This window comes from Deltaproteobacteria bacterium, from assembly GCA_035063765.1.
Classification (GTDB): Bacteria; Myxococcota_A; UBA9160; order UBA9160; family PR03; genus CAADGG01.
Genome location: JAPSFT010000001.1, coordinates 110,256 through 167,926, shown reverse-complemented (window position 1 = coordinate 167,926; position 57,671 = coordinate 110,256). Strand labels below are relative to the sequence as shown.

At 73.2% G+C, this 57,671-nt stretch carries 44 protein-coding genes and 1 tRNA gene (2 of these 45 cut by a window edge); 43 read left to right on the top strand and 2 right to left on the bottom strand.

What is annotated here, in order from left to right; translation table 11 throughout:
- From OZ948_00820 to OZ948_00800, 5 genes are all read left to right on the top strand, one after another.
- Window positions 1-1,324, top strand: the 3' portion of a protein-coding gene (locus OZ948_00820) for a methyltransferase domain-containing protein (GenBank protein MEB2343265.1). The gene continues 1,097 nt to the left of window position 1, outside the view; the window shows 1,324 of its 2,421 coding nt (coding positions 1,098-2,421); its start codon lies off the left edge, out of view; the stop codon is at window positions 1,322-1,324.
- A 162-nt stretch (window positions 1,325-1,486) separates the two neighbouring features.
- Window positions 1,487-4,339: an ATP-binding protein gene (locus OZ948_00815; GenBank protein MEB2343264.1), complete on the top strand. Its 2,853-nt coding sequence runs from the start codon at window positions 1,487-1,489 to the stop codon at window positions 4,337-4,339.
- Window positions 4,317-6,050 carry an ATP-binding protein gene (locus tag OZ948_00810; GenBank protein ID MEB2343263.1) on the top strand — a complete coding sequence of 578 codons (1,734 nt, stop codon included), beginning with the start codon at window positions 4,317-4,319 and terminating at the stop codon, window positions 6,048-6,050. Before OZ948_00815 ends, OZ948_00810 begins: the two co-directional genes overlap by 23 nt.
- Before the next feature lie 41 nt (window positions 6,051-6,091).
- Window positions 6,092-6,766 carry a hypothetical protein gene (locus OZ948_00805; GenBank protein ID MEB2343262.1) on the top strand — a complete coding sequence of 225 codons (675 nt, stop codon included), beginning with the start codon at window positions 6,092-6,094 and terminating at the stop codon, window positions 6,764-6,766.
- A gap of 49 nt (window positions 6,767-6,815) precedes the next feature.
- Window positions 6,816-6,892 (top strand) — tRNA-Met (locus OZ948_00800).
- A 53-nt stretch (window positions 6,893-6,945) separates the two neighbouring features.
- Here the strand turns inward: OZ948_00800 and OZ948_00795 are convergent.
- The gene (locus OZ948_00795; GenBank protein ID MEB2343261.1) at window positions 6,946-7,317 is read right to left on the bottom strand and encodes a hypothetical protein; all 372 of its coding nucleotides are present in this window, start codon (window positions 7,315-7,317) and stop codon (window positions 6,946-6,948) included.
- Window positions 7,318-7,456: 139 nt separating this feature from the next.
- Between OZ948_00795 and OZ948_00790 the strand changes: the two genes are divergently transcribed.
- Entirely contained in the window at window positions 7,457-8,527 is a 1,071-nt protein-coding gene (locus OZ948_00790; protein MEB2343260.1) for a hypothetical protein, read from the top strand.
- Here the strand turns inward: OZ948_00790 and OZ948_00785 are convergent.
- A complete protein-coding gene (locus OZ948_00785; GenBank protein MEB2343259.1) occupies window positions 8,487-10,025 on the bottom strand; it encodes an AMP-binding protein in 1,539 nt (512 codons plus the stop codon). The two genes, OZ948_00790 and OZ948_00785, sit on opposite strands and share 41 nt — an antisense overlap.
- Window positions 10,026-10,095: 70 nt before the next feature.
- Here OZ948_00785 and OZ948_00780 point away from each other — a divergent pair, with 70 nt between their 5' ends.
- From OZ948_00780 to OZ948_00600, 37 genes are all read left to right on the top strand, one after another.
- Window positions 10,096-10,956: a MaoC/PaaZ C-terminal domain-containing protein gene (locus OZ948_00780; protein MEB2343258.1), complete on the top strand. Its 861-nt coding sequence runs from the start codon at window positions 10,096-10,098 to the stop codon at window positions 10,954-10,956.
- Window positions 10,957-11,023: 67 nt separating this feature from the next.
- Entirely contained in the window at window positions 11,024-12,121 is a 1,098-nt protein-coding gene (gene tilS, locus OZ948_00775; protein ID MEB2343257.1) for a tRNA lysidine(34) synthetase TilS, read from the top strand.
- A 169-nt stretch (window positions 12,122-12,290) separates the two neighbouring features.
- Window positions 12,291-14,168: an ATP-dependent zinc metalloprotease FtsH gene (gene ftsH, locus OZ948_00770; protein ID MEB2343256.1), complete on the top strand. Its 1,878-nt coding sequence runs from the start codon at window positions 12,291-12,293 to the stop codon at window positions 14,166-14,168.
- Window positions 14,169-14,224: 56 nt separating this feature from the next.
- On the top strand, window positions 14,225-15,112 hold the full coding sequence (gene folP, locus OZ948_00765) for a dihydropteroate synthase (protein MEB2343255.1): 888 nt from the start codon (window positions 14,225-14,227) through the stop codon (window positions 15,110-15,112).
- Window positions 15,109-16,044 carry a diadenylate cyclase CdaA gene (cdaA, locus tag OZ948_00760; GenBank protein ID MEB2343254.1) on the top strand — a complete coding sequence of 312 codons (936 nt, stop codon included), beginning with the start codon at window positions 15,109-15,111 and terminating at the stop codon, window positions 16,042-16,044. The genes folP and cdaA overlap by 4 nt, the downstream gene beginning before the upstream one ends.
- A gap of 9 nt (window positions 16,045-16,053) precedes the next feature.
- Window positions 16,054-16,728 (top strand): CdaR family protein, encoded by a 675-nt coding sequence (locus OZ948_00755; protein ID MEB2343253.1) that lies wholly within the window; start codon window positions 16,054-16,056, stop codon window positions 16,726-16,728.
- 34 nt (window positions 16,729-16,762) lie between these two features.
- Window positions 16,763-18,130, top strand: coding sequence for a phosphoglucosamine mutase (gene glmM, locus OZ948_00750; GenBank protein ID MEB2343252.1), 1,368 nt, complete (start codon window positions 16,763-16,765; stop codon window positions 18,128-18,130).
- A complete protein-coding gene (locus OZ948_00745; GenBank protein ID MEB2343251.1) occupies window positions 18,130-18,840 on the top strand; it encodes a pyridoxine 5'-phosphate synthase in 711 nt (236 codons plus the stop codon). The genes glmM and OZ948_00745 overlap by 1 nt, the downstream gene beginning before the upstream one ends.
- A 28-nt stretch (window positions 18,841-18,868) precedes the next feature.
- The gene (locus tag OZ948_00740; protein ID MEB2343250.1) at window positions 18,869-20,503 is read left to right on the top strand and encodes an NAD(P)H-hydrate dehydratase; all 1,635 of its coding nucleotides are present in this window, start codon (window positions 18,869-18,871) and stop codon (window positions 20,501-20,503) included.
- Window positions 20,484-21,026, top strand: a complete 543-nt coding sequence (gene tsaE, locus OZ948_00735) for a tRNA (adenosine(37)-N6)-threonylcarbamoyltransferase complex ATPase subunit type 1 TsaE (GenBank protein MEB2343249.1) — start codon at window positions 20,484-20,486, stop codon at window positions 21,024-21,026. The genes OZ948_00740 and tsaE overlap by 20 nt, the downstream gene beginning before the upstream one ends.
- Window positions 21,027-21,075: 49 nt before the next feature.
- Window positions 21,076-22,314: an aspartate kinase gene (locus tag OZ948_00730; GenBank protein MEB2343248.1), complete on the top strand. Its 1,239-nt coding sequence runs from the start codon at window positions 21,076-21,078 to the stop codon at window positions 22,312-22,314.
- Window positions 22,311-22,736: a helix-hairpin-helix domain-containing protein gene (locus OZ948_00725; GenBank protein MEB2343247.1), complete on the top strand. Its 426-nt coding sequence runs from the start codon at window positions 22,311-22,313 to the stop codon at window positions 22,734-22,736. Before OZ948_00730 ends, OZ948_00725 begins: the two co-directional genes overlap by 4 nt.
- Window positions 22,733-24,073 (top strand): YihY family inner membrane protein, encoded by a 1,341-nt coding sequence (locus OZ948_00720; protein ID MEB2343246.1) that lies wholly within the window; start codon window positions 22,733-22,735, stop codon window positions 24,071-24,073. Before OZ948_00725 ends, OZ948_00720 begins: the two co-directional genes overlap by 4 nt.
- Window positions 24,074-24,152: 79 nt before the next feature.
- Window positions 24,153-25,310, top strand: coding sequence for a cysteine desulfurase family protein (locus tag OZ948_00715; protein ID MEB2343245.1), 1,158 nt, complete (start codon window positions 24,153-24,155; stop codon window positions 25,308-25,310).
- A complete protein-coding gene (gene mnmA, locus OZ948_00710; protein MEB2343244.1) occupies window positions 25,307-26,374 on the top strand; it encodes a tRNA 2-thiouridine(34) synthase MnmA in 1,068 nt (355 codons plus the stop codon). Before OZ948_00715 ends, mnmA begins: the two co-directional genes overlap by 4 nt.
- Entirely contained in the window at window positions 26,371-27,126 is a 756-nt protein-coding gene (gene rnc / locus OZ948_00705) for a ribonuclease III (protein MEB2343243.1), read from the top strand. Before mnmA ends, rnc begins: the two co-directional genes overlap by 4 nt.
- Entirely contained in the window at window positions 27,036-28,010 is a 975-nt protein-coding gene (gene era / locus OZ948_00700) for a GTPase Era (protein MEB2343242.1), read from the top strand. The genes rnc and era overlap by 91 nt, the downstream gene beginning before the upstream one ends.
- Before the next feature lie 54 nt (window positions 28,011-28,064).
- Window positions 28,065-29,246: a thiolase family protein gene (locus tag OZ948_00695; protein MEB2343241.1), complete on the top strand. Its 1,182-nt coding sequence runs from the start codon at window positions 28,065-28,067 to the stop codon at window positions 29,244-29,246.
- 2 nt (window positions 29,247-29,248) lie between these two features.
- Window positions 29,249-30,109, top strand: a complete 861-nt coding sequence (locus tag OZ948_00690) for a 3-hydroxyacyl-CoA dehydrogenase NAD-binding domain-containing protein (GenBank protein MEB2343240.1) — start codon at window positions 29,249-29,251, stop codon at window positions 30,107-30,109.
- A gap of 3 nt (window positions 30,110-30,112) precedes the next feature.
- Window positions 30,113-31,039, top strand: coding sequence for a hydroxymethylglutaryl-CoA lyase (locus OZ948_00685; GenBank protein ID MEB2343239.1), 927 nt, complete (start codon window positions 30,113-30,115; stop codon window positions 31,037-31,039).
- Window positions 31,036-32,568: an acyl-CoA carboxylase subunit beta gene (locus tag OZ948_00680; GenBank protein MEB2343238.1), complete on the top strand. Its 1,533-nt coding sequence runs from the start codon at window positions 31,036-31,038 to the stop codon at window positions 32,566-32,568. The genes OZ948_00685 and OZ948_00680 overlap by 4 nt, the downstream gene beginning before the upstream one ends.
- A gap of 75 nt (window positions 32,569-32,643) precedes the next feature.
- Window positions 32,644-33,084: a MerR family transcriptional regulator gene (locus OZ948_00675; protein ID MEB2343237.1), complete on the top strand. Its 441-nt coding sequence runs from the start codon at window positions 32,644-32,646 to the stop codon at window positions 33,082-33,084.
- On the top strand, window positions 33,081-36,491 hold the full coding sequence (locus tag OZ948_00670) for a methylmalonyl-CoA mutase family protein (protein MEB2343236.1): 3,411 nt from the start codon (window positions 33,081-33,083) through the stop codon (window positions 36,489-36,491). Before OZ948_00675 ends, OZ948_00670 begins: the two co-directional genes overlap by 4 nt.
- Before the next feature lie 96 nt (window positions 36,492-36,587).
- Complete coding sequence (gene scpA, locus OZ948_00665) at window positions 36,588-38,735, top strand: methylmalonyl-CoA mutase (GenBank protein ID MEB2343235.1); 2,148 nt, start codon at window positions 36,588-36,590, stop codon at window positions 38,733-38,735.
- A complete protein-coding gene (gene meaB / locus OZ948_00660; protein ID MEB2343234.1) occupies window positions 38,732-39,727 on the top strand; it encodes a methylmalonyl Co-A mutase-associated GTPase MeaB in 996 nt (331 codons plus the stop codon). Before scpA ends, meaB begins: the two co-directional genes overlap by 4 nt.
- 132 nt (window positions 39,728-39,859) lie before the next feature.
- Window positions 39,860-40,540 (top strand): MglA protein, encoded by a 681-nt coding sequence (locus OZ948_00655; GenBank protein MEB2343233.1) that lies wholly within the window; start codon window positions 39,860-39,862, stop codon window positions 40,538-40,540.
- A gap of 273 nt (window positions 40,541-40,813) precedes the next feature.
- A complete protein-coding gene (locus OZ948_00650; GenBank protein ID MEB2343232.1) occupies window positions 40,814-42,028 on the top strand; it encodes a bifunctional 3,4-dihydroxy-2-butanone-4-phosphate synthase/GTP cyclohydrolase II in 1,215 nt (404 codons plus the stop codon).
- A gap of 51 nt (window positions 42,029-42,079) precedes the next feature.
- The gene (locus OZ948_00645; protein MEB2343231.1) at window positions 42,080-43,081 is read left to right on the top strand and encodes a MoxR family ATPase; all 1,002 of its coding nucleotides are present in this window, start codon (window positions 42,080-42,082) and stop codon (window positions 43,079-43,081) included.
- 219 nt (window positions 43,082-43,300) lie between these two features.
- Complete coding sequence (locus tag OZ948_00640) at window positions 43,301-44,728, top strand: VWA domain-containing protein (protein ID MEB2343230.1); 1,428 nt, start codon at window positions 43,301-43,303, stop codon at window positions 44,726-44,728.
- A 407-nt stretch (window positions 44,729-45,135) separates the two neighbouring features.
- Window positions 45,136-46,590 (top strand): tRNA (N6-isopentenyl adenosine(37)-C2)-methylthiotransferase MiaB, encoded by a 1,455-nt coding sequence (gene miaB / locus OZ948_00635; protein MEB2343229.1) that lies wholly within the window; start codon window positions 45,136-45,138, stop codon window positions 46,588-46,590.
- 69 nt (window positions 46,591-46,659) lie between these two features.
- Window positions 46,660-48,495 (top strand): response regulator, encoded by a 1,836-nt coding sequence (locus tag OZ948_00630; protein ID MEB2343228.1) that lies wholly within the window; start codon window positions 46,660-46,662, stop codon window positions 48,493-48,495.
- Between the two features lie 10 nt (window positions 48,496-48,505).
- Window positions 48,506-50,029, top strand: a complete 1,524-nt coding sequence (locus OZ948_00625; protein MEB2343227.1) for a DUF4388 domain-containing protein — start codon at window positions 48,506-48,508, stop codon at window positions 50,027-50,029.
- Entirely contained in the window at window positions 50,026-50,481 is a 456-nt protein-coding gene (locus OZ948_00620; GenBank protein MEB2343226.1) for a cyclic nucleotide-binding domain-containing protein, read from the top strand. The genes OZ948_00625 and OZ948_00620 overlap by 4 nt, the downstream gene beginning before the upstream one ends.
- 146 nt (window positions 50,482-50,627) lie before the next feature.
- Window positions 50,628-52,088 carry an IMP dehydrogenase gene (gene guaB / locus OZ948_00615; protein ID MEB2343225.1) on the top strand — a complete coding sequence of 487 codons (1,461 nt, stop codon included), beginning with the start codon at window positions 50,628-50,630 and terminating at the stop codon, window positions 52,086-52,088.
- Window positions 52,089-52,102: 14 nt separating this feature from the next.
- On the top strand, window positions 52,103-53,680 hold the full coding sequence (guaA, locus tag OZ948_00610) for a glutamine-hydrolyzing GMP synthase (GenBank protein MEB2343224.1): 1,578 nt from the start codon (window positions 52,103-52,105) through the stop codon (window positions 53,678-53,680).
- A gap of 38 nt (window positions 53,681-53,718) precedes the next feature.
- Window positions 53,719-57,228 carry a DNA polymerase III subunit alpha gene (gene dnaE / locus OZ948_00605; GenBank protein MEB2343223.1) on the top strand — a complete coding sequence of 1,170 codons (3,510 nt, stop codon included), beginning with the start codon at window positions 53,719-53,721 and terminating at the stop codon, window positions 57,226-57,228.
- Window positions 57,225-57,671, top strand: the 5' portion of a protein-coding gene (locus OZ948_00600) for a hypothetical protein (protein MEB2343222.1). 336 nt of this gene lie beyond the right edge of the window; only the first 447 of its 783 coding nucleotides appear in the window; it begins with the start codon at window positions 57,225-57,227; the stop codon falls past the right edge of the window. Before dnaE ends, OZ948_00600 begins: the two co-directional genes overlap by 4 nt.

Below are 57,671 nucleotides of genomic sequence, written 5' to 3'. Positions count from 1 at the left end.
ATCGATTGAGGGACGGCGTGCCGTTCTGCTCGACGGCGGCCGGACCTTCGCTGGGTGGGTGAGTGTCGTCGGGACACCTGATCTTCAATCGGGCCTACGCGCTGTTTCAGGCGGAGTGGACTACGTCGGCGGTTTTGAGCGTGGCCTGGCTTTTGGATCACAAGAGGTGATGGGGGTAAGGGTGGACGTCGATGGGATCGTCCGCGATGCGATCGACTTACGCCTACCATTCCTCGAGGACGCCCGCCGGGATATGGAGGCAATTCGCGTACCGATCACTTGGATCCACGGAGCTTACGACGGTTGGCTCGAGCTAGACCGGGTTGGAGAGATTCTGGGTTGCGGTCAACGTGAGGGTCGCCGTTTGATCGAGGTCCCGACAGGGCACCAGTTACGAAGCAGCCTCGAGGCGTTGGAGGTCTTTCAGCTTGTGGCTGCCGAGACTGCTTCGATAGCGACGGGACGCAAAGTCGCTGGCGTACTTCCAGACCTGAGGCTTCTTGAGGAAAGGCGAACAGCTGAACGGGCACGAGTGCCCAAGGTATCCCTTCAGCTGCGCGATTTCTGGCGGAGCTACTTGATTGGCCAAGACGGCCACCTCGGGATCGAGCTGATGAACGCCAGCAGCGCGTATCGGACTCTGATGAACGTGCAGATTGACGCACTGAGACTAGTCGACGGCGACAGAATCGCCGATGTAGGGTCCGGGACGGGTTCGTTTCCTCTTGGCCTCGTCGAACGTGGCTACGAATTGCGAGGTATCTCAATCGACGAGATTGATTTCGTAGAGGAGGCTCTTGAGCGAGCAAGAGCCCGACTAGGAATCGCGACTTGTATGAGGATGGGAGTCACGTTCGAATGCTGCAATCTCGAAGATCACCGAGATCGACAGCGGATCTTCACTCCGAAGCGATACAGCGCGGCGTTGCTCTCGCTTCTTCTTGGGTACGTCAGTGACCCAGCCGATCTTCTCCGGGATCTTCGGCCAGCGATCCGACCTGGTGGACGCGTAGTAGCGTCGACCATGCGGAAGGACACGGACCCCTCAAGGGTGTTCTTCGAGGGAGTGGACGAGCTACGTGCGGGTCGCGCCCGTGAGGTATTCGGTGAGGCTTCCGAGCGCATGCTCGAGGCATCCACACGGCAGTTTTTAAATGAAGCAGCTCGGATCCTGGACTTGGAGGAAGCGGGGGTGTTTCGGTTCCTCGATAGCGACGAGATGGCCTCGATGCTGGAAGACGCGGGCTTCGAGGTCGTTGACTGCTTGCGATCATTCGGAGATCCCCCGCAGGCCATTGTGCTTGTTGCTAGGGCGCGAGACTAGCGCTGCGAGAATAGCGCTGCGGTACGCGTTGGCGGATCGGCTGTTGCTCTCGCACCCACACCTGCTTCGGCGGATCCAGCGATAGCAGCCGATGGTCTTTAGCGTTTCATCGTGGGTCTCGCTGGCTCATGGAAGGGAGCGCGTCGGCCGATGTAGCGGCCGATGGATCCCTCGAACATCAAGGAGCCGTCAGCGTACCTCGAGTTCCGAGCGGAACTCGACCGTGTTCTGATGCCCAACCATGTCCGAATAGGTGCTGGTGTCACGATAGGTATCAACATCATTTTTAGCGGACTGGATAGATTTGCGTTCCCGATCCAGTCGTGGGACATGCTCGTATGGCGAGGGCTGCTCTTCTTGGTCCTGTTCGCGGTTCTGTTTCGTGGGTACTCATTGCACCCGGTTGGAGCCATGTGGACCGTCACCCTCGCAACACTGGGGATGCTGGTCGCCGTGGTGTATCAGACGGACTCGCCGAGCACGACTGACTACTATGTAGGCCTGATGCTGTTCGTGATGGGTGTGCCGGTGATGGTGCCGGTGAATGCGAGGCAGACAGCGCTACTGGTTGCGCTCGCTCTCGGGGCGTTCGTGGCGGCACCAGTGTTCGGACTAGGTGGGTTCTCGAGAGCGTTTGCGATTCATCTGATCTTCTTGGCATCAGGTGGGATTGTGGGCATGGCGAGCGCGGCCATGCTTGATTCGGGGCGTTTCAAGGATTTCGTGCGACGTCGGCAGATCGAAAGCGCGCGCGATCAGCTTCGCCAGCTGGACGAGGCCAAATCGCGGTTCAGCGCAAACATCCACCACGAGCTGCGGACGCCGCTGACGTTGATGCTTGCGCCGCTCGATTCGATGTTGGCGGGGGAGTTTGGGGCGATCCCGCCGGCGCAGCGGTCCTATCTCGAGACGATGCACAAGAACGCGCTGCGGTTGTTGAAGCTGATCAACAACCTGCTGGACCATGCCCGGATCGAGAGTGGGCTCATGGAGGTGCACCGGCAGCCGCTCGAGCTCGCGAGGGCGGTGGAGGAGGTGGTCGAGAGCGCGCGAGCGATGGCGGAGCGGAAGCGGGTGGCACTCGAGGCGGAATGGGTGAGTGGGCTGCCGATCGTGAACGCGGATCCGGACGCGCTCGAGAAGGTGCTCGTGAATCTGGTCGGGAACGCGCTCAAGTTCACGGATCCCGGCGGGCGGATCACGGTGAGCGCGCAGCCAGCATCGGGAGCCCGGGCGGAAGCAGCGGAGCCGGGAGAGGAGCTCCCGGCGGGCGTCGAGCTGATCGTCGCGGACACGGGCGCGGGCATCCCGCCCGATGAGCTCGAGCGGGTGTTCGACCGCTTCGCCCAGGTGGACGGCTCGGCGACACGGCGGCACGAAGGCACGGGGATCGGGCTCTCCCTGGTGCGCGAGCTCGTCGCGCTGCACGGCGGGCGGACGTGGGCGACGAGTGAGGGCCTGGGGCACGGCTCCCAGTTCCACGTTTTCCTGCCGCTCGGCACCGAGGACGCGGACGCCGAGGAGGTGGTGCGGACCGACGACGGCCGCGGCGTGACGCTCCGCCGCTCGTTCGACGCGATCGCTGCGGATCTCGATCACCACGCCGAGGACGATGCGCGCGGATCGTTGCCGATCGACGGGGACAGCTACGCCGCCCGCTACAAGACCGTCGAGCTCGAGCGGACGGTGGAGCGCTTCGAGGCGGCCGAGGGCAGGACGCCGGATGCCGCCGCTGTGTCGCCCGCGCAGCGGCCGGAGGTGGTGGTCGCCGAGGACAACGCCGACATGCGGCGCCTGTTGGCCCACCTGTTGGGCGCCGAGTTCGCGGTGCGGCCGGCACGCAACGGCCGGGAGGCGCTCGAGCTCGTGCGCGAGCGCATGCCAGCGCTCGTCGTCACCGACGTGATGATGCCCGAGATGTCCGGGACGGAGCTGTGCGAGGCGATCAAGGGCGACGCGGCGCTGGCTGGCGTGCCGGTCATGCTGGTCACGTCGAAGGCCGAGCGCGAGATGAAGATCCAGGGCCTCGAGCTCGGGGCCGACGACTACGTGACGAAGCCCTTCCATCCGCGCGAGCTCCTGGCCCGGGCGCGCGCGCTCGTGCGGCTTCGCCTCCTCCAGGAGGAGCTCGCGGAGCAGAACGCGGCCCTCGACCGCGCGCTCCAGCACCTGCGAGCGACCGAGGTCCAACTGATCCACTCCGAGCGGCTGGCGGCGGTGGGTGAGCTGGCGGCCGGCGTGGCGCACGAGGTCAACAACCCCGTGAACTTCGCCCTGAACTCGCTCCGCGTGCTCCGCGAGACGGTCGGCGAGGTGCGCGAGTTCGCCGGCCGGCTGGCCGCGATCGACTGGTGCGATGCGTCGAAGCTCCCCGAGCGGGTGGGCGAGCTCCAGCGGCTCGAGGGCGAGATCGGGCTCGAGGAGGCGGTGGCGACGCTCGACGAGCTGGTCGCGATCGTGATCGAGGGCCTGGAACGGACCGGGCGGCTCGTCGCGGACCTCCGCGACTTCGGTGCCCCAGGGGAACGAGGGCAAAGGCACACGGACGTGGCCGATGCCCTCGGGTCGACCCTCGCGATCGTAGGCTCCTCCCTCGCGAGCAAGGGGATCCGCCTCGAGCGCGAGATCGCGCCCGACCTGCCCCTGATCGAGGGGGACGCCGGCGCCCTCAAGCAGCTCTTCCTGAACCTGCTCAAGAACGCTGCGGAAGCGCTCGAAGAGACGGGGGGCACCGTCCGGGTCCGGGCGGCCCGCTCGGCCTCGGGCCGGGGGGTCGAGGTCACGGTGTCGGACGACGGCCCGGGGGTCGAGCCGGCGCAGGCCGAACGCATCTTCGAGCCGTTCTTCACCACCAAGGCCGCCGGGCGCGGGACGGGGCTCGGTCTCTCGATCTGCCGGCGGATCGCGGAGGCGCACGGCGGCTCCCTCGCGGTGCGCTCCACCCCGGGCGCCGGCGCCACGTTCACCCTGGGATTGCCGGTGGAGGCTCACGATGCGACCGCGTCTCGGTCCTAGGGTCGATCGGCTCCTCGACCATCGCGAGTACCCGATCCTCTTCGTCGACGACGAGCCCGAGAACCTGCGCGTCTTCGAGCTGGGCTTCCGGCGCGAGTTCCAGATCCGCACCGCGCGCAGCGGCGAGGAGGCGCTCCAGAGCCTCCATGACCACCCCGCCGCGCTCGTGCTCTCGGATCATCGCATGGGCGGGATGAGCGGCGTCGAGCTGCTCGCCAAGGTGCGCGAGGTGGACGAGCGCACCGTGCGCATCCTGGTCACCGCCTACGGTGACGCTGCCACGCTCTCCGAGGCGATCAACAACGGCTGGATCTATCGCTACGTCGCGAAGCCGTGGCGGCCCGAGGAGATGCGGCTCGCGCTCCGCACCGGCATCGAGATGTACGCGCTCCTGCGCGAGCGGGAGGAGCTGCTCTACGAGATGGAGGCGCTCAACCGCGCCGCGAAGCTCCTGAACCGCGAGCTCGAGCTGATCCCTCTCCTCGACCGCATTCTCGCCACCGTGACCGGTGACTTCGGCTTCGACGGCGGCATCGTGTTCCTCTTCGACGAGACCCGGACGCGCCTGCAGGCGATCCGCTGCTCGGCAGGCGCCGGCGACGGCCCGTCGGCGCGCCTGCTCGACCTCGACGTGCCCGCCAGGACGGCGCCCGGCTTCGTCGCGCGGCTGCTCGAGAACCGCACCCAGATCGTTCGCATGAGCGAGCTCACCGAGCTCGAGGGCCCGGTGCGCCGGCTCGCCACCGAGGTGGCCGCGGACGAGATCCTGGTGGTGCCGCTGGTGGGACACGCCGGCGTCATCGGCGCGCTCGCTGCCGACAACCGGAGCGGCGGCGAGGGCTTCGGCGCTTCGGACTACACGCTGCTCGACGGGCTCGCGGCGCAGGCCGTGATCGCGATCGAGAACGCGCGCCTGGTCGCCGACCTCCGGCGCGAGCGCGAGCAGGTGCGCCGTGCGGACCGCCTCGGGACGCTCGGCACGCTGGCCGCGGGCCTCGCCCACGAGATCAACAACCCGCTGGTGGCGATCCGCACCTTCCTCACGCTCGCGCCCGCCAAGCGCCACGAGGACGACCGTGAGTTCTGGCACGACTACCACGACCTGGGCCTGCGCGAGGTGGACCGCATCCACGCGCTCGTGCGCGCGATGGGGAGCCTCGGCCGCGAAGGTGGTGAGGAGAGGACGCGCGCGGCCTGCGACCTCGGCGAGGTCGTGGCCGAGGCGGTGGCGCTGCTCGCGTCCGAGGCGGGCCGCGCGCGGGTCGAGATCACCGTCGAGCACGAGGGCGACCTGCCGAAGGTGGTCGGCGTGCGCGACCACCTGCACCAGGTGGCGCTGAACCTCCTCGTCAACGCGATCCACGCGACCGCCCGCCCGGGGCACGGCGCAGCGGGTGAAGCGCCGATGGGCCACGTGCAGGTGCGCGTCGGTCCGGCCGAGCTCGAGGGCGCGGAGGCCGCCAGCCTCGAGGTCGCCGACGACGGCTACGGGATCCGCAGCGAGGATCTCGAGCGGGTCTTCGATCCCTTCTTCACGACCAAGGGCCCGGACCAGGGCTCGGGCCTCGGGCTCATGATCTGCCATCGCATCGTGACCGATCACGGCGGGCGGATCGAGGTGCAGAGCCTCGAGGGTCGCGGCGCCACCTTCCGCGTGCTGCTTCCGGCGCGCGGCCCGCGCTTGACCCCCACGGAGGGCGGTGGTAGGTAGAGCCCGCTCGCGCGCCCCGCGCGCGCAGTGGAGGCCGCCTGATGATCCCGAGGGCCAGGCGCTTTGCGCCCCGCGCCGGGCGCCATCGCCCGCTCGCGCTCGTGTTCGGCGCGCTGCTCGCGCTCACCGCTGGCACGGCGTCGGCCGAGCGCGTGCGGGTCGCGCTGCTTCCGGTGCTCGTCCACAGCAGCGAGAGCCGCGAGTACCTCCAGCAGGGCCTCTCGGACATGCTCGTCGCGCGTCTCGGGCGCGACCCGCGCCTGGCGGTGCTCGAGGTCGACGAGACGGCGGCCGCCACCACCGATGTCGAGGCCGCGCGCGCCGCCGCCAGGCGGGCGGGGGGCACCTGGGTGGTCTTCGGCTCCTTCACGCGCTTCGGCGAGGGAGCAAGCCTCGATCTCCAGCTCGCCCGGACGGAGGGCGAGGGCGAGCCGCAGCAGATCTTCGCGCAGGCCGCCACGCTCGGGGCCCTGATCCCCATGCTCGACGGCGTCTCCGAGCGCATCACCGCGCGGGTGCTCGGCACGGACGCGGGCGAGGCCCCGGCGGCAGCGGGTGCAGCGCCCGTGGGTGGGGGCGGCGAGCTCGCCGAGCTGCGCCGCCGGGTCGAGGCCCTCGAGCGCGCCGTCGACCAGCTCGGGGCCGCGCGCATGCCCGAGGAGCCCAAGGCCGCCCCGGCCGTCCAGCCGAACAGCCCGCGCCCCGAGCGCGAGTAGCCCGCTCTGCTAGCTTGAGCGCCCGTTTCGCGACCCTTCGCGATGCTCGGGCGGTGTAGCTCAGTCGGTTAGAGCAGCGGTTTCATAAGCCGCGTGTCCCCAGTTCGAGTCTGGGCACCGCCACCACGATCCCCCGCCCAAGCCGCACGCGCCGGGGTCGGGCCCCGTTGCGCTACGCGCTACGGGCCCGCGTCGGGCGGCTTCGGCGCACCCGGCGCCATCGGGCCGCCCGTCGGCCCGCCCATGGCGCCCCCACCCATCATCCCGCCGCCCCCGCCCATCATCCCGTGGCCCCTGCCCATCATCATGGGGCAGCCCTCCGCGCCCATCATCGCCCGGCAGCGGCTCTGCATCTGGGCGCGGCACTCGTCGACGGGGCTCTCCGAGCGCAGGCAGTCGGCCATTCCCTGGTGGATCTCCGCCATGGCGCTTCGCTGCTCCGCGCTCGGGGTGCCGGGCCCTGGCTTCCCGGCCTCCTGGGCGGCGGCAGCGCCCGCCCCCAGGACGATCGCGACGATCCAGACGACCTTGCGGATCCGACGAATCCTCATGGGAGGCTCCCTCTCGCCGTGCTGCGGCTTCCGGGATCGTACACCGTGGCCGGGACGATCTCCCTCGTCCGGTGCGCGACAGGGCGAGCGCACGGGCGGCGCAGGCCTTCGCGCGTGCCGTGTCATAGGCTCTCCCTCCATGTCGAGGCGCGCGTCGCTCCATCGCCTGCGCCGCCGCGCGCGCGCGGCGGCGCTGCGGGCCGTGGTGCCCTGGGCGCCGGCTGGCGATGCACCGCTTCCGAAGCTCGCCGATCTCGGACGGGTGCTGCTCGTCCACGTGAACTTCCGGCTCGGCAACACGCTGCTGGCGACGCCCGCGGTCGCAGCGCTCACCGAGGCGTGCCCGGCGACGCGCTTCGACCTCCTGGGTGGGCCGGCGGCGGCGCCGGTCCTGCGCGGACAGCGCATCGAGCGCGTACACACCGTTGCGCGCGGCGACCTCGGGCGTCCGCTCCGGCTCCTGCGCCTGATCCGGGCGCTGCGCCGCGAGGGCTACGGCGCCGCCGTGCACCTCAGTCCCGCGACCAGCTCGCTCGGCGGCTTCCTCGTGTGGGCCTCGGGCGCGCCCCATCGCATCGGCTGCCGGCGCGCGCAGGGCAACGTGTACTTCACGAGCACCGTCCCGGCGCCACGCGCGCGTCACAAGGTCGACCGCGTGAACGAGTACCTGGGCTCGCTCGGGGTGGCCGCGCGGCACGAGCGCAACCTGGTGCTGTCGGAGGACGAGCGCTCGTGGGCGGCAGGCATGATCGCGGCGGGGCCCACGGCCGGCGTCTTCGTGGGGGGGCGGGAGCGGAAGGGGAAGGGATGGCCGCTCGCGAGCGCGACGGCGGTGGTGGCTTCGCTGCGGGGCGATGGACTCCACCCGATGGTGTTCATCGGGCCCGAGGAGGCGGCGCGCGAGGCCGAGCTTCGCCGCGCGCTCGCGCCCGCTGCCTTCGTCCGCGAGCCCGACGTGCGGCGCGTGGCGGCGCTGCTGTCGCGCTGCGCGGTGGCCGTGACGCCGGACGCGGGACCGATGCACCTCGCGATCGCGGCGGGTACCCCGACGGTTGCCGTCTTCCGCAAGGGGAATGCCGATCGCTGGGGCCCGCGGCCGCCGCAGGGCGAGGCGATCGTCGATCCCACTGGCGCGGACGTGGCCGCCGTCGTCGCCGCCGCGCGCCGGCTCAGCCGGCCGGGAGGCGGTGCTTCTGCACCTTCCCGGTGACGGTGCGCGGCAGCGCTGCTACCGCCACCCAGCGCCGCGGCACCTTGAACGACGCGAGCCGCTCGCGCCCCCAGGCGCGGAGCCCGTCGGGGTCGAGTGCCGCGCCCGCCGCCAGCACGACGTAGGCGCAGCCCACTTCGCCCCAGCGCGGGTCGGGCTCGCCCACCACCGCGATCTCGCGGACCGCCGGGTGGGCGGCGTAGCACTGCTCCACCTGCGCCGGGTAGACGTTCTCGCCGCCCGAGATGAAGAGGTCGCGGGCGCGGCCGACGAGCGTCACGTAGCCCTCGGCGTCGATCGTGGCCAGGTCGCCGGTCCGCAGCCAGCCGTCCTCGCGCAGCACCTCGGCGGTGGCCTCGGGCCTTCGCCAGTAGCCGGTCATCGTGATCGGCCCGCGCACGACGATCTCCCCAGTCTCGCCGGGCGCGACGTCGCGCCAGCCCCCGGGATGCCCCTCGATGGCCTCCCGGTCCACCACACGCAGCTCGGCGTGGAAGACGGGCCGGCCGACGCTGCCGGCCTTGCGCAGGGCGTCGGCCGCGTCGAGGCAGCACAGGATCGAGGTCTCCGTCTGCCCGAAGCCCTGCTCGAGCAGGATCCCGCGCTCGTGGAAGGCGTGGATGCGCTCGACGGGGATCGCGGCACCGGCGGTGAAGGCGAAGCGCAGCGCCGAGAGGTCGCGGCCGGGGCGGGCGTCGAAGGCGCTCTGGAGCTCGCCGAACATGGTCGGGACCCCGCCGAAGAAGGTGATCCGCTCGGTCTCGGCGGCGTCCCAGAGCGCGGCCGCGTCGAAGTGGCGCTGGAGCACGAGGCTGGCGCCGGCGTAGAGGGCCGGGATCGACAGGATCTGGAGCCCGAAGGAGTGGAAGAGGGGTACGACCACGAGCACCCGGTCGCGCCCCGAGAGGTCGAAGAAGAGCTGGGCGTTGAGCGAGTTGAAGAGCGTCTTGCGGTGGGGCAGGAGGGCGCCCTTGGGAACCCCGGTGGTGCCCGAGGTGTACATCAGGATCATCGGGTCCTCGGGCGACACCGGAACGACGTCGAGGACCGGCTCGCTCGCCGCGAGCGCGGCCTCGTAGGCGTCCGGAGCGCTGCCCGTCGCGAGCCGTTCGGGCGGCCGCTCCGCCTGGGCGCAGGCCCGCTGCGCCAGCGCCTCGAGCTCGACGTCGTGGAGCAGCACCGCGGGCTCGGCGTCGTCGAGGAGCTCGCGCAGCTCGGGCGGAGCCGCGCGCGTGTTGAGCGGGAGCGCGATCGCCCCGAGCCGGGCCGCCGCGAAGACCGCTTCCAGGAACGGCGAGCGGTTGCTCATCAGGATCGCCACCCGGTCGCCCGGGCCGACGCCGCGGGCGCGGAGCCAGCCGGCGCAGCGGGCGGCGCGCGCCTCGAGCTCCGCGTAGGAGAGGGCGCGGGCCTCGTCGCGCACGGCGGGCCGGGTGCCGGTTGCCGAGGCGCGCCAGCGCAGCCAGCCGCCCGCGTTGTGAAGCGCGTTCCGGGGCATCGGCTCGGGTCGATAGCGGAGCGGGCGGGGCGGCGCGAGGCTGCGTAAGCTGGGCCCCGAAGGAGCCGTGATGAACCTGAAGGGAGAGCCCGCCTTCGTCGGCCGCCACTGCGGCTCGAACGTCTACGAGGTGACACCGTCGCTCGTGCGCTTCTACGCCGACGCGCTCGCCGACCCGAGCCCGCACTACCAGAGCATCGCACCGTCGCTGCTCTTCCACTCCGAGTGCTACAAGGTCCTCGGCGAGTGGTACCTGCAGAACCTGTTCGGGAACCTCCACGCACGCCAGGACTGGGAGCTGTACCAGCCGATCCCGCTGGCCGGCCCGGTGCGCACGCGCTCGACGATCGTCGAGCGCTACCACAAGCGCGGCCGCGACTACGTCGTGAACGAGACCGACGTCATGGACGCCTGCGACGGCCGCCTGCTCGTGCGCGGCCGCACGCACCAGTCGTTCCTGCCGCCCCGGCAGAAGGATGCGGCGGGCTTCGTCGTCGACGAGCAGACCGCGAAGGAGAAGAAGGCGCCGCCCGCCCCCTTCCCGACCGCCACGGGCCCCGAGCTTGCACCGCTTGCGAAGAGCGTGGACGGGCGGCGCTGCTGGATGTTCTCGGGCCCCGGCCGCAACTACCACACGGACGCCGGCGAGGCGAAGAAGCTCGGCTTCCCCAACATCGTCGTGCAGGGGATGATGACCACCTGCTTCGTGCACCAGGTGATGCAGGACGCCTTCGGGACGGGCTGGGTCGAGGGCGGCAAGGCCTCGCTCAAGCTCACCAACGTGCTGTGGGTCGACGAGTCGGTGACCGCCCGCGGCCGGGTGCGCGAGGAATCGAATGAGGGCACGCGGACCCGCGTCCATTGCGACGTCTGGGTCGAGAAGGGCGACGGCACGCGCGTCCTGGTCGGCGAGGCGAGCGCGCTGCGCTAGCGAGCCGGCCGCCTCGTAGCGAGGCATAGTCGGGCGCGTCCGCCAGGGAAGTCGAGGAGGGCCGGAAGTGGGCGCGGACGCGAGCGAGGCGCACAGGCGCGGGCGGCGCAGCCCAGCCCGGCCCGCGCTCCTGCGCCGGCTCGACGCCGCGCTCGGCCCGCTCGACGTGGCCGGCCGTGCGGTCGCGGTCGCCTGTTCGGGCGGGGTGGACTCGACGGCGCTGGTGGTCGCCCTCGTCGAGCGCGCCCGGCGCCACCGCCTGCGCGTCTCGATCGCGCACGTGAACCACTCGCTGCGCGGGGTCGAGGCCGACGTCGACGAGGCGGCGGTGGCCGCGCTCGCGGAGAAGCTCGGCGTGCCGTTCGCGTCGGCGCGGGTCGAGCCGCGTGCGGCCCGCGCGCAAGCGGTCTCGAGCCGCGCGCGGCCGACCGTCCAGGAGGCGGCCCGCCGCCTGCGCGAGCGCGCGCTGCGCCGCCTCGCGGGCGAGCTCGGCGCCGGGCGGATCGCCACCGCCCACACCGCGGACGACCAGGCCGAGACCGTCCTGCTGCGGCTGCTGCGGGGGGTCGGGCCGGCGGGGCTCGGCGGGATCGCGCCGCGCAGCGAGGACGGCGTCTTCGTGCGTCCGCTCCTGCGGGCGAGCCGCGCCGAGGTGCTCGCCTACGCCGCCGCTCGTGATCTCGTCTGGCGCGAGGATCCGAGCAACGCGGACCGGCACTATGCCCGCAGCCGCCTGCGCCACGACTGGCTGCCGGGCCTGCGCGCGGCCTTCAACCCGGGCCTGCTCAGGGCGCTCGGCGATCTGGCCGAAGCAGCGAGGGAGGAAGCCGGCTGGATCGACGCCCTCGTGGCGGAGGAGGCCGGGCGCCGCTTCCGCCCGGTCCCGGGCGGCGACGGCGGGGAGGCGGGCTTGCGGATCGAGGCGCACGGCTGGGAGCGCGATCGCACCCCCGACGCGTTCGCGCGGCGGCTGCTGCGCCGCGCGCTCCACCAGCTCGGCGGCGGCCGCGACGTGAGCCGCGTCCACCTGGATCGCGCCCTGGCCTTCCTGCGCGAGGCCCGGCCCGGCGCGTGTCTCGAGCTTCCTGCGGCGCTTCGCCTGCTCCGCGACGCGCGGGGGTTCCGCCTCGGCCGCTTCGGCTTGCGCCCGGTGGGCCCATGCTAACCTGGGATGGCTTCAACGATTTCTGCCGTTCTGCCGGTGGGTTGGCGGGCCGATCCGCACCCGCGGCCGGAACCGCGCCCCGACAGACGCCCGGTCGAGGGAACGACGAGAGGTGCGCGTGACGCAGCAGTTCTACAAGAACCTGGCGCTCTGGGTCGTGATCCTGCTCATGGTCCTGCTCCTGGTGACCATGCTGCGCCAGAGCCAGACGGCGCCGGCCGAGGTGCCGTACAGCAAGTTCATGAGCCAGGTCGAGGCGGGCGAGATCCAGGCCGTCACGATCGAAGAGAAGCGCATCCAGGGCCGGACGACGGCGGGCCAGGACTTCACCACCGTGGCCCCCACCGTCGGCGACGACCTGATCCAGGCGCTCGAGGCCAAGGGCGTCGAGATCTCCGCGCGCATGCCGCGCGAGTCGCCGATGTGGCAGCAGATCCTGATCATGTGGTTCCCGTTCCTGCTCCTGATCGGGCTGTGGATCTTCTTCGTGCGCCAGATGCAGGCGGGCGGCGGCAAGGCGATGAGCTTCGGCAAGTCGCGCGCGCGGCTGCTCAACGAGAGCCACAACCGGGTCACCTTCGCGGACGTGGCCGGCGTCGAGGAGTCGAAGGCCGAGCTGGAAGAGATCATCGCCTTCCTGCGCGACCCGAAGAAGTTCACCCGCCTGGGCGGCCGGATCCCGAAGGGCGTGCTGCTCGTCGGCCCGCCCGGCACCGGCAAGACGCTGCTCGCGAAGGCGGTGGCCGGCGAGGCCGGCGTCCCGTTCTTCTCGATCTCGGGCTCCGACTTCGTCGAGATGTTCGTCGGCGTCGGCGCTTCGCGCGTGCGCGACCTCTTCCTGCAGGGCAAGAAGAACGCGCCCTGCATCATCTTCATCGACGAGATCGACGCGGTGGGCCGCCACCGCGGAGCCGGCCTCGGCGGCGGCCACGACGAGCGCGAGCAGACGCTCAACCAGCTCCTCGTCGAGATGGACGGCTTCGAGTCGAACGAGGGCGTGATCCTGGTGGCCGCCACCAACCGCCCCGACGTCCTCGACCCGGCGCTCCTGCGCCCGGGCCGCTTCGACCGGCGCGTGGTGGTGCCGCGCCCGGACTTCCGGGGCCGCTACGAGATCCTGAAGGTGCACACCCGGCGCGTGCCGCTCGCCGACGACGTGGACCTCGAGATCGTGGGGCGCGGAACGCCTGGCTTCGTGGGCGCCGATCTCCAGAACCTGGTCAACGAGGCGGCGCTGCTGGCGGCGCGCCGCGACGCCAGCCGGGTCGCGATGGTCGACTTCGAACGCGCCAAGGACAAGGTGCTGCTCGGCGCCGAGCGCCGCTCGATGGTGATGACCGAGGAGGACAAGCGCATCACCGCGTACCACGAGGCAGGGCACGCGCTGGTCGCCATGCTGACGCCGGGCTCGGACCCCGTCCACAAGGTCACGATCATCCCGCGCGGGATGGCGCTCGGCGTCACCCAGACGCTGCCGCCCGAGGACCGCTACAACCTGACGCGCGACCAGATCCTGGCCATGATCAAGCACGCGATGGGCGGGCGCGCCGCCGAGGAGCTGGTCTTCGACCACCTCTCGACGGGCGCCTCCAACGACCTCAAGCAGGCGACCCGGCTCGCACGCCAGATGGTGTGCATGTACGGGATGAGCGACAAGCTGGGCCCCGTCTCCTACGGCGACGACGACCACGACGTGTTCCTGGGTCGCGACTTCGTCTCGCGCAAGGACTACAGCGAGAAGAAGGCCGAGCAGATCGACGACGAGGTGAGCGTCACCCTGAACTCGCTCTACCAGGAGGCGCGCCAGCTCCTGCTCGAGCAGCGCGAGGTGCTCGACCGGGTCGCCGCGGCGCTGCTCGAGCGCGAGACCCTCGACACGGCGGACCTGCGCCTGCTCCTGGCCGGCGAGGCGCTGCCGCCGCTGCCGTCGCCGGCGGCACCGAAGCCGGGGGAGACGCCGAGCGAGCCGCGCCGGGAGACCCGGCCGGAGGCGCGGGCGCCGTTCCCCGGAAAGAAGCTCCCCGACCCGGAGCCGATGCCCGGCTGATCCGTCGCGGAGGGCGTGCGAGCTCTCCAGGAGAAGGTCGGGCGCGGGAGGGCGCCGTGCAGCAAAGCCCGATCTTCCCGCGCAACCGGGTCACGATCGTGGGCGTCCTGAACCTGACGCCCGACTCGTTCTCCGACGGCGGCCGCTGGATGGGCCCGGACGGCGGGCGGCCCGACGTCGAGGCGGTGGTGCGCGAGGCGGAGCGGCTCGCGGCCGAAGGCGCCCACGTGCTCGACGTCGGCGGCGAGTCGACGCGGCCCGGGGCGCTCGCGGTGCCGGTCGAGTGCGAGCTCGCGCGCGTGCTTCCGGTGGTCGAGGCGCTCGCGAAGGCGAGCCCGCTCCCGATCTCGATCGACACCCGCAAGGCCGCCGTGGCCCGAGCGGCGCTGGAGGCCGGTGCGGTCGTGGTGAACGACGTCTCGGGGGGCTGCTTCGAGCCGCGCCTGCTCGAGGTGGCGGCACGGGCGGGTGCCACCCTCGTGCTCGGCCACCTGCGCGGCGTGCCCGCGACGATGCAGGACGCTCCCCGCTTCGTCGACGTGGTCGGCGAGGTGGGCGACGAGCTCGCCGCGCGCGTGACGGCCGCCGAGGCCGCGGGCGTCGCACCCGAGCGGATCGTCGTCGATCCGGGCATCGGCTTCGGAAAGCGCGTCGAGGACAATCTCGGGCTCCTCGCCCGCGCGGGGGAGCTCGCCGTACGGCTCGGGCGGCCGCTGCTCGTCGGCCCTTCGCGCAAGGCCTTCCTGGGTGCGCTGACGGGAGATCCGGTCGAGCGCCGCGAGACGGCCACGGTCGCGGCCTGCGCGGTTGCCGTCTTCGCGGGCGCCGACGCGTTGCGCGTCCACGACGTGGCCGGCGCGGTCCGCGCCGCTGCGGTCGGCCGCGCGCTCCGCGCAGCGGCCCGGGACCCCGGTGCCGGGGTGGGGGCGGGAGCGCAGCCGTGATCGAGTACCTCTGGAACGCCCTGCGCGAGTTCGCGCGCGACATGGCCTGGGGCTTCGACCCGGTGCGCGACACGATGGACATCGTGCTCGTCGCGTTCGGCGTCTACTGGCTGCTCCTCCTGATCCGCGGCACGCGCGCAGTGCAGATCCTGGTCGGGCTCATGATCCTGGCCGGCGCGAGCCTGGCGTCGCAGGCCTTCGGGCTCGGCACCGTGCAGTGGATCCTCGCCAACTTCCTGTCCTCGGCCGTGCTGATCATCATCGTGCTGTTCCAGCAGGACATCCGTCGCGCGCTGGCCCGGGTGGGGCGTGGCGTCTTCCCATCGATCTCGCGCAGCGAGGCGAGCCAGATCCTCGAGGAGGTGGTGCGCGCCGCGCAGGCCCTCGCGCAGCGGCGCGTGGGCGCGCTCTTCGTGCTCGAGCGCGAGACCCGCCTCAACGACCTGATCGAGGCCGGCACGCCGCTCGACGCCGCCGTCACCAAGGAACTGCTCCTCTCGCTCTTCCTGCCGCTCTCGCCGCTCCACGACGGCGCGGTCGTGATCCAGGATGGGCGCGTCGCGTGGGCCGGCTGTGTCCTGCCCCTGACCCTCCGCGAGAACCTGCCCGAGGGGCTGGGAACACGGCACCGTGCCGCCGTCGGGATCACCGAGGAGAGCGACGCGGTGGTGGTGGTGGTCTCGGAGGAGACCTCGGCGATCTCGGTGGTCTACGCCGGCGAGATGGTGCGCGACCTCGACGGGCCGCGGCTGCGCGAGGTGCTGCGGGAGATCCTGGCCGGCGGAAGGCTCGAGCGGTCCGGAGCGGGCGACGAGGAGCTGCGCGGAAGTACGGAGGCCGGCGCGCACCCCGGCGCGCACCCCGGCGCGCACCCTGGCGCGCACCGGTTGGCGGCGGGTGCGCCCGCAGCGACCGGCCGCCGCGAGGCGTAGCGACCCGCCATGAGAATCCCGAACGTCTTCGCGAACCTCGGGCTCAAGGTCCTGGCCGTCGCCATCGCGGTCTTCCTGTGGACCGTCGCGCGCGGCTCCTCGAACGTGGACCGCAGCTTCGACATCCCGGTCACGCTGCACGACCTCTCGGACGAGCTGGTGGTCGTCGACCAGAGCGTCGAATCGGTAAACGTGCGCGTGTCGGGGAGCATGGTCGCGTTGCGCAACCTGGAACCGGCCGACTTCGAGTACGCCCTCGACGTGAGCGGTGCGAAGCCGGGCCGTGCGGGCTACGAGGTGGACCTGACACGCTTCGAGTTCCCGCCCGGTTCGAAGGTCGTGGGCCGCTCGCCGGCCGAGATCTCGCTCACCTTCGAGCGCCGCGCGACCCGCCCGGTGAAGGTCCGGGCGGACGTCGAGGGCCGGCCCGCGCAGGGCTACAAGATCGGCAAGATCGAGATCAGCCCCCCGCGGGTGCGGATCACCGGAGCGCGCTCCGAGGTGCTACGGCTTTCCGAGGTGGTGACCGAAATGATCGACGTGACGGGCGCCACCGGGACCTTGGAGCGCGAGGTGCGGGTGTCGCCGGGGGCTGGGCACGTGTGGGCGGATGACCCCCGGACCGTGACCGTGCGGGTCCGGATCGAGCCGGAGCCGGCGCCCGAGCCCGAGCCGCCGGTCTAGCGGCTGGTTTCGCAGATCCCGGGGCAGGGGGAACATGGCAGAGCGGAAGCTGTTCGGGACGGATGGCGTGCGGGGGCGCGCCAACGTCGAGCCCATGACGGCCGAGATGGCCCTGGCGCTCGGGCAGGCGGTGAGCCAGGTCTTCCGCCGCCGCGGGGGCGAGCGCCATCGCATCATCATCGGCAAGGACACCCGCCTCTCGGGCTACATGTTCGAGAACGCCCTGGTCGCCGGGATCTGCTCGATGGGCGTGGACGTGCTCCAGGTCGGTCCGATCCCGACCCCCGGCATGGCGTTCCTCACCGCCGACATGCGCTGCGACGCCGGCGTGATGATCTCCGCCAGCCACAACCCGTACCAGGACAACGGGATCAAGTTCTTCTCGCACGACGGCTGGAAGCTCCCGGACGAGATCGAGGCGCGCATCGAGGAGTTGATCGTGAGCGGCGCGCTGGCCTCGCTGCGCGCGCCCGCCGAACAGGTCGGCCGCGCGCAGCGCATCGAGGACGCCGCCGGCCGCTACGTGGTGTTCCTGAAGAAGACCTTCCCGCGCGAGCAGACCCTCGAGGGCCTGCGCATCGTGCTCGACTGCGCAAACGGCGCCGCCTACAAGGTCGGGCCCACGGTGCTCACGGAGCTCGACGCCGAGGTCTTCGCCGAAGGCGTGAGCCCGAACGGGCGCAACATCAACGACGGCTGCGGCGCGATCGCGCCCGAGGCGGTGCAGGCCAAGGTCCGGGAGCTGCGCGCCGACGTCGGCATCGCCCTCGACGGCGACGCCGACCGCTGCCTGCTGGTGGACGAGAAGGGCAACCTGGTCGACGGCGACGCGGTGCTGGCGCTCGCGGCGCGCGACATGGTCGAGCGCGGGACGCTCCGGGGCAACGCGGTGGTCGCCACCGTGATGAGCAATCTCGGGCTCGAGCGCGCGGTCGAGAAGCTGGGGCTCGGACTGGTGCGGACGGCGGTCGGCGACCGCTACGTCGTCGAGGAGATGCGGGCCGGCGGCTACAACCTGGGCGGTGAGCAGTCCGGCCACGTCGTGTTCCTCGATCACAACACGACCGGCGACGGCCTCGTCACCGCGCTCCAGACGCTCGCCTACATGCGGCGCAAGGAGAAGCCCCTCTCGCAGCTCGTCGCGGACATCGAGCGCTTCCCGCAGGTGCTCGTGAACGTCCGCGTCGCCGAGAAGCGGCCGCTCGAGAGCCTGCCGAGCCTGCAGGCGGCGGTGCAGAAGGTCGAGAAGGCGATGGACGGCCGCGGGCGCGTACTGATCCGCTACAGCGGCACGGAGCCGAAGGCGCGCGTGATGGTGGAGGGCGACGACGAGAGCCGCGTGCGCGAGTACGCCGACGCGATCGCCCACGAGCTGCGTCGCGCGCTCGGAGGCGAGGGCTGATGCGCGGGCTCGTGGCCTCGCTCGACGCCGTGGCCGCGCTCCGCGAGGCCGGAGGCCGCGAGGAGCCGCGCCTCGCGGTGGCGGCGATGGCGGCGGAGACGGCGGGCGCCGACGGCGTCCGGCTCGGGGTCCACGAGGGCCTGCGTCCGGTGCGGGAGAGCGACCTGCACGACGTGCGCCGCACCGCCCGCGAGCTCGAGCTGCGGCTCGCGCCGGCGCCGTCGCTCCTGAAGATGGCGCTCGAGGTCCGGCCGGACCGGGTGCTGCTGGCGGCCGAGCCGCTGCGCGGCGCCTGCGAGGCGGGCGCGCTCGATCCCGCGGCGCTGCGCGGGCCGACGATCGCCGCCGTGCGGGCGCTGCGCGAGGCCGGGATCCCGGCCTGGGCGCGGGTGGCCCCGGACCTCGAAGCCGTGAAGGCCGCGCGCGGCGCCGAGGTGGCCGGCGTCGAGCTCGTCACGACCGCGCTCGTGGACCTGCCCGAGGGCGAGCGCCAGCCCGCGCTCGAGCGCTTCGGCGACGCCGCGCGGCTCGCCGCGAAGCTGCGCCTGCCCGTGCGCGCGGGCGGGGCGCTCGACGCGCGCCGGCTGCGTGCGGTGCTCGTGGCGGCTCCCGTCGTGGAAGGGGCCGCGGTCGGCCGCGAGCTGGTCGCGCGGGCGCTGCTGGTCGGGATCGACCGCGCCGTCCGCGACCTCCGTGCCGAGCTCGGCTAGCGCGCTCCGCTCGGGTACTCTCCCCCGGATGCGAGACGGCGTCTGGCCGCTGGTGGGCGCGGCGGCGATGCGAGCCCTCGACCGACACACGATCGAGACGCTGGGCGTCGCGGGTGCCCTCTTGATGGAGAGCGCCGGCCGTGCGGTGGCCGAGGCGGTCCTGACGGCGCGGGCAGCGGCGGCGCGCCCGGGTGACGTGCTCGTCGTGTGCGGCGCCGGCAACAACGGCGGCGACGGGCTCGTGGCCGCGCGCCATCTGGCGCTGCTCGGGGTGCCGGTCCGGGCCGCGCTCGTGGCGGAGCCGAAGCGGCTCGCACCGGATGCGGCCGCGAACCTGACCCGCGCGCGGGCCGCGGGCGTGCCGGTCGCGATCGGCGCTCCGCTCCGGACCGCCGGCGCCGCCGTGATCGTGGACGCCCTCTTCGGAACCGGGCTCACGCGCCCCGTCACGGGAGCGGTCGCGGCGGCGATCCAGCGCATCGCGACGGCGCGTCCCGGCGCCTGCGTGGTGGCCGTGGACCTGCCTTCGGGGCTCGACGCCGACACGGGACAGTGCCACGGCCCCTGCGTGGCGGCCGATCTCACGGTGACGATCGCGCTTCCCAAGCTCGGCCTGGCGCTCGAGCCCGGGCGCACGCTCGCCGGGCGCATCGTGGTGGCACGCATCGGAATCGCGGATGCGGCGCCTGGCGTCCGCGCCGACGCCGAGCTGTGGACGGCGCCGGCGGCCGCCGCACGGCTGCCGGCGCGGCCTCCCGACGGCCACAAGGGGAGCTTCGGCCACGTGCTGCTGATCGCCGGCGCGCGCGGCACGACCGGCGCCGCGGCGCTGGCGGCCGAGGCCGCCGCCCGAGCCGGCGCGGGCCTCGTCACGATCGCGTGTCCGGCCGGCGTGAACGAGATCCTCGAGGTGAAGTGCACCGAGATGATGACGGCGCCGGTGCCGGACGGCGCCGAGGGCGGTCTGGCGGCGGCGGCGCTCGGCGCGCTCCTCGCGCTCGCGCGCGAGCGCGACGTCGTGGCGCTCGGCCCCGGCATCGGGCGCACGGAGGAGACCCGGAAGCTCGTGCGCGAGCTGGCGCCGAGGATCGCGCGCCCGCTGGTCGTCGACGCCGACGGTCTGTTCCCCTTCGGCGCGCCTGCGCGGGGCCGCGAGGGCGCGCTCGGCGCGTTGAAGGGCCGCAGGGCCGCCACTATTCTCACCCCCCATCCCGGCGAGGCGGCCCGCCTGCTGGGCGCCTCCGCGGCCGACGTGAACCGCGATCGCGTGGGGTCGGCCCGGCGGCTCGCCGAGGGGTCGGGGGCGGTGGTGGTCCTGAAGGGAGCCGCCACGGTGGTGGCGGCGCCCGATGGGCGGGTCGCCGTGAACCCGACCGGTGGGCCGGCGCTCGGGACCGGCGGGACCGGGGACGTGTTGACGGGCGTGATCGCGGCGCTGCTCGCGCAGGAGCGGCCCTCGAGACGAGGAGGTGCCTTCGAGAGCGCGGTCCTGGGAGCGTGGCTGCACGGGCAGGCGGGCGACCGGCTCTCGGCGCGGCGCGGACGGGCGGGCGTGCTGGCGGGGGAGGTCGCCGCCGAGCTGCCGGAGGCGATCGAGGCGCTTCGCCGCGGCGCAGCGGAGGGCCGGGGGACGGGAGCCGCTCTTGCGCTTCCCTTCCCGTAGCGCCGCCGAGAGCCGCCGGGCGGCGAGCGCGCTCGGGGCCGCCATCGACGCCGTGCTCGCGGACGCCGGGGGCCCGCTGGTGGTCGCGCTGATCGGGCCGCTCGGCGCCGGCAAGACGGAATGGGTGCGGGGCCTCGCCGAAGGGCTCGGCGTCGACCCCGCGCTGGTGGCGAGCCCGACCTTCGTGATCGCGAGCGAGTATCCCGGGCGCCGGCGCCTGGCCCACGTGGACCTCTACCGGATCGGCAGCGAGGCGGAGCTGGAGGCGGCGGGATTCCTGGACCTGCTCGTGCCGGGCACGGTGGTGGCGGTGGAGTGGGCAGACCGCTTCCCGGCGAGCCTGCCCGCGGACCGGATCGAAGTGCGGATCACACGGCCGGCGCAGGGCGGGCCCGAGGCGCGGGAGATCGAGCTGCGGGCGACCGGCGAGCAGGCCTGGAAGGCCATCGGCCGGTGGACCGTCGAAGGCAGGCAGGCGAGCGGCGCGAGCGTGCAGCGAGGCGAGGCCGGACGGAGCTCGTGACAGCCGGTGGCGCGCGCGCGAAGGTCCTCGCGCAGAGGGAGTTCCGAAGGTGGCCCTGATCGTCCAGAAGTTCGGCGGCACGAGCGTGGCCGACGTCGAGCGCATCCGGCGCGTCGCCCGGCGCGTGGTGGCCACGGCGGAGCAGGGCCATCGCGTGGCCGTGGTGGTGTCGGCAATGGCCGGCGAGACCGACGCGCTCGTGGCGCTCGCCCAGGACGCGGGCGGCGACCAGCCGGATCCGCGCGAGTACGACGTGCTGGTCTCGACCGGCGAGCAGAAGACGATCGCCCTGCTCGCGATGGCGATCCACCGTCTCGGCCACAAGGCACGCTCCTTCACCGGCGCCCAGATCGGCATGCGGACCGACGCCGCCCACACCCGCGCCCGCATCCAGAGCATCGACACCCAGCGCATCCTCGACGCCCTCGACGCGGGCACCGTGGCCGTGATCGCCGGCTTCCAGGGCATCGACGACGCGGGCAACATCACGACGCTCGGCCGCGGCGGGTCCGACACCTCGGCGGTGGCGGTGGCGGCGGCCCTGCGGGCCGACGTCTGCGAGATCTTCACCGACGTGCAGGGGGTCTACACCAGCGATCCCAACCTGGTGCCGGGGGCGCGCAAGCTCGCGCGCATCTCCTACGACGAGATGCTCGAGATGGCGAGCCTCGGGGCCAAGGTGTTGCAGATCCGTTCGGTCAAGTTCGCGATGCACTATCGGGTGCCGATCCACGTGCGCTCCAGCTTCGACGATTCGGAGGGCACGTGGGTGGGGCCGGAGGAGGACGTGATGGAGGGGCTCGTCGTCTCGGGGGTCACCTACAACCGCAACGAGGGCAAGATCCGCGTGCGCGGGCTGAAGGACCAGCCGGGGATCTCGGCGCGCCTGTTCACGCCGATCTCCGACGCCGGCATCGTGATCGACATGATCGTCCAGAACGTGAGCCAGGACGGAACCACCGACATCACCTTCACGGTCCCCAAGGCCGACTGGAAGCGCGCCCTGGACTTCGCCGGCCAGGCGGGGCGCGAGATCGGCGCCGCCGGCGTCGAGGGGAGCGACCGGATCGCCAAGGTGTCGATCGTGGGGCTCGGGATGAAGGACCACGCGGGCGTGGCCTCGAAGATGTTCCAGGTGCTCGCCGACAACGGGATCAACATCCAGATGATCTCGACCAGCGAGATCAAGATCTCGGTGGTGATCGAGGATGCGTCGACCGATCTGGCCGTGCGCAAGCTGCACGAGGCGTTTCTCGAGCACGGCGCCGGGGCGCCGAAGCCCGAGTGAGCGCCGGCGCGGGAGGCGGGGCGCCGCGCGCGGCGGCGGTGCTGGCGCTGCTCGCGCTCGCGTACGGCGTCGAGCCGCCGGGCGTCGCTCCGGACCCGTGTCCGCAGCCGCGGCAGCGTCCGGGAGCGGGGCTCGCGAGCGTCGCGTGTCCGGCGAGCGAGGCAAGCGGCGCCGGGCCGGCGCCGGCCGGCGCCGCCGCGCTCCTCTTCGGCCGCCGGCTCGACCCGAACGTGGCGTCGCCGCGCGCGCTCGAGGCCCTGCCCGGGATCGGCCCGGCGCGCGCCGCTGCGATCGCGCGCGCGGCGCGTGCTCGTGCCTTCTGCGCGCCCGCGGACCTGGAACGGGTCCCCGGGATCGGCCCGGTGGCGCGGGCGCGGCTCGCGGACTGGATCGAGATCGGCGCCGGGGCCTGCGCGCCATGATCGCCGCCCTCGAGGCGCGCCGGCTTCGGATCCAGCGTTACCTCGACCACGAGCTGTGGCAGCGCAGCGAGGGGGCACGGCTGCTCGTGCGGCTCGGCCGCCAGGCGCTCCAGGTCTGCGTGATCGTGGCGCAGGGGCTCGCGCGCAACCACACCATGCTCCGGGCCAGCGCGCTCACCTACTTCACGATGCTCTCGCTGATCCCGCTGCTCGCGCTCGCGATCGGCCTCGTCGAGGTCTTCGGGGCCGGCGATTCGCTGATCACCCTGGTGGCGCGCCAGATCGGGGCGGTGAGCCCCGAGGCGGGCGAGCGGATCCTCGAGCTCGTGCGAAGGGTGGACTTCCGCAGCCTCGGCGCGGTGGGCGGCGCCACGCTCTTCCTCACGACGGTGCTGGCGCTCTCGAACGTGGAGAAGGCGCTCAACTACATCTGGGGGGTGGCGCGCCAGCGGCCCCTGATCCGGCGCTTTCCGGACTACCTGGCGGTCCTGGTCGTGTCGCCGCTCCTGCTCACGGTGGCGCTCTCGCTCGGGGCGAGCCTGCGCAGCGACGCCTTCGTCACACGGCTGCTCGAGATGCCCCTGCTCGAGCGCCTCTTCAGGATGGGGCTGCACCAGGCGCCGACCGTGCTGTTCTGGGCCGCCTTCACCTTCCTCTACTGGTTCCTCCCCAACACGACGGTGCGCCCGCTCCCGGCCCTGGCCGGGGGGGCCGTGGCCGCCCTCGGCTTCTCGGCGCTGCAGGCCGGCTACGTGGCGTTCCAGGTCGGCGTCGCGCGCGCGAACGCGCTCTTCGGGAGCTTCGCGGCGCTGCCGGTGCTGCTGGTCTGGATCTACTTCTCGTGGGTGGTGGTGCTGCTCGGCGCCGAGCTCGCCTTCGCGCTCCAGAACCTCGCCACCTTCCGCCAGGCACGCGTGGGCGAGGAGCCGCGCCCCGCCGAGCGCGAGGCGGTCGGCCTCGCGCTGGCCACGCGCATGGCGAGGGCCTTCCGCGCCGGCGCGGGCGGGCTCACGGCGGAGGAGCTGGCGAACGACCTCGACGTTCCCGTGCGCACGGTGCGCTCGATCCTCGACGACTTCGAGCGGGCGGGCGTGGTCGCTCCGCGCGGTGACGACAAGCTCGACGGCTTCCAGCTCGGCCGTGCGGCCGAGAGCATCCGCGTCGCCGAGCTCTTGAGCGCGCTGCGCGGGCCCGCGGACGCCGCCCTGCGCCGGGTCGCCTCGGATCCGCCCCTCGCCACGCTCTTCCACGAGCTCGAAGGCGAGCTCGGCCGCCTGCTGCGCGAGCGCTCGCTGGCGGAGCTCGCCGCGGGCGATGGCGCGCCGCCCGCGGGCTGACCGGGGCCGCCGGCCCGTCCGTTGACCGTCCCGGCCACGGCCGGTAGGGTCCGGCGGCCGCGCCGCGAGGCGCCCCGTCATGCGCATCTACCTCGACCACAACGCCACGACGCCGCTGCGACCCGAGGTCGCCGAGGCGATGGCGCGCGCGCTGCGCGACCTCTACGGCAACCCGAGCAGCGTCCACGCCGAAGGGGCACGGGCGCGCGCCGCCGTCGAGAAGGCGCGCGAGCAGGTGGCGGCGCTCGTCGGTGTACGACCCTCCGAGGTGGTATTCACGAGTGGCGCCAGCGAGGCGAACCACCTCGCGATCCACGGGATTGCGCGCGGGCCGGGGGCGCGGGGCCGCACCCTGGTCGCGAGCGCCGTCGAGCACCCCTCGGTCGCCGAGCCCCTGGTGGCGCTCGCAGGGGAGGGGTTCGGCATGGCGCAGGTGCCCGTGGACGGGGAGGGCCGCCTCGAGCTCGCGGCCCTCGACGCGGCGCTCGAGGCGAAGCCGGCGCTCTGCTCCTGCATCTGGGCGCAGAACGAGACGGGCGTCGTGTCGCCGATCGAGGCCGTCGCGGAGCGGTGTCGGATGCGAGGCGTCCCGTTCCACGCCGACGCCACCCAGGCCCTGGGGAAGCTCCCCGTGCGCCTCGATCGGGTGCCGGTGGACCTGCTCTCGGCCTCGGCCCACAAGCTCAACGGCCCGAAGGGGGTGGGCTTCCTGGTCGTGCGCGCCGGCTGGGAGCTCGAGCCCTGGCTGCGCGGTGGAGGGCAGGAGCGCGGGCGCCGCGGGGGCACCGTGAACGCGCCGGGGATCGTCGGGCTCGGCGTCGCGGCGGCGCTCGTTGCCGCGGAGCTTCCGGAGCGGGCGGCTGCCGCCGCGGCCCTGCGCGACCGGCTCTGGGACGGGATCGCCGCCAAGGTGCCGCGCGTGCGTCGCAACGGCGCGGGCGCGCCTCTGCTCCCGAATACGCTGAACGTCGAGCTCGCGGGCGTCCCCGCCGATCTGCTGGTCGAGGCGCTCGACGGGGAGGGCATCGCCGCCTCCGCCGGCGCGGCGTGCGCCTCGGGCGCGCTGCACGCCTCGACGGCCCTGCTCGCGATGGGCCGCACCCCGGCGCAGGCGCGCAGCGCGCTGCGCCTGAGCCTGGGCCTCGGCAACGACGCGGCCCAGGTGGAGCGCGTCCTGGCGCTCCTCCCGGACCTCGTGGCGCGCGTGCGCGCGGCCGGCGCCGGATCCCGGCCGTGAGCGCGCGCGTGCTCGTCGCGATGTCGGGTGGGGTCGATTCGTCGGTGGCGGCGGCGCTGCTCGTCGAGCAGGGCCACGAGGTGATCGGCGTGACGATGCGGCTCGCGGGCAGCGGCTCGCGCTGCTGCTCGCTCGACGACGTCGAGGACGCGCGCCGCGTCGCCCGGCGGCTCGGCATCCGCTTCTACGTCGCCGACTACGCCGACGACTTCCGCCGCGAAGTGATGGAGAGCTTCGCCGACGCCTACCTCGCGGGCCGGACGCCGATCCCCTGCGTCGCGTGCAACGGGCGCTTCAAGTTCCACCGGCTCGTCGCGCGTGCCCGCGCGCTCGGGGCTGACGCGGTGGCGACCGGCCACTACGCGCGCACCGAGCGCGATCCCGCCACCGGCGCGGTCGCGCTCCTGCGCGGCGCCGACCCGGCGAAGGACCAGTCCTACTTCCTCTTCGACCTCGGGCCCGCGCAGCTCGCGCACGCGCGCTTCCCCGTGGGCGTCCTCGACAAGGCCGAGGTGCGAGCCCGCGCCCGCGCGCTCGGGCTCGCCACCGCCGACAAGCCCGAGAGCATGGAGATCTGCTTCGTCCCGGACGGCGACTACGCCGCCGTCGTCGAGGCGCTGCGGCCGGGCGCGGCGCCGGGGCCGGGCGAGGTCGTCGACGAGGCGGGAAGGACCCTCGGCCGGCACCCCGGGGTCCACCGCTTCACGGTCGGCCAGCGCCGCGGGCTCGACGTGGCGCTCGGCCGGCGCGTCTACGTGAAGGCGCTCGACGCCGCGCGCAACCGCGTGGTGGTGGCGCCGCGCGAGGGGCTCGGGGCGGGGGGCGCGCGCCTCTCCGGCACGCGCTGGGTGGCCGGGGCGCCGCCGCCCGCGCCGGTGCGCGCGCAGGTGCGGGTGCGGCACCGCCACGCGGGTGCCGGGGCCTGCGTCGAGCCCGCGCCGGAAGGCGCGGCCACGGTCCGCTTCGACGCGCCCGTCGAGGCCGTGACCCCCGGGCAGGCCGCGGTCTTCTACGACGGCGAGCGCGTGCTCGGCGGCGGCTGGATCGAGGAGGCGCTCGCGTGAGCGGTCCGAGGAGCCCCGCGGAATGCCCGCCCGAACGGGCGCCGGGGAGCGGCCTCGCGCCGCCGCCGGCGCAGGCGGCGCTCGAGGCCCGGCTCGGACACCGCTTCGCGGAGGCGGCGCTGCTCGAGACCGCGCTCCAGCATCCCTCCTACGCCCACGAGCGCGACGGCACGCGCGGCTACGAGCGGCTCGAGTTCCTGGGCGACGCGGTGATCGGGCTCGCCGCCGCGCGGCTCCTCTTCGAAGCGCATCCGAGCTGGGAGGAGGGGCACCTGACGCGCGCCCGCGCGGCGCTCGTCAACACACGCGCGCTCGCCTCCTATGCGCGGGCGCTCGGGATCCCCGAGCACGTGCGCCTCGGTCGCACCGAGCGCAAGGCCGGCGTCGAGAAGGACTCGATCCTCGCGAACGTGCTCGAGGCGGTGGTCGGCGCCGTCTACCTGGACGGCGGGCTCGAGCCGGTCGTGGCCCTCGCGCGCCGCCTCTTCGCCGGGGCGCTGGCACCCGATTCCGACGCCTTCGCGGCCGATCCCAAGACGCGCTTCCAGGAGTGGGCGCACGCCACCCTGAAGACGACACCGCGCTACGTCGGGATCGGCGACAGCGGGATCGAGTCCGACGACGAGCGCTTCGCGGTCGAGGTGCGGCTCGAGGGCGAGGTCTGGGGGCGCGCGCAGGGGCGCACCAAGCGCGCGGCCGAGCGGGCGGCGGCGGAGCAGGCGCTGCGGCGGGCGCTGGCGGACGCATCCTGAGCACCGGGCCGGCGCACCGCGCGGGTGTCGTGGCGCTGCTCGGGCGCCCGAACGCCGGGAAGTCGACGCTCCTCAACCGGCTGCTCGGCGAGAAGCTCGCGATCGTGACCGCGCGGCCCCAGACGACGCGCAGCCGGCTGCTCGGGATCCTGCACCGCCCCGACGCCCAGCTCCTCCTCGTCGACACGCCGGGCTTCCTGGCGGGCGGAAGGCCGCTCGAATCGGCGATGCGCGCCGTGGCCGAGGAGGCGGCGCGCGACTGCGACGTGGCGCTGCTCCTGGTCGAGGCCCTCCGCGGCTGGGAGCCGCTCCACGACGGGTGGCTGGCACGGCTCGCCGCTCGCGCCACGCCCGTCCTGCTCGTCGCGACGCAGGGCGACCGGCCGGGGGCCGAGCGAGTGCCCTGGCCGCCTCCGGGCGTCGAGGGTGCTGCCGGTGCGCTGCGCGTGTCCGCCAGGACCGGCGCGGGCATCGACGCCCTGCTCGAGCAGCTCGTCCCGCTCCTGCCCGAGGCCCCCGCCTTCTACCCCGGCGAGGAGCTGACCGACCGCCCGCTCCGCTTCCTGGCGGCCGAGGCGGTGCGCGAGGCGGCCTTCGAGGCGCTCGCGCAGGAGCTGCCCTACCGGATCGCCGTCGAGGTGACGGACTTCGACGAGTCGGACCCCGCGCTCGTCCGGATCCGGGCCACGATCCTGGTCGAGCGGGCCTCGCAGAAGCGGATCGTGATCGGGGCGGGCGGCGGGCAGATCAAGGCGATCGGCATCCAGGCGCGCCGGGAGATCGAGCGCCTGGTCGGGCGGCAGGTCCACCTGGCCCTGTGGGTGAAGCCCGAGCCGGGCTGGGCCCGGAAGCCGAAGCGGCTGAAATCACTCGGCTATTGCTGATCGATCGGCCCCTCCGGTAACGTCCTCCGTCTGCCACCCCAGCCGGAGAGCGCCATGAGCAAGACCGAGGTCGTGATCTGCAGCGCCGTACGGACCCCGATCGGGTCGTTCCAGGGGGCGCTCTCGCCGCTCTCGGCCGCGGACCTGGGCGGTGTCGTCGTCGACGAGGCCGTGAAGCGCGCCGGTGCCAAGCGCGCCGACGTCGAGCGGGTGATCCTCGGCAACGTGCTCCCGGCCGGGATGGGCCAGGCGCCCGCGCGCCAGGCCGTGATCAAGGCGGGGCTCCCGGTGGGCGTCGGCGCGATCACGATCAACAAGGTCTGCGGCTCGGGCCTCCAGGCCATGATGTTCGCCCGCCGCGAGATCCTGGTCGGGGACGCGGAGGTGCTGGTCGCCGGCGGCATGGAGTCGATGACCAACGCGCCCTACTGCCTGCCCAAGGCGCGCAGCGGCTACCGGATGGGCAACGGCGAGATCGTCGACACGATGATCCACGACGGCCTCTGGGATCCCTACGACAACATGCACATGGGCAACTGCGGGGACATGGTCGCCGCCAAGTACGGCTTCACGCGCAAGGACCAGGATGCCTTCGCCACCGCGTCCTACCAGCGCGCCCAGGCCGCGCAGAAGGAGGGGCGCTTCAAGGAGGAGATCGTCCCCGTCACCGTGAAGGATCGCAAGGGCGAGACCCTCGTGGACGAGGACGAGGAGCCCAAGCGCGTGCAGCTCGACAAGATGGCGGGGCTGCGCCCGGCCTTCTCGAAAGAGGGCACCGTGACGGCCGCCAACGCCTCGACGCTGAACGACGGCGCCGCGGCGCTCCTGCTCACCTCGGCGGAGACGGCCAGGGCGCGCGGCTACCAGGTGCTGGCGCGGATCGTCGCCGATTCGACGGCGGCCGTGGAGCCCAAGTGGTTCACGATCGCGCCGGTCCACGCGCTGGCGAAGCTCTACGAGCGCACGAAGACGAAGCCGCTCGACTGGGACCTCTACGAGATCAACGAGGCCTTCTCCGGGGTCACGATGGCCGCGATGAAGGACCACGCGATCCCGCACGAGCGCGTGAACGTGCACGGCGGCGCGGTGTCGCTCGGCCACCCGATCGGCTGCTCGGGGGCGCGCGTCGTGGTGACGCTGCTCCACGCGCTGCGCCAGCAGGGCAAGAAGACGGGCATCGCAACCCTTTGCATCGGCGGCGGCGAGGCGGTCGCGATGGGCGTGGAGCTGGTCTAGCCATGACGCAGAAGTCGCTCGTGATCGGGGTGATCGGGACCGGCACCATGGGCTGCGGGATCGCGCAGGTGGCCGCCCAGTGCGGCTACCAGGTGCTGTTCCAGAACCGCAAGCAGGACTCGGTCGACAAGGGGCTCTCGAAGATCGACAAGGCGCTCTCGGGCCTGGCCGCGAAGGGCAAGCTCTCGACCGCGCAGGTGGAGGCCATCCAGGAGCACATCCGCGGGGTCGTGCCGCTCGAGGAGCTCAAGGCCTGCGACATCGTGCTCGAGTCGGCGCCCGAGGAGCTCGAGCTCAAGCGCGAGCTCTTCCAGAAGCTCGACGGGATCCTCGGCGAGGACGCGATCCTGGCCAGCAACACCTCGAGCCTCTCCATCACGAAGCTCGCGTCGTTCACGAAGCGGCCCGGGCACGTGGTGGGGATGCACTTCTTCAACCCCGTGCCGGCGATGAAGCTCGTCGAGATCGTGGCGGGCCTGAACACGGCCGACTCGACCCTCTCGCGCGTGCGCACGCTCGCCGAAGACCTCGGCAAGGTGCCGGTGGACGTGAAGGACGCGCCGGGCTTCGTCGTGAACCGGGTGCTCTTCCCGATGATCAACGAGGCCGCCTTCGCGCTCCAGGAGGGCGTCTCCGACGCCAAGGGCATCGACGAGTGCATGAAGCTCGGCTGCAACCACCCGATGGGGCCCCTGGCGCTGGCGGACCTGGTCGGCCTCGACGTCGTCTACGCGATCCTCGACAGCCTCTACACCGAGTACGGCGAGCCGCGCTACCGGCCCTGTCTCGAGATCAAGAAGCGGGTCGAGGCGGGCTGGCTCGGGCGCAAGACGGGCCGCGGGTTCTACCAGTACGGCGCGTAGGCGGTGCGTGCTCCGGCCGGCGTCGTCCTCTACGAGGTCGGCCCGCGCGACGGGCTCCAGAACGAGCCCGAGACGGTGCCGACCGGCGCCAAGGCCGCGTGGATCGCGCGGCTCGTGGGCGCGGGGCTGCGCCGCGTCGAGGTGACCTCCTTCGTCTCGCCGAAGTGGATCCCGCAGCTCGCCGACGCCGACGCCCTGTGCGCGCAGCTCCCGCGCGACACGGGCGCGGTGTTCAGCGCCCTCGTGCCGAACGAGGCCGGCTACGAGCGCTTCCGCGCGGCGCGGCTCCCGGTGGCGGCCTTCTTCGTGTCGGCGAGCGAGACCCACAACCGCAGGAACGTGAACCGCGGCATCGCCGAGCACCTCGAGCGCTTCCGGCCGGTGGCGGAGCGCGCGCGCGCGGAGGGCGTGCGGCTGCGCGCCTACGTCTCCACGGTCTGCGGCTGCCCCTACGAGGGGGACGTGGCGGTGGCGGCGGTGGTGGCGCTCGTCGAGCAGCTCCTGGCGCTCGGCGCGGACGAGATCTCGCTCGGCGACACGATCGGGGTGGGCCACCCCGCGCAGGTGCGCGCGCTGGTCGCCGCCGTGGCGGGCGCGGCGCCCCTCGAGCGGGTGGCGCTCCACCTGCACGACACCTGGGGGCGTGCCCTCGCCAACGTGCAGGCGGGCTACGAGGCGGGCGTGCGCACCTTCGACGCCTCGCTCGGGGGGCTCGGCGGCTGCCCCTACGCGCCGGGCGCGTCGGGCAACGTCGCGACCGAGGACGTCGTGGACCTCTTCGGGCGCGCCGGCATCGCAACCGGGGTGGACCTCGACGCGCTCGTGGACGCGAGCGCGTGGCTCGAGCAGGAGGTGCTGAGGCGGCCGCTTCCGGGCCGCGTGTTCCGCGCGAGGCTCGGGGCGAGGCAGCGCGCACGGGAGGAGCATTGAAGACCGGCGACGACGTGCGCAGCCGCCTCGAGCGGATCCGCAAGGGCGGAGAGCCGAAGTACCACGCCAAGGCGAGCGAGGAGGGCAAGCTCTTCTGCCGCGAGCGCCTCGCGCTCCTCCTCGACCCGGACTCCTTCGTCGAGGACGCCGCCTTCGCCAACAGCCTGGCCGGCGACCTGCCCGCCGACGGCGTCGTCACCGGCAGCGGGCGCGTCGCGGGCCGACCGGTGTGCGTGATGGCGAACGACTCGACGGTGAAGGCCGGCTCCTGGGGCTGGCGCACGGTCGAGAAGATCCTGCGCATCCAGGAGACGGCCGAGCGGCTGGCGGTGCCGCTGCTCTACCTCGTGGACTCGGCCGGCGCGCGCATCACCGACCAGATCCAGATGTTCCCGGGGCGCCGCGGCGCGGGGCGCATCTTTGCGAACCAGTGCCGGATGTCGGGCTACGTGCCGCAGCTCTGCCTGCTCTTCGGCCCCTCCGCGGCGGGCGGCGCCTACATCCCGGCCTTCTGCGACGTGCTCTTCATGGTCGAGGGCAACGCGAGCATGTACCTGGGCTCGCCGCGCATGGCCGAGATGGTGATCGGCCAGCAGACCACGCTCGAGGAGATGGGCGGGGCGCGCATGCACTGCAGCGTCTCGGGCCTCGGCGACTGGCTCGCGAAGGACGAGCGCGAGGCGATCGCGGCGGCCCGCGCCTGCCTCGCCTACCTGCCCCTGCGCGCCGGCGACCCGGCGCCGCGCGCCGAGGCGCGCCCGCCCGCGAAGGACCCGGCCGGCATCGAAGCCGCGATCCCGCGGGACGAGAACAAGCCCTTCGACGTGCGCGAGGTGATCGACCGCCTCGTCGACGCCGACTCCTGGTTCGAGCTGAAGCGGCTCTGGGCCGGCGAGCTCCTGACCGGCTTCGCGCGGATCGACGGCCGCGCGGTCGGCGTCCTCGCGAACCAGTCGAAGGTGAAGGGCGGCGTGCTCTTCGTGGACTCCGCCGACAAGGCGGCGCGCTTCATCGGCCTGTGCGACGCCTACGGACTCCCGCTCCTCTACCTGGCCGACGTGCCGGGCTTCATGATCGGCAAGCAGGTCGAGCGCCAGGGCATCATCCGGGCCGGCGCGAAGATGGTGCAGGCGGTGTCGGAGGCGAGCGTGCCGCGCATCTCCGTCGTGCTGCGCAAGGCCTACGGCGCCGGCCTCTATGCGATGTCGGGCCCGGGCTTCGCGCCCGACGTCTGCCTCGCGCTGCCCACCGCGATGATCGCCGTGATGGGCCCGGAGGCGGCCGTGAACGCCGTCTACTACAACAAGCTCCAGGCGATGCCCGAGGGCGAGCGCGCCGCGGCCGTCGAGAAGCTGCGCGCCGAGTACCGCGAGGACATCGACGTCGAGCGGCTCGCGAGCGAGCTCGTGATCGACGCGATCGTCGCGCCCGAGGCGCTGCGCGACGAGCTGGTGGCGCGCCTGGCCGGAATCGCCGGGCGCCCGCGCGACCCGGCGCTCCCGAAGCGGCGCGCGATCGTCCCGATGTAGCGGCCCGAAGCCAGGCGGGGCCAGGCGGGGGAGGGGCGGCTGGCGGCCGGTCGCGGCCCGTGCTAGCCAGTTGACGTGAGCTGGCAAACGAGTCCCCGGTCCGGACCGCGCGAGGAGCCGCTCCTGGCGATCGGCGAGGTCTGCGCGCGCACCGGCCTCTCCGCGCGCACGCTGCGCTACTACGAGGAGCTCGGGCTCCTGCCCGGCGTGCGCCGGCGCGCCGGCGGGCGGCGCGTCTACGGCGCCGAGCAGCTCGAGCGGCTGCGCTTCATCCAGCGCCTCCAGCTCCTCGGCCTCCCGCTCGCGGAGATCCGCGAGCTCGACGCCGTCCACGCGCTCGGGGGCTCGACCGCCGCCATGCTCGAGCGCCTCGACCAGCTCCTGGCCCGGCGCCTCGCGGAGCTCGACGGGCGGATCGCCGAGCTCGTGGACCTGCGCGACCAGATCGAGAAGTACCGCGCCCGCGCGGCCAGCCGGGCCGGCGCGCTGCGCGCGCGCAAGCGGGAGGCGCCGTGAGCGCCGCGCGCGTGCCCGAGGCGGGGGCCGCCCGGGGCCCCGTACGGGTCGTCACCGCGGCCTCGCTCTTCGACGGCCACGACGCGGCGATCCACATCGTGCGCCGGCTCCTCCAGGCGCAGGGTGCCGAGGTGATCCACCTCGGGCACGACCGCGCGGTGGAGGAGGTGGTCGGCGCGGCCGTCCAGGAGGACGCCCACGCGGTCGCGATCTCGTCCTACCAGGGCGGGCACATGGAGTTCTTCCGCTATCTCGTGGAGCGCCTGCGCGAAGCCGGTGCTGGACACGTGCGGGTGTATGGAGGCGGCGGCGGGACGATCACGCCGGCGGAAGCGGAGGCGCTCCACGCCGGCGGGGTCGCGCGCATCTTCGGCCCCGAGGACGGCCGCCGCCTCGGCCTCGAGGGCATGATCCGCGTGATCCTCGAGGAGGCCGCCCGGCGGCCGGCCGCCGACCCCGACGACTGCCTCGCGCGGCTCGCGCCGGGCGCGCCCGGGGCGGTGGCGCGGCTCGTGAGCTGGCTCGAGGAGCACGGCGCCGCGGGCGGCCCGCGCGTAGAGGCCGTGCGGCGCACCCTGGCGACGCGGCGGCGGCGCGCGCCGGCGCCGGTCGTGGGCTTCACGGGCACCGGCGGGGCCGGCAAGTCGAGCGTCGTGGACGAGGTGATCCGGCGCCTGCGCCGCGACCAGCCCGCGCTCACGATCGGCGCGCTGCTCGTCGATCCCACCCGCCGGCGCACGGGCGGCGCGCTCCTCGGCGACCGGATCCGGATGAACGCGATCGACGCGCCCGGGATCTTCGTGCGCTCGCTCGCCACGCGCCAGATGCACCTGGCGCTCTCGCAGGCCGTGCGCGACGCGCTGGCGGTGCTCCAGGCCGCCGACTTCGACCTCCTGCTGGTCGAGACCGCGGGCATCGGCCAGAGCGACTCCGAGGTGACCGAGCTCGCCGGCATCTCGGTCTACGTGATGACGCCCGAGTACGGCGCGCCCTCGCAGCTCGAGAAGATCGACATGCTCGACCTCGCGGACCTGGTCGTCCTGAACAAGGCCGACCGCTACGGCGCCGAGGACGCCCTGCGTGACGTGCGCAAGCAGTGGCGGCGCAACCACCCGGGCGCGGGCGCGGAGGTGCCGGTCTTCGCCACCGTCGCGAGCCGCTTCCAGGACCCCGGCTGCGAGCGCTTCTACCGCGCGCTCGCGGCCCGGCTCGAGGGCGCCGGGCTGCCGGCCGCCGGCGAGGAGGCGGATGCGCCCGGACCGGCGGCGCCGCTCCTGCCCGGCGCCCGGCGCCGCTACCTGGCGGAGATCGCCGAGACGGTGCGGGGCTACCGGGCCGCGAGCGAGGCCGCCGCCGAGCGGGCCGACGACGCCTGGGCCCTGGCGCGCGCCCTGCGCGCCCTCGGCGACGAGCCGCCCCCGGATCTGGCGCGCCTCCCCGAGGCGGCACTCGCCGACGCCGCCGCGGCGCCCGCGGTCGTGGCCCTGCGCCGCCGCTACGACGCCGCGCTCGCTGCGCTGCCGCCCGGCCTGCGCGAGGCGCTCGCCGCCTGGCCGGCCACCCGCGCGCGCTACGAGGCGGCCCGGCAGGCCTACGCCGTGCGCGAGCGCGCGATCGAGGTCGAGAACCAGGTCGAGACGCTCTCGGGCACGCGGCTCCCGCGCGTGGCGCTGCCGCGCGCCGGGAGCTGGGGCGCGCTCGCCCGCTACCTCGGCCAGGAGCACCTCCCCGGGTCCTTCCCCTTCACCGCCGGTGTCTTCCCCTTCAAGCGCGAGGACGAGGACCCGACCCGGATGTTCGCGGGCGAGGGCACGCCCGAGCGCACCAACCGCCGCTTCCACCTGCTGGCGGCGGGCACCGGCGTGGCGCGCCTCTCGACCGCCTTCGACAGCGTGACCCTCTACGGCCGCGACCCCGCCGAGCGGCCCGACATCTGGGGCAAGATCGGCAACTCCGGCGTGTCGGTCTGCACCGTCGACGACGCGAAGAAGCTCTACTCGGGCTTCGACCTGTGCCGGCCGAGCACCTCGGTCTCGATGACCATCAACGGCCCCGCGCCGATGGTGCTCGCCTTCTTCCTGAACGCCGCCATCGACCAGCAGGTGGAGCGCCACCTGCGCGCGACGGGGGCGCTCGACGCCGTGCGCGCGCGCTGTGCGGCGCAGGGCGCGCTGCCCGCCTACCAGGGCCCCTTGCCGGCGGGCCACGACGGCCTCGGCCTCGGCCTCCTCGGGATCCCCGGCGCCGAGGCGGTGGACGCGGAGACCTACGCGCGCATCCGCGCCGACGTCCTGCGCACCGTCCGCGGCACGGTCCAGGCCGACATCCTGAAGGAGGACCAGGCCCAGAACACCTGCATCTTCTCGACCGAGTTCGCGCTGCGCGCGATGGGTGACGTGCAGGCCTGGTTCGTCGAGTACGCGGTGCGCAACTTCTACTCGGTCTCGGTGTCGGGCTACCACATGGCCGAGGCCGGCGCGAACCCGATCACCCAGCTCGCCTTCACGCTGGCGAACGGCTTCACGCTCCTCGAGGTCTACCGCGCGCGCGGGCTCGCCGTCGACGACTTCGCGCCGAACTTCTCGTTCTTCTTCAGCAACGGGCTCGACGCCGAGTACACGGTGATCGGCCGGGTGGCGCGCCGGATCTGGGCCGTGGCCCTGCGCGAGCTCTACGGCGCCTCCGAGCGCAGCCAGAAGCTCAAGTACCACGTGCAGACCTCGGGCCGCTCGCTGCACGCCATGGAGATGGCCTTCAACGACATCCGCACGACCCTCCAGGCGCTCACCGCGATCGAGGACCACTGCAACAGCCTGCACACGAACGCCTACGACGAGGCGGTGACGACCCCCACCGAGGAGTCGGTGCGCCGGGCGCTCGCGATCCAGCTCGTCATCCACCGCGAGCTCGGCATCACGAAGAACGAGAATCCCCTGCAGGGCTCGCACGCGGTCGAGTGGCTGACCGACGCGGTCGAGGAGGCCGTGCTGCGCGAGTTCGAGCGGCTCTCGGAGCGCGGCGGGGTGCTCGGGGCCATGGAGACGCTCTACCAGCGCAGCCGGATCCAGGAGGAGAGCCTCCGCTACGAGGAGCGCAAGCACTCGGGCGCGCTGCCGGTCGTGGGGGTCAACACCTTCGTGGCGCCCGGCGCCGCGCCGCCCGCGCCACGGCCCGAGGCGCTCGTGCGCGCGAGCGACGACGAGAAGCGCCGCCAGCTCGCGGCGCTGCGCGCCTTCCATGCGCGCCACGCCGAGCGCGCTCCCGCCGCGCTGCGGCGCCTGCAGCAGGCCGCGGGCCGCGGCGGCAACGTCTTCGCCGAGCTGATGGAGACCGTGCAGGTCGCGAGCCTCGGCCAGATCAGCGACGCGCTCTTCGAGGTCGGCGGGCGCTACCGCCGCGCGATGTAGAGGCGCGCGCCGCCCTGCGGGTCGCCGGCCGCGGGGCCCGCGGGTCATCCTTCCCGGCAGCTCGGTTATCCTGCCCGGCCACGGAGGCTCCTGGCGATGTCGAACCCCCCGCAAACCGATCGCGAGCGCTGGCGCGCCCTGGCCGCCCGGGAGCTGCGCGGCAAGGACCCCGCCGGCCTCGCCTGGGAGACGCCCGAGGGCCTGCGCGTGGAGCCCCTCTACACGGCGGCCGACCTCGAGGGCCTCGAGCACCTCGGCGCGCTGCCCGGCCTGCCGCCCTACCTGCGCGGCGTGCGCGCCACCATGTACGCCAACCGCCCCTGGACGATCCGCCAGTACGGCGGCTTCTCGACCGCCGAGGAGACCAACGCCTTCTTCCGCAAGAACCTGGCCGGTGGCCAGCAGGGCCTCTCGGTGGCCTTCGACCTCGCCACCCATCGCGGCTACGACTCCGACCACCCGCGCGTGGTGGGCGACGTCGGCAAGGCCGGGGTCGCGATCGACTCGGTCGAGGACATGAAGCGGCTCTTCGACGGGATCCCGCTCGACCAGGTCACGGTCTCGATGACCATGAACGGCGCGGTCCTGCCCGTGATGGCCTGCTTCCTCGTGGCGGGCGAGGAGCAGGGCGTGCCGCGCGAGAAGCTCGCCGGCACGATCCAGAACGACATCCTGAAGGAGTTCATGGTCCGGAACACCTTCATCTACCCGCCCGGCCCGAGCATGCGCATCGTCGCCGACATCATCGAGTACACGGCACGGCACATGCCGAAGTTCAACTCGATCTCGATCAGCGGCTACCACATGCAGGAGGCGGGCGCGAACGCGGTGCTCGAGCTCGCGTTCACGATCGCCGACGGCCTCGAGTACGTGCGCGCGGCCCTCTCGAAGGGCCTCGCGATCGACGACTTCGCGCCGCGCCTGTCCTTCTTCTTCGCGATCGGCATGAACTTCTACATGGAGGTCGCGAAGCTGCGGGCGGCCCGCCTGCTGTGGGCGGAGACGATCGCGCCCTTCGCGCCGCAGAAGGCCGAGAGCGCGATGCTGCGCACCCACTGCCAGACCTCGGGGGCGAGCCTCACCTACCAGGACCCGCTCAACAACATCGTGCGCACCACCGTCGAGGCGATGGCCGCGGTCTTCGGCGGCACCCAGTCGCTGCACACCAACGCCTTCGACGAGGCCCTGGCGCTGCCCTCCGAGGCGAGCGCCCGGATCGCACGCAACACGCAGCTCATCCTCCAGGAGGAGACCGGGATCCCGGCGGTCGTGGACCCCTGGGGCGGCTCGTACTTCATGGAGTCGCTGACCGCGAGCCTGGCCGCCGAGGCGCGCCGCGTGATCGCGGAGGTGGAGGAGCTCGGCGGGATGGCGCGGGCGATCGACGCCGGCATGCCGAAGCTGCGCATCGAGGAGTGCGCGGCGCGCCGCCAGGCCCGCATCGACCGCGGCGAGGACACGGTGGTGGGCGTCAACAAGTACCTGGCGCCCGGCGCCGAGGCCGAGCTCGACCTGCTCGAGATCGACAACAGCGCGGTGCGCGAGGCACAGGGGAAGCGCCTCGCCGCCACCCGCGCCGCCCGCGACGGCGCAGCGGTGCAGCGCGCGCTCGCGGCGCTCGAAGAGGCGGGGCGGAGCGGGAAGGGCAACCTCCTCGCGCTGGCGGTCGAGGCGGCGCGTGCCCGCGCGACGCTCGGCGAGATCTCGGAGGCGCTCGAGCGGGTCTACGGGCGACACCGCCCCGAGACCCGTACGATCTCGGGCGTGTACGCCGGGGTGTCGAGCGGGGACGCGGAGTTCGACGGCGCGCGCGCCGAGGTCGAGGCCTTCGCCGCAGCCGAGGGCCGCCGCCCGCGCATGCTGGTCTCCAAGCTCGGCCAGGACGGGCACGACCGCGGCATGAAGGTGATCGCGAGCGCCTTCGCGGACCTGGGCTTCGACGTGGACATCGGGCCGCTCTTCCAGATGCCCGAGGAGGCGGCGCGCCAGGCGGTCGAGAACGACGTGCACGTGGTCGGCGTCTCGACCCAGGCCGGCGGACACAAGACGCTGATCCCCCAGCTCGTGGCGGCGCTGCGCGCGCAGGGGGCGGCCGAGGTCGTGGTGGTGGCGGGCGGTGTGATCCCGCCGAAGGACGTGCCGGCGCTCGAGGCGGCTGGCGTCGCGGCGGTCTTCGGGCCCGGCACGCCGATCCCGAAGGCGGCGCGCGAGGTGCTGCGCCAGATCCGCGCGCGCCGCGCATGAAGGTGGACGAGCGCGCCGTCGCCGAGCACCGCGACGGCGTGCGGCGCGGCGACCGGCGGCTGCTGGCCAAGACCATCACCCTGCTCGAGAGCCGGCGGGCCGACCACGCCGCGCTCGGCGAGGCGGTCCTCGAGGCGCTCGTGCCCGACACCGGCGCGGCGGTGCGGATCGGCGTCACCGGCACGCCCGGGGTCGGCAAGAGCTCCTTCATCGAGGCCTTCGGGCTGCACCTGACGGGGCTCGGCAAGCGCGTGGCCGTGCTCGCCGTCGATCCGTCGAGCCCGCGCAGCGGCGGCAGCATCCTCGGCGACAAGACGCGCATGGAGCGGCTCGCGCACGACGAGCGCGCCTTCATCCGGCCCTCGCCCTCGGGCGGCTCGCTCGGCGGCGTCGCCCACCGCACGCGCGAGGCGCTGCTCCTGTGCGAGGCGGCCGGCTTCGAGGTGACGCTCGTCGAGACGGTCGGGGTCGGCCAGTCGGAGGCGGCCGTGGCCTCGATGGTCGACTTCTTCGGCGTGCTCCTCCAGCCGGGCGCGGGCGACGAGCTCCAGGGCATGAAGAAGGGCGTGCTCGAGCTGGCCGACGCGCTGATCGTGAACAAGGCCGACGGCGAGCTCCTGCCCGCGGCGAAGCGCGCGCGCGTCGCCTACCAGCACGCGCTCGACCTGCTGCGGCCGGCCTCGCCGCACTGGCGGCCGCCGGTCCTGCTCGCGAGCGCGGCCACGGGCGCGGGGATCGGCGCGGTCTGGGAGACGGTGCTCGCGCACCGCGCGGCGCTCGAGGCGAGCGGCGAGCTCGGGGCCCGCCGCCGCGAGCAGGCGCGCGCGTGGCTCTGGGCGCTCGTCGGAGAAGGCCTCGAGCACGCCCTCCGCGAGCACCCGGCCGTGGCGCGGGCGATCCCGCGCCTCGAGGCGGAGGTGCAGGATCGCAAGACCACCCCGGCGGCCGCCGCCCGCGCGCTCCTCGCCGCCTTCACCGGCCGCGAGCGCTGAGCCCGCGGGTGGCCCCGCGGGGCCTGCCGGCGGCAACGGCAGGCTTCACCGGCCTGCCCGTCGTGCCGATGGAGGATCCCAGGAGGGGCCGCGGCCCGCAGGCGGTTGCGCCCCCGATGGCGGAAGACACGCATGGTCCAGATCAACATGGCCGCCCGGGAGATCACCCTGAAGGTGGTCTACTACGGCCCGGCGCTGTCCGGGAAGACCACGAACCTCCAGCAGCTCCACGCGCTGATCGACCCGGCGTCGCGCGGCAAGATGGTGACGCTCGATACCGCGGACGACCGCACCCTCTACTTCGACTTCCTCCCGATCCAGTTCGGCACCGGCAAGGGCGTGTCGGTGAAGATCAAGCTCTTCACGGTGCCCGGGCAGGTCATGCACAAGTCCACGCGCAAGGTCGTGCTGGCGGGCGCCGACGCGGTCGCCTTCGTCGCGGACTCCCAGCGCTCGTGCGCGAGCGCCAACGCCTACTCGTGGCGCGACATGGAGGCGAACCTGCGCGCCAACGGGATCGACTTCGACGGGATCCCCAAGGTCGTGCAGTTCAACAAGCGCGACCTGCCCGACGTGAAGCCGCTCGCCGAGATCCGCAAGGCCTGGGCCGACATCCCGACCTACCCGGCCGTCGCCGCCCGCGGCGAGGGCGTGATCGAGACCTTCCGCGAGCTCCTGCGCCGCCTCTACCGCCACCTCGAGCAGAAGCACCAGCTCGTGCGGAACTTCGGGATCACCGAGGACGAGTTCCTGGCGGGCGTCTTCAAGAACGTCGCCCGCACCGAGAGCGAAGGCGCCGCCGCCGCGGGGTAGCCGCGAGCCGAGCCCGCGCCGGGGCCCGAGCCGCGAGCGCCCCGCCGAGGCCCGAGCCGGGGGCGCCTGCCGCGCCGCCCTTTGACTCCCAAGTCGAACGCTGATAGCTTCCGCTGCGCCGATTTCCCGTGGGGAGCGCAACGACGGAACCGCCGTGGCGGTCCGTACGCGAGGTTGCTCACGATGCCGGCCCACCCGATGTCGCCCACGCCTCCCGGCTCCGCTCCGACCTACCGCCTGAAGCCCCGGCGCGTCCCGCCGGAGTGGGCGGACGTGATCGTGCCCGTCGAGCGCGGGATCGCCGAGATCCGCGCCGGCCGCATGATCATCCTCACCGACGACGAGGACCGCGAGAACGAGGGCGACCTGTGCATGGCCGCCGAGTGCGTGACGCCCGAGGCCATCAACTTCATGGCGCGCCACGGCCGGGGCCTGATCTGCCTGCCGCTCACCGAGGAGCGCATCCGCGAGCTGCGGCTGCCGATGATGGTCCCCGACCAGGACAACACCACCGCCTTCGGGACCGCCTTCACGATCTCGATCGAGGCACGCCACGGTGTCACCACCGGCATCTCGGCGGCCGACCGCGCGCGCACGATCCAGGTCGCGATCGACGACGACAGCAAGCCCCACGACCTCTCGCGCCCGGGCCACGTCTTCCCGCTGCGCGCGCGCGACGGCGGGGTCCTGCGGCGGGCGGGCCAGACCGAGGGGGCGGTCGACCTGGCGCGCCTCGCCGGCCGCAAGCCCGCCGGCGTGATCTGCGAGATCATGAAGGACGACGGCTCGATGGCGCGCATGCCGGACCTGGTCGAGGTGGCACGCGCCCACGGCCTCGTGATCGTGACCGTCGCGGACCTGATCGAGTACCGGCTGCGCAACGAGAAGCTCGTGCGGCGCGTGGCCGAGGCCGAGCTCCCGACCTCGATCGCCGGGCCCTGGCAGACCTTCGTCTACGAGAACGACATCGACCACGTGGATCACATGGCGCTCGTGAAGGGCACGATCGGGCCCGACGACGAGGTGCTGGTGCGCGTCCACAGCGAGTGCCTGACGGGCGACGCCTTCGGCTCGATGCGCTGCGACTGCGGCGAGCAGCTCCACGCCGCGATGAAGATGATCGAGAGCGAGGGCCGCGGCGTGATCCTGTACATGCGCCAGGAGGGCCGTGGGATCGGGCTCAAGAACAAGATCCGTGCCTACGCGCTCCAGGACCAGGAGGGGCTCGACACGGTGGACGCCAACGAGCGGCTCGGCTTCCCGCCGGACCTGCGCGACTACGGCGTCGGCGCCCAGATCCTGGTAGACCTCGGGGTGCGGCGCATGCGCCTCATCACCAACAACCCGGGCAAGCGCGCCGGCATCGAGGGCTACGGCCTCACGATCGTCGAGCGCGTGCCGCTCGAGATCGCGCCCAACGAGAAGAACTACGAGTACCTGCGCACGAAGAAGGAGCGGCTCGGCCACCTGCTCCACCTGATGAGCTGAGGGCCGCCCCGCCCGTTTCGCGTCCGCCACCACCAACCCGGTAGAGGCCCCATGTTCGACAGCGTCCAGGACGTCCAGAAGCAGCTCGAGAAGCAGGGCTACATCTGCGACAAGCGCATCGCCACCGTCGTGTTCCTCGCCCACCGGCTCGAGAAGCCGATCCTGGTCGAAGGCCCGGCGGGCGTCGGCAAGACCGAGCTCGCGAAGGTCGTGGCTGCCGCCACCGGCCGCGAGCTGATCCGCCTCCAGTGCTACGAGGGCCTCGACGAGGCCAAGGCCCTCTACGAGTGGGAGTACTCGAAGCAGCTCCTCTACACCCAGATCCTGAAGGAGAAGATCGGCGAGGTGATGGCGGGCACGAAGAGCCTGCGCGAGGCCGCCGAGCGGGTCGGGCAGCAGGACAGCGTCTTCTTCTCGGACCAGTTCGTGGTGCCGCGCCCGCTCCTCCACGCGATCACCACCGACGCGCCCTGCGCGCTGCTGATCGACGAGGTGGACAAGTCCGACCCCGAGTTCGAGGCCTTCCTGCTCGAGGTGCTCTCGGACTTCCAGGTGACGGTGCCCGAGATCGGCACCTTCGCCGCCAAGCACCGCCCGCTCGTCTTCCTCACCTCGAACGACGCCCGTGAGATGAGCGACGCCCTCAAGCGCCGCTGCCTGCACCTGTGGATCGACTACCCGAGCGAGGCCGTCGAGCTGAAGATCCTCGCGACCAAGGTGCCCGGGATCGACCGCAAGCTGGCCGAGGACCTCGTCACGATGATGCAGCGGCTGCGCCAGGTGGACCTCAAGAAGACGCCCTCGATCGCGGAGACGATCGACTGGGCGCGGGCGCTGCTCGCGCTCAACGCCGAGAGCCTCGGCGAGGAGGTCGTGAAGGACACCATGAGCGTGATCCTGAAGTACGAGGCGGACATCCGGAAGGCGCAGCAGGAGCTGTCCCGCATGATGGCGGCGCGCCCGCCCGCCGCGGCGCCGGGAGCGGCGCCCGGCGCCGCCCCGCCCGCGGGCAGCGGGCCGGCCACGCCTGCCAAGAAGGGCACGCTGCACTAGTGTCCTGTGTCGGAAGTTCGCCGTCGAAGTCTCGAGCCGTCGCGGGCGGCTGGGTGTGCACCGAGATCGCGGCTACGGGCCGCTCGCAAGGCGCGCGACCGAGTCATGGCCGTCGCCATGGGGAGGGAGCGCAACGCTGCGAGCGGCCCGTAGCCGCGATCGAATGCAGGCGAACTTCCGAGACAGGGCACTAGCGACGCGGCCCGCGGAGTCGAGCGCGTGCAACGCAAGATCGTCGAGTTCGCGAACCTGCTGCGCAAGAGCGGGCTGCGCGTGTCGGTGGCGGAGGCGATCGACGCCTTCGCGGCCCTCGACGAGCTCTCGATCGACGATCGCGAGGTGTTCCGCGACGCGCTGCGCGCCTCGCTGGTGAAGCGCGGCGACGACGTCGCCACCTACGACCAGCTCTTCGACCTCTACTGGTCGGGCTTCCACGACAACCTGAAGCACGCCTTCGAGCAGGCGGCCGGGGCGCTCGCCACCGACGGGATCGACATGGAGCAGTTGCTCCAGAAGATCCGCGAGATGCTCGAGAGCGGACAGGTGCCGGAAGGGGAGGTGGACCTCTCGGACCTGGCGCGGGCGCTGCTCACCGGCGACCTCTCGGAGCTCGAGCAGATGATCCGCGCCGCCGCCGCCCAGAGCGGCGTCGCGCGGATCGAGAACATGCTCCAGATCGGCTTCTTCGGCCGCCGGACGCTCGAGGCGATGAACGCCGAGGGCGCCACCCGCGAGCTGCGCGACCTGGCCGCGCGCCTGCGCGCCGCCGGGATGGGCGACGCCGAGGCCGAGGCGATCGGGCGGCTCGCCGAGCGCTTCTTCGAGGCGCTGCGCCAGAGCGTGCGCAGCTACATGGAGCGCGAGCTCCAGACCCGGAACTTCGACTACATGGAGAAGTTCCGCCGTGAGGCGCTCTTCGAGAAGAGCTTCTACAGCCTCACGGAGGAGGAGATCGCGCGGATGCGCGAGGTGGTGAACCGCCTCGCCCAGCGCATCAAGAACGTGATGTCGATCCGCCGCCGGCGGCTCAAGAAGGGCAAGCTCGACCTCCACACCATGCTGCGCCGCAACATGGCGCGCGGCGGGGTGCCCTTCGAGCTGGTGTTCAAGGAGCGGCGCAAGGACCGCCCGAAGCTCGTGATCCTCTGCGACGTCTCGTCGTCGGTCGCGAACGTCTCGCGTTTCATGCTGCAGTTCGTCTACAGCCTCCAGGAGTGCTTCACGAAGATCCGCAGCTTCGTCTTCGTGGCGGAGCTCGGCGAGGTGACCCAGGTCTTCCACGACCACGAGGTGGGCAAGGCGATCGAGGAGGCGCTCGAGGGCGGGGGCGTCATCAACGTCTACACGCGCTCGAACTTCGGGATGGCCTTCCACACCTTCTGGCGCGACTACCTGAACGCGATCGACGCCAAGACCACCGTGCTCGTGCTCGGCGACGCCCGCAACAACTACAACGACCCGAAGGCCTGGTGCCTGCGCGACGTGCACGCCAAGGCCAAGAACGTGATCTGGCTGAACCCCGAGAGCCCGAGCGCCTGGGGCTTCGGCGACAGCGTGATGGACAAGTACCTCCCCTACACGAGCGTCGCCGAGGAATGCCGCAACCTCCGCCAGCTCTCCAAGGTCGTCGACAAGCTCGTGCTCTGATCCGATCTCGACTCCCACCGCCGATCTCTTGCACCGTTGCGCATTCGATCACCGGGGACCGTCCCGCCCTGCCGAAACGAGACGCCCCGCCGGAGCCGGGGCTCGGGCGGGGCGTCGTACAGGGGGGAGTGGCGGTGGATAGATGATGGGGGGTGAGAGGTTGGACATTTCGTGTCGAAATGCCATATCCACCGCCGCTCCGTAACCTGAGTGAATCGTTGTCTGGGCGACCTCTCTCTGGCAACGAACGCAGTATGCCTGCGGTCACATCGCCGTGTCAAACATGATTTGTCGATCGCTGCATTTCGTTCGCGCGGACGGGCGGGAGAAGCCTCGGAGCCCCGCGGGGTCCTGGCCGTCGCAGCGCTTGGCAGGCCCCGACCCCGTCGGATAGGTTCGGCCCGCCCATGGCCGAAAAGCGCTTCGCGATCCGCACCTTCGGGTGCCAGATGAACGCCCACGACTCGGAGAAGGTCGCGAACCTCCTGCTCCACGCGGGCTGGGCTGCGGCCGGCGGCGCCGAGGCGGCGGATCTCCTGGTGGTCAACACCTGCTCCGTCCGCGAGAAGGCGGAGCACAAGCTCTACAGCGACCTCGGCCTCCTGCGGCGGTGGAAGGAGGAGCAGCCGGGCCGCCTCGTCGGGGTCGGCGGCTGCGTGGCCCAGCAGGAGGGCGATCTCCTCCTGGCCCGGTTCCCGCAGGTCGACTTCGTCTTCGGCACCCACAACCTGCGGCTCGTCCCGGCGCTCGCCGACGCCGCCCTGGCCGGCCAGCGCCGCGCGGAGACGGGCGAGCAGCGCGATCTCGCCCGCTTCGACCTGCCGGGCCGCCACCCGGCCCTCTCGAGCGAGACCCCGGGCCGCGCCTTCGTCACGGTGATGGAAGGCTGCGACATGTTCTGCAGCTTCTGCATCGTCCCCCACACGCGCGGCCGCGAGATCAGCCGGCCGGCCGAGGCGATCGTGCGCGAGGTGGAGGCGCTGGCGGCGGGCGGGGTGGTCGAGGTGACCCTGCTCGGGCAGACCGTGAACGCCTACGGCCGCCACGACCGGCGGCGGGGCCACGCGGAGCGCACGGGCACCGTCGCCTTCGCCGAGCTCCTGCACCGCCTCGATGCCGTCCCGGGTCTGCGCCGGCTCCGCTACACGAGCCCCCACCCGATCTTCTTCGACGACGCCCTGATCGCGGCCCACGGCGCGCTCGCGACCCTCCAGCCGCACGTCCACCTGCCGGCCCAGAGCGGCTCGGATGCGGTCCTGGCCCGCATGCGACGCCGCTATCGCGCCGACGACGTGCGCGCGCTCGCCGCCCGGCTGCGCGCCGCCAGGCCGGACCTCGTCCTGACGACGGACCTGATCGTGGGCTTCCCGGGCGAGAGCGAGCGCGACTTCGAGGACACCCTGGCGCTCGTGCGCGACGTGGGCTTCGTCGACGCGTACTCGTTCAAGTACTCGCCGCGCCCCGGCACGGCCGCCGCCGCCGGCGAGAGCGAGGGCTCCGTTCCGGCCGGGGAGGCCCAGGCCCGCCTCGAGGCCCTCCAGGCGCTCCAGCGCGGGCTCACGATCGCCTACCACCGGGGCCGGGTGGGCTCGCGCACGGAGGTGCTCGTCGAGGGCCCGAGCCGGAAGGGCGGGGGGCTCCAGGGCCGCGACCCCCAGCACCGGATCGTCCACCTCGAGGCGGAGCCGGGGGCCGGCGGCGACCCGGGGCCCCGGACGGGCCCGGGGGCGCTCGTGGAGGTCCGGATCGCCGAGGCCACTCCCCATTCCCTCCTGGGGACCCCCTGCGCCCCCGGAGCCTCCGGGGAGCTTCCCGAGCCGCCCCGCGCCTTCCTTTCAGGAGCTGCCGCCTCCGGCCGATGAGGAGGGGCGACGCGTCCTCCCCGCCCGGCCCTCCCGGCCGGGACGGCGGGCGCGCGTCCGAGAGGCGGCATGGCCAAGGCGCGCATCCTCGCGGTCGACGACCAGCGCTACTTCCGCGTGTACCTCGAGGACCTGCTCGAGCAGCAGGGCTACGAGGTGCGCACGGCGGGCGCCGGCGAGGAGGCGCTCCACCTGCTCGAGCGCGAGGCCTTCGACGTGCTGGTGACGGACCTGGTGATGCCGGGCCTCTCCGGCGCGGAGCTCGTCGAGCGGGTGAAGGCCCGCTGGCCCGAGCAGGACGTGGTGGTCGTGACCAGCGTCGGCGACGTGCGCACTGCGGTGGAAGCGATGCGGGCCGGCGCCAGCGACTACCTGCTGAAGCCCCTCGACGCCTCGCTCCTCAACCGCTCCCTCGAGCAGATCCTCCAGCGCCGCCGGCTCCGCCAGGAGCACGCGTCGCTCATGGCGGAGAACCTCGAGTACCTGGGCGTCCTCTCGCTCTACGAGCGCACCCTGGCCCTGTTCTCGACGCTCTCGCTCGAGCCCCTCGCCGATCGCATCGTCGAGGGCCTGTGCCTGGAGACCCGGGCCGAGGGCGGCGTCGTCTGGCTCGCGCGCGCCGACGATCCCGCGCGCCTGCGGCTCGCGGCCACCCGCGGCCTCGTGGAGGTCGCGCGCGAGCCCGAGGAGATCGCGCTCGACTCCCTGCCGCCGGGCCTCGAGCCGCTGCAGACGCCCGACGGGATGCCCTTCGAACGGCCCGGCGAGGGGGACGCGAGCCCGGCGCTGGTCGTGCCCTTCCGCCACGAGGGCCGCCTGCTCGGCTTCGCGCGCCTCACCGACAAGCTCGCCGCGGCGCCCTTCGAGGACCGCGACCACCTCGTCGCCGAGCGCTTCGCGGTCTCGGCCGCGATCGCGGTCGCCAACGCGCTGCGCTTCCGCGCGCTCGAGCACCGCTCCTTCCGCGACCCGCTCACCAAGGCCTACACCTGCGCCTTCTTCGACGACGTGGTGCGCAACGAGATCCGCAAGGCGAACCGCTTCGGGCGCGCCTTCTCGCTGCTCGAGGTCGAGCTCTCCGGGCTCGCCGAGTTCCGGCGCGAGATGGTGGACGCCGACTTCGCCGCCTGGCTCGAGCGCTTCGCCTTCCAGGTGGGCCGCGTGCTGCGCACGACGGACCTCCTGGCGGCCGAGAGCGAGAGCCGCTTCGCGATCCTGCTGCCCGAGACCGACGCGCTGGGCGCGGCCGTCCTGAAGCGGCGCATCGGCGAGGTGCTGGAGCGCGGCGAGCTCCTGGCCCGCGACGCCGGGCCCCGCCCGCGCCTGGTGCTGGCGGCCGCGAGCTACCCGGTGGACGGCACCCAGCTCGAGGAGCTCGAGCGCACGCTCGGCGCGCGCCTCGCCGAGGATCGCGAGAGCCTCGTGCACGCGCTCGGCCTCGAGCACAAGCCCTTCCCGATCCTGCTCGACGCGCTGGCCGGCCGCGGCGAGCCGCTCCCGGCCGAGGCCTTCGAGCAGGTCGTGCGCTTCGTGATCGCGGAGGTCGAGCGGCGCGCCACCGAGCGGGGGATCCTGTGCATCTCGCCGGGCCCGTCGCTGCTCCACGTGGTCCGCGACGGCCTCGCGCGCCTCGACCCCGCCGCGACGCGCACGGAGCTCGTGGTCGTCACCGACGGCCGCGCCGAGGCGCTCGCGGGCGTGCCCGTCACCTGCGTCGCGCCGCAGCAGATCGGCTCGCGGCGCCCCTTCCTCCTCTACTACGCCGAGGGGCCCGCCTACGCGCTGGTCGGCGAGCCCGGCGCCGCGGGCGACGCCGCGAACCTCTTCCAGACCGCCGACCGGGTGCTCGTCGAGCACCTGGCGTTCCAGCTCCAGCGGGCGCTCGGCGTCCCGATCGCGCGCTAGGAGGGCCTCCGTGAGCCGCCTCGTCGTCGTCGCCGACGCGAACCCGGACCGGGCCGACAGGATCCGCGAGGCCTGCGCCGTGCGCGGCTACGCGACGCGTGCGGTCGCGAACGGGGCGGATGCGCTCGAGGCCTGCGTCGCCGAGGTGCCCGAGGTGCTGGTCACGGTCGGCGCCCTGTCGCTGATCGAGGCCGGCAAGCTGGTCGAGATCCTGCGTACGAATCCGCGCACGCGGCGCGTGCGCTTCGTCTTCGTGGCCGACAGCGAGCACCTGCCGCCGGGCGAGTGGGGCGCGGTGCACCTGCCGCTCGACGCCGACCCCGACGAGGTGGGCGAGCGCGTGGCGGAGCTGACGGCGCGCAGCTCCGAGCTCGACGCGATGATGCGCGAGTCGCGCGAGGAGGTGGAGGGCCGGCTCTCGCAGATCCCGCTCGCGGACCTCCTCCAGCTCTTCCACCTGAACCGGCGCAGCGGCACCTTCGAGCTGCGCCGGCGCACGCCCGACGGGCGCGGCGAGCGGGGCCGCGTCCACCTGCACGAGGGCGACGTCGTGCAGGCCGTGACGGGGCCCGTGGACGGCGAGAAGGCGCTCTTCCGCCTGCTCACCTGGGGCGAGGGCAGCTTCGCCTTCCGGCCCGAGCCGATCACGCTCCCGCCGCGCATCACCGCCACCACGCGCGCGCTCCTGATGGAGGGCATGCGCCAGCTCGACGAGTGGCGCCGCCAGCGCGCCGAGCTGCCGTCGCTCGACGCCCACGTGAGCCTGCGCGTGCGCAGCGGCGCGCTGCCGAGCGTCGTGCACCCCCTGACGCAGGAGGTGCTCCTCCTGCTCGAGCTCTACAGCCAGGTGGGCGAGGTGGTGGACCACTCCTCCTACCCCGACTACCAGGTGCTCCGCACCCTCCAGACGCTCGTGCAGCGCGGCATCGTCGAGGTCCGCGCCGGCGCGCCGGTGCCGCCGCCCGACGCGGGCCTGTTCCGCGCCACCCAGATCCGGCGCGTGCGCGAGTGGCTGGGCGCGCGCGGCGGCGTCCAGCGCGACGGCAAGCTCCTGATCGCCTCCGCGAGCGCCGCCGCCACCCGCGACTTCCTGCGCGTCCTGCGCGCCGTTCCCGGCCTGGTGCCGCACCCGCGCATGGCCGACGGGATCCCCGCCCACGCGCTCGCCCCGATTGCGCGCCTGCGGCTCGAGGACGACCTCGGGATCGAGCTCGTGCACGTGCCGACGAGCGACGGCTACGCGCCGCTCTGGCCCCTGGCGGGTCACGGCGCGATCGGGACGATGCTGCTCCTCGACGGCCCGGTCGCCGAGGGCGTGGCCGCCCTGCGCCCGCTCGGCGAGGCCCTGCGCTCGCTGCCGCGCTCGCGCCTCCTGCACCTGCTCCTGGTGCGGCCCGGCGAGGCGGACCTCGCCGAGGAGATGCGCCGCAACCTCGAGTGGATGGAGGAGTCCACCCTCTTCCTGCTCCCGCTCGAGGGCCGGCGCGACCCGCTCGACCTGCTGCGCGGCGCGTTCTCGAGGCTGCTCCCGTGAGCGGCGACGCGCTCAAGGGCTTCCTGCCCTTCGCAGACCTCTCCGAGGGCGAGCGCGCCGAGATCGCGGAGCTGCTCGAGGAGCGGAGCCTCTCGCCCGGCGAGACGCTGTTCGTGGAGGGCGACGACGCCGACGCGATGGTGCTCGTGGCCGAGGGCAGCGTGCAGGTCGAGAGCCGCCGCACCCGCGAGTCGGCGAGCCTCGGGCCGGGGACGGTCCTGGGCGGCCTCGCGCTCTTCGCGGTCGGGGCTCGCGAGACGAGCGCCACCGGCGCCGACCGGGCGGAGGTGCTGCTGCTGCGCCGGGAGGACTTCCTGCGCCTCGCCGAGGACAGCCCGCGCACCGCCTGCCGGGTCGCGATGGCCCTGTCGGCCGAGCTGGCCGCGACGCTGCGCGGCGCGCTCGGCTCGCTGCCCGCCGTTTCGGTTGACCCCATCCACGGGGCCGAGTAGACTGCGCGCCAGCTCGGACCCCCCGAGTCTCCCGCTCCTCGAACCCGCGTCTCCGCAACCAGGATGAGCGCCCAGGCTTACCGGTTGTGGCGATCCGTATTCGATCCGCATCCGGCGCGCACTCGACCCGAGCCAGAGGGTTGACCATGACGGACCCGCTCCGCGAAGCACTCACCTTCGACGACGTGCTGCTGGTGCCGGGCGCGTCGGCGGTGCTGCCGCGCGACGTGAGCGTGCGCACGCGCCTCACACGCGAGATCGCCCTCAGCATCCCCTTCGTGTCGGCCGCGATGGACACGGTCACGGGTCATGCGACCGCGATCTGCATGGCCCAGAACGGCGGCCTCGGCGTGGTCCACCGCAACCAGCCCCCGGCCGAGCAGGCGCGCGAGGTGGCGCAGGTCAAGCGCTTCGAGGCCGGGATGATCGTGGACCCGATCACCCTGCACCCCGAGCAGAGCATCCGCGAGGCGCTGCGGCTGATGGCGCAGTACCGGATCTCGGGCCTGCCGGTGACGCGCGAGGGCAAGGCGGTCGGGATCCTCACCAACCGTGACCTGCGCTTCCTGAAGGACGTGGACCAGGCGGTCTCGAAGGTGATGACGCCGCAGGAGAAGCTCGTCACGGTCGCGCCCGGCACCGACCTCGAGCGCGCCAAGGAGCTGCTCCACCGCCATCGGATCGAGAAGCTCCTGGTGGTGGACGAGAAGGGCGAGCTGCGCGGGCTCATCACGATCAAGGACATCGAGAAGAACGAGAAGTTCCCGAACGCCGCCAAGGACCCCTTCGGGCGCCTGCGCTGCGGCGCCGCGGTGGGGGTCGGGCCGGACCGGATGGAGCGCGCCCAGGCGCTGGTCGACGCCGGGGTGGACCTGCTCGTCGTGGACACCGCGCACGGGCACTCGCAGTCGGTGCTCGACGCGGTGACCGAGATGCGGCGCAGCTTCCCCGAGCTCCCGATCGTGGGTGGCAACGTCGCGACCGCCGAGGGCACCGAGGCCCTGATCAAGGCGGGGGCCTCGGCCGTGAAGATCGGCGTCGGCCCGGGCTCGATCTGCACGACGCGGGTCGTGACGGGGGTCGGCGTGCCGCAGCTCACCGCGGTGCTCGACGCCGCGCGCGTGGCGGCGCGCTTCGACGTGCCGGTGATCTCGGACGGCGGCGTCAAGTTCTCGGGCGACGCCGTGAAGGCGCTCGCCGCCGGCGCCGCGACGGTGATGATCGGCTCGCTCTTCGCCGGCACCGACGAGGCGCCCGGCGAGACCGTCCTCTACCAGGGGCGCACCTACAAGATGTACCGCGGGATGGGATCGCTCGGCGCGATGGCCGACGGCAGCCGCGATCGCTACTTCCAGGACGACGTCGAGGCGGCGAAGCTCGTGCCCGAGGGCATCGAGGGCCGCGTGCCGTACCGCGGCAGCCTGACCAGCAGCATCCACCAGCTGGTCGGCGGCCTGCGCTCCGGGATGGGCTACTGCGGGGCCGCGGACCTCGCGGAGCTGCGCCAGAAGGCGCGCTTCGTGCGCATCTCGTCGGCCTCGCTGCAGGAGAGCCACGTCCACGACGTGGTGATCACGCGGGAAGCGCCGAACTACCGGCTCGAGTAGGGAGGCGCGCGCCGATGTCCGCGGAGGCCCATCGCGATCGCGTGCTGATCCTGGACTTCGGGAGCCAGTACACGCAGCTGATCGCACGGCGCATCCGCGAGCGCGGCGTCTACTGCGAGATCCACCCCTGCCACCTGCCGCTCGAGCGGATCCGGGCCTGGGGCGCGCGCGGGATCGTGCTCTCCGGCGGGCCGGCGAGTGTGCTCGCCCCGGACGCGCCCGTGGCGTCGCCGGAGATCCTCGCGCTCGGCGTCCCGGTGCTCGGCATCTGCTACGGCCTCCAGTGGATCTGCCACACGCTCGGCGGCGTCGTCGAGAAGGCCGACGACCGCGAGTACGGCCGCGCCCAGCTCAAGGTCGAGCGCGACGACCCGCTCTTCGCCGGCTGGGCGGGCGGCGCGCGCGAGCGCACGGTCTGGATGAGCCACGGCGACCGCGTGCTGCGCCTGCCCGCGGACTTCGAGGTGCTGGCGTCGAGCGACCACTCGCCCTTTGCTGCGGTGCGCCGGCGCGGGGCGCCCCTCTACGGCCTCCAGTTCCACCCCGAGGTCGTCCACACCGAGGGCGGCGGCGAGCTGCTCGCGGGCTTCGTGCACGGGATCTGCGGCTGCGGCTCGTCGTGGTCGATGGAGGCCTTCCTCGAGGAGGCGATCGACCGGGTGCGCGAGCAGGTGGGCGAGGGGCGCGCGGTCTGCGGTCTCTCGGGCGGGGTGGACTCCTCGGTCGCGGCCGCCCTCGTGCACCGCGCGGTGGGCGAGCGGCTGCACTGCATCCTGGTGGACCACGGGCTCCTGCGCGAAGGGGAGGCGGCCGAGGTCGAGCGGGCCTTCCGCGACGCGCTCGGGATCCACCTCGACGTCGTCGACGCCCGCGAGCGCTTCCTGCGCGCGCTGGCCGGCGTGAGCGACCCCGAGCGCAAGCGCCGGATCATCGGGCACCTCTTCATCGAGGTCTTCGAGGAGGAGGCGCAGCGTCTGGGCGGCTCCGGGCCCGGGGCGCGGCCGGACTTCCTCGTGCAGGGCACGCTCTACCCGGACGTGATCGAGAGCGTCTCGGTGCGCGGCCCCTCGCAGACGATCAAGACCCACCACAACGTGGGAGGGCTCCCCGAGCGCATGCGCCTCGCCCTGGTCGAGCCCTTGCGCGAGCTCTTCAAGGACGAGGTGCGCGAGGTGGGCCGCCGGCTCGGCCTGCCCGCGGAGCTGATCGGCCGCCACCCCTTCCCGGGGCCGGGCCTCGCGATCCGCATCCTCGGCGAGGTGACGGCCGAGCGGCTCGCGATCCTGCGCCGGGCCGACGCGATCTTCATCGAGGAGATCCGCCGCGCCGGCCTCTACGACCGGATCTGGCAGGCCTTCGCCGTCTTCCTGCCGATCCAGAGCGTCGGCGTGCAGGGCGACGAGCGCACCTACGAGCACACGATCGCGCTGCGCGCGGTCACCTCGGTCGACGCGATGACCGCCGACTGGGCGCGGATCCCGCACGAGGTGCTGGCGCGCGCCTCGAGCCGGATCACGAACGAGGTGCGCGGCGTCAACCGCGTCGTCTACGACGTCTCCTCGAAGCCGCCCGCGACGATCGAGTGGGAATAGGCCGCCGCTCGCACGGGTGAGAGGCGCAAGAAGGGTCGATGCGTCCGTTCACGCACCTCCACCTGCACACCCAGTACTCGCTGCTCGACGGGGCGATCAAGCTCGGGCCGCTGATGGAGCGCGCCGCCGCGCTCGGCATGCCGGCGGTGGCGATGACGGACCACGGCAACCTCTTCGGCGCCGTCGACTTCTACGAGAAGGCGCGCGCCGCGGGCGTGAAGCCGATCCTGGGCTGCGAGACCTACATCGCGGCCGGCTCGCGCTTCGAGAAGGCCGGGCGCGAGCGCGACGAGTCCGGCTTCGACGCGATCCACCATCTCCTGCTCCTCGCGATGGACGAGACCGGCTATCGCAACCTCGTCACGCTGGTCTCCAAGGGCTACCTCGAGGGCTTCTACTACAAGCCCCGCATCGACCTCGACCTCCTGCGCGAGCACGCCGAGGGCCTGATCGCCACCTCCGGCTGCCTCTCGTCGATGGTGTGTCGCGCGATCCTCGACGGCCAGGCCGAGCGCGCCTGGCGCCTGGTCGAGGACTTCGGCCGGATCTTCCCGGGCCGCTTCTACCTGGAGCTCCAGCGCCACGGCATCCCCGCCCAGGACCAGGTGAACGCCGAGCTCGTGAAGATGGCGGCGGACCTGCGGCTGCCGCTCGTCGCCACCAACGACGCGCACTACCTCGAGCAGGGCGACCACCCCCATCACGACGTGCTGCTCTGCATCGGGACGGCCGCGAACCTCGAGGACCCGAAGCGCTTCCGCTTCGACGGCCAGGGCTTCTACGTGCGCGACGGCGACGAGATGCGCGAGCTCTTCCACGACCACCCCTCGGCGGTCGAGGCCACGCTCGAGATCGCCGAGCGCTGCTCGCTCGAGATCGAGACCGGCCGCTACCACCTGCCCGAGTACCAGGTGCCGGCGGGGCGTACCCGCGAGCAGGTGCTCGAGGAGCAGGCCTGGGCGGGGCTGCGCCGCCGCCTCGGCCTCGCGCCCGACGAGCCGATCCCGACGAAGCACCGCGTCTACGAAGAGCGCATGAAGAGCGAGCTCGGCGTGATCCAGTCGATGGGCTTCGCCGGCTACTTCCTGATCGTCGCGGACTTCATCGACTACGCCCGGCGCAGCGGCATCCCGGTCGGGCCCGGGCGCGGCTCCTCGGCCGGGAGCCTGGCGGCCTGGGGCCTTGGAATTACCGGTGTGGATCCGATCGAGTACGACATCATCTTCGAGCGTTTCCTGAACCCCGAGCGGGTCTCGATGCCGGACATCGACGTGGACTTCTGCATGCGCGGCCGCGACCAGGTGATCCGCTACGTCGCCGAGAAGTACGACGGGACCAGGACACCCGCGCCCGACGAGATGCGGGTCGCGCAGATCGCGACCTTCGGGACGCTCCAGGCGCGCGCCGCGATCCGCGACGTGGGGCGCGTGCTCGGGATGCCCTTCGGCGACGTGGACCGGATCGCGAAGCTCGTGCCCGAGACGCTCGGCATCAAGCTCGACGAGGCGATCGCGCAGTCGCCCGACCTGCGCGCGCGGATCGAGGCGGACGGGCAGGTGGCGCGCCTCTTCGAGACCGCGCGCAAGCTCGAGGGCCTGACCCGCCACGCGAGCAAGCACGCGGCCGGGGTCGTGATCGGCACCGAGCCCCTGATCCGCTCGGTGCCGCTCTACCGCGACGCGCGCACCGGCGACGTGATGACCCAGTACGACATGCGCTGCGTCGAGAAGGTCGGGCTGATCAAGTTCGACTTCCTCGGGCTCAAGACGCTCACCGTGATCGCCGACGCCGAGCGCGCGATCCGGTCCCGCGAGCCCGGCTTCTCGGTCGAGGCCGTGCCGCTCGACGACGCCGCCACCTACGACCTGCTCTGCAAGGGCGACACGGAGGGCGTCTTCCAGGTCGAGTCGTCCGGCATGACGGACCTGGTCGTGAAGCTGCGCCCGCGCCAGTTCAAGGAGCTGATCCCGCTGGTCGCGCTCTACCGGCCGGGCCCGCTCAACTCGGGCATGGTCGAGGACTACGTGAACCGCAAGCACGGGATCACGAAGGTCGACTACATGCTGCCCGAGCTGGCCGAGATCACGGCCGAGACCCTCGGGGTCATCGTCTACCAGGACCAGGTGCTGCAGATCGCGAACAAGCTGGCGGGCTACTCGCTCGGCGAGGCGGATCTCCTGCGCCGCGCGATGGGCAAGAAGAAGGTCGAGGAGATGGCGAGGCAGCGCGAGCGCTTCGTCTCGGGCTGCACGCGCAACGGGATCGACGCCGGGCGCGCGGCCGAGGTCTTCGACCTGATCGCCGAGTTCGCCGAGTACGGCTTCGCGAAGTCGCACTCGACGGCCTACGCGCTGATCACCTACCAGACGGCCTGGCTCAAGGCGAACCACCCGCGCGAGTACCTGGCGGCCCTGCTCACGGTCGAGGCGGGCAACCACGACAAGCTCGCCCGCTACATCGCGCACGCCCGCGCGCAGGGGATCGAGGTGCTGCCGCCCGACGTGAACGAGTCCGCGCGGGACTTCACGGTCGCGGCGGGCGGCCTGCGCTTCGGGCTCGCCGGCGTGAAGAACGTGGGCGAGGGCGCGATCGAGGCGATCCTGGAGGCGCGCGGCGCGGACGCGGGGCGCTTCCCGGACCTCTTCGACTTCGCGCAGCGCGTGGACGGCCGGCGCGTGAACCGCCGCGTCGTCGAGAGCCTCGTCAAGTGCGGCGCCTTCGACTCGCTGCACCCGAACCGGGCGGCGGTCTGGGCGTCGCTCGACCCGGCGCTCGAGCGCGGCGCGGCCGCGCAGCGCGACCGCGAGATCGGGCAGGCGAGCCTCTTCGGGGGCACCGCGGCCGCGGCGGCGGGCGAGGCCCCGCGGCTCGCGGAGGCCGCGCCCTGGACGGAGCGCGAGCGGCTCGGATTCGAGAAGGAGCTGCTCGGCTTCTACGTGACGGGCCATCCGCTGGCGGCGGTGGCGCCCGAGCTCGCGCGCTTCGCCGACCTGCGGGCCGGCCAGGCTGCCGACTACGACGGGCGCGAGGTACGGGTGGGAGGCCTCGTGACGGCGCTCCGCGAGACCCGCAGCCGGCGCGGCGAGACGATGGCCTTCGGCACGCTCGAGGACCTCGAGGGCGCCTTCGACCTCGTCCTCTTCCCGGCGCCCTACGCGCGGCTGCGCGCGCTGCTCAAGCGCGCGCTCGAGCCCGAGCCCGGGAGCCCGCCGCTGCCGCTCCTCGTCAGCGGCAAGCTCGAGGCGGGCGACCCGCCGAAGCTGCTCGTGAACGACGCGGTCACGATCGAGGAGGCCGAGGTGCGCTTCGCCAAGCGGCTGCGCCTCGAGGTGGTGGCGGCCGAGGCGAGCCGCGATCGGCTGCTGGCGCTGCGCCAGGCCCTCGGCCAGCATCCCGGCGATTGCCCCGTGCTGCTGAGCGTCCGCATCCCCGGCGAGAGCGAGACCGTGATCGCGCTGCCCGACGCCTGGGCCGTAGACCCGGACGACGGGCTCCTGCGGGCGCTCGACCAGCTCTTCGGCCGGCGCGTGGCGGAGGTGGTGGTATGAGGGGTGCGCGGGCGCTCCGGGTGCTCGCCGTGCTGCTGGCGGTGGCCCGGCCCGCCGCGGCCGAGCTCGTCCAGGTGGACGCGGTCGGGGCGGCGCCGGCGGGCGAGGGCGCGCGCCAGGCCGCACTCGCCTCGGGCCTGCGCGAGGCCGTGCTGCTCGTGGCCGATGAGCTCGCGCGCGAGGGGGGCGCGGCCGTGACCGAGCGCGCCGCGCTCGAGGCGGCCCTCGGCGCCGACCTGCGCGGCTACGCGGTCCAGTACCAGCTCTCCGAGGATCGCGGCGAGCGCCCGGCGCAGCTCGTCCAGGAGCCCGGGGTGGAGCGGGAGTACGTGGTGGTCGTGGCCGCCCAGGTGGAGGCGGGGCGCGTGCGCGAGGCGCTGCGCCGGGGGGGGCTCCTCGGGGCGGCGGCGCCCGGCGGGGTCCACTCGCTCTGGCTCACGATC

Excerpts from the sequence above, each read along its gene's own strand:
- OZ948_00755 (MEB2343253.1), top strand. The coding sequence starts at position 16,054 with ATGAGAATCCCGAACGTCTTCGCGAACCTCGGGCTCAAGGTCCTGGCC.
- OZ948_00780 (MEB2343258.1), top strand. The coding sequence starts at position 10,096 with ATGAACCTGAAGGGAGAGCCCGCCTTCGTCGGCCGCCACTGCGGCTCG.
- OZ948_00815 (MEB2343264.1), top strand. The coding sequence starts at position 1,487 with ATGGATCCCTCGAACATCAAGGAGCCGTCAGCGTACCTCGAGTTCCGA.
- OZ948_00690 (MEB2343240.1), top strand. The coding sequence starts at position 29,249 with ATGACGCAGAAGTCGCTCGTGATCGGGGTGATCGGGACCGGCACCATG.
- OZ948_00805 (MEB2343262.1), top strand. The coding sequence starts at position 6,092 with ATGATCCCGAGGGCCAGGCGCTTTGCGCCCCGCGCCGGGCGCCATCGC.
- glmM (MEB2343252.1), top strand. The coding sequence starts at position 16,763 with ATGGCAGAGCGGAAGCTGTTCGGGACGGATGGCGTGCGGGGGCGCGCC.
- OZ948_00630 (MEB2343228.1), top strand. The coding sequence starts at position 46,660 with ATGGCCAAGGCGCGCATCCTCGCGGTCGACGACCAGCGCTACTTCCGC.
- scpA (MEB2343235.1), top strand. The coding sequence starts at position 36,588 with ATGTCGAACCCCCCGCAAACCGATCGCGAGCGCTGGCGCGCCCTGGCC.
- guaB (MEB2343225.1), top strand. The coding sequence starts at position 50,628 with ATGACGGACCCGCTCCGCGAAGCACTCACCTTCGACGACGTGCTGCTG.
- OZ948_00645 (MEB2343231.1), top strand. The coding sequence starts at position 42,080 with ATGTTCGACAGCGTCCAGGACGTCCAGAAGCAGCTCGAGAAGCAGGGC.
- miaB (MEB2343229.1), top strand. The coding sequence starts at position 45,136 with ATGGCCGAAAAGCGCTTCGCGATCCGCACCTTCGGGTGCCAGATGAAC.
- OZ948_00715 (MEB2343245.1), top strand. The coding sequence starts at position 24,153 with ATGCGCATCTACCTCGACCACAACGCCACGACGCCGCTGCGACCCGAG.
- OZ948_00810 (MEB2343263.1), top strand. The coding sequence starts at position 4,317 with ATGCGACCGCGTCTCGGTCCTAGGGTCGATCGGCTCCTCGACCATCGC.
- meaB (MEB2343234.1), top strand. The coding sequence starts at position 38,732 with ATGAAGGTGGACGAGCGCGCCGTCGCCGAGCACCGCGACGGCGTGCGG.
- OZ948_00790 (MEB2343260.1), top strand. The coding sequence starts at position 7,457 with ATGTCGAGGCGCGCGTCGCTCCATCGCCTGCGCCGCCGCGCGCGCGCG.
- OZ948_00785 (MEB2343259.1), bottom strand. The coding sequence starts at position 10,025 with ATGCCCCGGAACGCGCTTCACAACGCGGGCGGCTGGCTGCGCTGGCGC.
- OZ948_00795 (MEB2343261.1), bottom strand. The coding sequence starts at position 7,317 with ATGAGGATTCGTCGGATCCGCAAGGTCGTCTGGATCGTCGCGATCGTC.
- dnaE (MEB2343223.1), top strand. The coding sequence starts at position 53,719 with ATGCGTCCGTTCACGCACCTCCACCTGCACACCCAGTACTCGCTGCTC.
- OZ948_00695 (MEB2343241.1), top strand. The coding sequence starts at position 28,065 with ATGAGCAAGACCGAGGTCGTGATCTGCAGCGCCGTACGGACCCCGATC.
- ftsH (MEB2343256.1), top strand. The coding sequence starts at position 12,291 with ATGGTCCTGCTCCTGGTGACCATGCTGCGCCAGAGCCAGACGGCGCCG.
- guaA (MEB2343224.1), top strand. The coding sequence starts at position 52,103 with ATGTCCGCGGAGGCCCATCGCGATCGCGTGCTGATCCTGGACTTCGGG.
- OZ948_00720 (MEB2343246.1), top strand. The coding sequence starts at position 22,733 with ATGATCGCCGCCCTCGAGGCGCGCCGGCTTCGGATCCAGCGTTACCTC.
- OZ948_00655 (MEB2343233.1), top strand. The coding sequence starts at position 39,860 with ATGGTCCAGATCAACATGGCCGCCCGGGAGATCACCCTGAAGGTGGTC.
- OZ948_00745 (MEB2343251.1), top strand. The coding sequence starts at position 18,130 with ATGCGCGGGCTCGTGGCCTCGCTCGACGCCGTGGCCGCGCTCCGCGAG.
- OZ948_00740 (MEB2343250.1), top strand. The coding sequence starts at position 18,869 with ATGCGAGACGGCGTCTGGCCGCTGGTGGGCGCGGCGGCGATGCGAGCC.